Source organism: Amycolatopsis sp. NBC_01307, assembly GCF_035975215.1.
Taxonomy (GTDB): Bacteria; Actinomycetota; Actinomycetes; order Mycobacteriales; family Pseudonocardiaceae; genus Amycolatopsis.
This window is the reverse complement of record NZ_CP108403.1, coordinates 736,420-792,693: the sequence shown is the minus strand read 5'-3', so window position 1 is coordinate 792,693 and position 56,274 is coordinate 736,420. Positions and strand designations below refer to the sequence as shown.

The 56,274-nt window shown below is 71.0% G+C and carries 56 protein-coding genes (1 of these 56 only partly in view); 18 read left to right on the top strand and 38 right to left on the bottom strand.

Annotated features, from left to right (window positions below):
* On the bottom strand, nt 1–589 hold the 5' portion of the coding sequence (locus OG439_RS03795) for an alpha/beta hydrolase (RefSeq protein ID WP_326947919.1). 104 nt of this gene lie to the left of the window's left edge; only the first 589 of its 693 coding nucleotides appear in the window; its start codon is at nt 587–589; its stop codon lies beyond the left edge, outside the window.
* A gap of 130 nt (nt 590–719) precedes the next feature.
* Here OG439_RS03795 and OG439_RS03790 point away from each other — a divergent pair, with 130 nt between their 5' ends.
* Nucleotides 720–1,448 carry an SIS domain-containing protein gene (locus tag OG439_RS03790; protein ID WP_326947917.1) on the top strand — a complete coding sequence of 243 codons (729 nt, stop codon included), beginning with the start codon at nt 720–722 and terminating at the stop codon, nt 1,446–1,448.
* 140 nt (nt 1,449–1,588) lie between these two features.
* On the opposite strand, the gene OG439_RS03785 is transcribed toward OG439_RS03790, so the two are convergent.
* Complete coding sequence (locus OG439_RS03785) at nt 1,589–3,460, bottom strand: ABC transporter ATP-binding protein (protein ID WP_326947916.1); 1,872 nt, start codon at nt 3,458–3,460, stop codon at nt 1,589–1,591.
* A gap of 97 nt (nt 3,461–3,557) precedes the next feature.
* On the bottom strand, nt 3,558–4,001 hold the full coding sequence (locus tag OG439_RS03780; protein WP_326947915.1) for a MarR family winged helix-turn-helix transcriptional regulator: 444 nt from the start codon (nt 3,999–4,001) through the stop codon (nt 3,558–3,560).
* A 72-nt stretch (nt 4,002–4,073) separates the two neighbouring features.
* Here OG439_RS03780 and OG439_RS03775 point away from each other — a divergent pair, with 72 nt between their 5' ends.
* Nucleotides 4,074–4,925: an LLM class flavin-dependent oxidoreductase gene (locus OG439_RS03775; protein ID WP_326947914.1), complete on the top strand. Its 852-nt coding sequence runs from the start codon at nt 4,074–4,076 to the stop codon at nt 4,923–4,925.
* Between the two features lie 75 nt (nt 4,926–5,000).
* The gene (locus OG439_RS03770; RefSeq protein WP_326951486.1) at nt 5,001–6,326 is read left to right on the top strand and encodes a glycosyltransferase 87 family protein; all 1,326 of its coding nucleotides are present in this window, start codon (nt 5,001–5,003) and stop codon (nt 6,324–6,326) included.
* Here OG439_RS03770 and OG439_RS03765 read toward each other — a convergent pair.
* The 5 genes from OG439_RS03765 to OG439_RS03745 all read right to left on the bottom strand — a co-directional run bounded on the left by OG439_RS03765 (nt 6,313) and on the right by OG439_RS03745 (nt 14,237).
* Nucleotides 6,313–6,522, bottom strand: a complete 210-nt coding sequence (locus OG439_RS03765; RefSeq protein ID WP_005437638.1) for a helix-turn-helix domain-containing protein — start codon at nt 6,520–6,522, stop codon at nt 6,313–6,315. The genes OG439_RS03770 and OG439_RS03765 overlap by 14 nt on opposite strands.
* Nucleotides 6,523–6,699: 177 nt before the next feature.
* Nucleotides 6,700–8,328, bottom strand: a complete 1,629-nt coding sequence (locus OG439_RS03760) for an ABC-F family ATP-binding cassette domain-containing protein (protein WP_247049237.1) — start codon at nt 8,326–8,328, stop codon at nt 6,700–6,702.
* Between the two features lie 147 nt (nt 8,329–8,475).
* On the bottom strand, nt 8,476–9,126 hold the full coding sequence (locus OG439_RS03755) for an acVLRF1 family peptidyl-tRNA hydrolase (RefSeq protein WP_326947913.1): 651 nt from the start codon (nt 9,124–9,126) through the stop codon (nt 8,476–8,478).
* A gap of 87 nt (nt 9,127–9,213) precedes the next feature.
* On the bottom strand, nt 9,214–12,093 hold the full coding sequence (locus OG439_RS03750; protein ID WP_326947912.1) for a S8 family serine peptidase: 2,880 nt from the start codon (nt 12,091–12,093) through the stop codon (nt 9,214–9,216).
* Between the two features lie 575 nt (nt 12,094–12,668).
* A complete protein-coding gene (locus OG439_RS03745) occupies nt 12,669–14,237 on the bottom strand; it encodes a deoxyguanosinetriphosphate triphosphohydrolase family protein (RefSeq protein WP_326947911.1) in 1,569 nt (522 codons plus the stop codon).
* A 101-nt stretch (nt 14,238–14,338) separates the two neighbouring features.
* Between OG439_RS03745 and OG439_RS03740 the strand changes: the two genes are divergently transcribed.
* Entirely contained in the window at nt 14,339–14,734 is a 396-nt protein-coding gene (locus tag OG439_RS03740) for a PASTA domain-containing protein (RefSeq protein WP_326947910.1), read from the top strand.
* Here OG439_RS03740 and OG439_RS03735 read toward each other — a convergent pair.
* Nucleotides 14,731–15,366 carry an SRPBCC family protein gene (locus OG439_RS03735; RefSeq protein ID WP_326947909.1) on the bottom strand — a complete coding sequence of 212 codons (636 nt, stop codon included), beginning with the start codon at nt 15,364–15,366 and terminating at the stop codon, nt 14,731–14,733. The two genes, OG439_RS03740 and OG439_RS03735, sit on opposite strands and share 4 nt — an antisense overlap.
* The gene (locus tag OG439_RS03730; RefSeq protein WP_326947908.1) at nt 15,363–15,716 is read right to left on the bottom strand and encodes an ArsR/SmtB family transcription factor; all 354 of its coding nucleotides are present in this window, start codon (nt 15,714–15,716) and stop codon (nt 15,363–15,365) included. The genes OG439_RS03735 and OG439_RS03730 overlap by 4 nt, the downstream gene beginning before the upstream one ends.
* Nucleotides 15,717–15,853: 137 nt before the next feature.
* Between OG439_RS03730 and OG439_RS03725 the strand changes: the two genes are divergently transcribed.
* Entirely contained in the window at nt 15,854–17,515 is a 1,662-nt protein-coding gene (locus tag OG439_RS03725; RefSeq protein ID WP_326947907.1) for a GGDEF domain-containing protein, read from the top strand.
* A 242-nt stretch (nt 17,516–17,757) separates the two neighbouring features.
* Here the strand turns inward: OG439_RS03725 and OG439_RS03720 are convergent, their stop codons facing one another.
* Genes OG439_RS03720 through OG439_RS03705 form a run of 4 tightly spaced genes read right to left on the bottom strand, consistent with a single transcriptional unit; the run spans nt 17,758 to nt 21,378 of the window.
* Complete coding sequence (locus OG439_RS03720) at nt 17,758–18,918, bottom strand: sulfotransferase family protein (RefSeq protein WP_326947906.1); 1,161 nt, start codon at nt 18,916–18,918, stop codon at nt 17,758–17,760.
* 8 nt (nt 18,919–18,926) lie between these two features.
* Complete coding sequence (locus OG439_RS03715) at nt 18,927–19,709, bottom strand: SDR family oxidoreductase (RefSeq protein WP_326951485.1); 783 nt, start codon at nt 19,707–19,709, stop codon at nt 18,927–18,929.
* 2 nt (nt 19,710–19,711) lie between these two features.
* The gene (locus OG439_RS03710) at nt 19,712–20,902 is read right to left on the bottom strand and encodes a hypothetical protein (protein ID WP_326947905.1); all 1,191 of its coding nucleotides are present in this window, start codon (nt 20,900–20,902) and stop codon (nt 19,712–19,714) included.
* Complete coding sequence (locus tag OG439_RS03705) at nt 20,899–21,378, bottom strand: nuclear transport factor 2 family protein (RefSeq protein ID WP_326947904.1); 480 nt, start codon at nt 21,376–21,378, stop codon at nt 20,899–20,901. Before OG439_RS03705 ends, OG439_RS03710 begins: the two co-directional genes overlap by 4 nt.
* A 57-nt stretch (nt 21,379–21,435) precedes the next feature.
* On the opposite strand from OG439_RS03705, the gene cysD reads away from it, so the two are divergent.
* From cysD to OG439_RS03690, 3 genes are all read left to right on the top strand, one after another.
* Complete coding sequence (cysD, locus tag OG439_RS03700) at nt 21,436–22,350, top strand: sulfate adenylyltransferase subunit CysD (RefSeq protein ID WP_326947903.1); 915 nt, start codon at nt 21,436–21,438, stop codon at nt 22,348–22,350.
* Nucleotides 22,350–24,161: an adenylyl-sulfate kinase gene (gene cysC, locus OG439_RS03695; RefSeq protein ID WP_326947902.1), complete on the top strand. Its 1,812-nt coding sequence runs from the start codon at nt 22,350–22,352 to the stop codon at nt 24,159–24,161. The genes cysD and cysC overlap by 1 nt, the downstream gene beginning before the upstream one ends.
* Before the next feature lie 107 nt (nt 24,162–24,268).
* Nucleotides 24,269–25,423 (top strand): trypsin-like serine peptidase, encoded by a 1,155-nt coding sequence (locus OG439_RS03690; protein ID WP_326947901.1) that lies wholly within the window; start codon nt 24,269–24,271, stop codon nt 25,421–25,423.
* Here OG439_RS03690 and OG439_RS03685 read toward each other — a convergent pair.
* The 3 genes from OG439_RS03685 to OG439_RS03675 all read right to left on the bottom strand — a co-directional run bounded on the left by OG439_RS03685 (nt 25,420) and on the right by OG439_RS03675 (nt 28,034).
* Nucleotides 25,420–26,073: a response regulator transcription factor gene (locus OG439_RS03685; protein WP_326947900.1), complete on the bottom strand. Its 654-nt coding sequence runs from the start codon at nt 26,071–26,073 to the stop codon at nt 25,420–25,422. The genes OG439_RS03690 and OG439_RS03685 overlap by 4 nt on opposite strands.
* The gene (locus tag OG439_RS03680) at nt 26,070–27,287 is read right to left on the bottom strand and encodes a sensor histidine kinase (RefSeq protein WP_326947899.1); all 1,218 of its coding nucleotides are present in this window, start codon (nt 27,285–27,287) and stop codon (nt 26,070–26,072) included. Before OG439_RS03680 ends, OG439_RS03685 begins: the two co-directional genes overlap by 4 nt.
* 204 nt (nt 27,288–27,491) lie before the next feature.
* Nucleotides 27,492–28,034, bottom strand: a complete 543-nt coding sequence (locus tag OG439_RS03675; RefSeq protein WP_247049221.1) for a snapalysin family zinc-dependent metalloprotease — start codon at nt 28,032–28,034, stop codon at nt 27,492–27,494.
* 184 nt (nt 28,035–28,218) lie between these two features.
* Between OG439_RS03675 and OG439_RS03670 the strand changes: the two genes are divergently transcribed.
* A complete protein-coding gene (locus OG439_RS03670; protein ID WP_326947898.1) occupies nt 28,219–30,162 on the top strand; it encodes an ABC1 kinase family protein in 1,944 nt (647 codons plus the stop codon).
* On the opposite strand, the gene lepB is transcribed toward OG439_RS03670, so the two are convergent.
* Both lepB and OG439_RS03660 read right to left on the bottom strand, forming a co-directional pair.
* A complete protein-coding gene (gene lepB / locus OG439_RS03665) occupies nt 30,086–30,796 on the bottom strand; it encodes a signal peptidase I (RefSeq protein ID WP_326947897.1) in 711 nt (236 codons plus the stop codon). The genes OG439_RS03670 and lepB overlap by 77 nt on opposite strands.
* 83 nt (nt 30,797–30,879) lie before the next feature.
* Entirely contained in the window at nt 30,880–31,212 is a 333-nt protein-coding gene (locus OG439_RS03660; protein WP_326947896.1) for a YnfA family protein, read from the bottom strand.
* Between the two features lie 18 nt (nt 31,213–31,230).
* On the opposite strand from OG439_RS03660, the gene OG439_RS03655 reads away from it, so the two are divergent.
* The gene (locus OG439_RS03655) at nt 31,231–32,025 is read left to right on the top strand and encodes a DUF4184 family protein (RefSeq protein ID WP_326947895.1); all 795 of its coding nucleotides are present in this window, start codon (nt 31,231–31,233) and stop codon (nt 32,023–32,025) included.
* Here OG439_RS03655 and OG439_RS03650 read toward each other — a convergent pair.
* From OG439_RS03650 to OG439_RS03620, 7 genes are read right to left on the bottom strand one after another with little or no spacing between them, the layout of a single operon-like run.
* On the bottom strand, nt 32,015–32,410 hold the full coding sequence (locus tag OG439_RS03650) for a metal-sulfur cluster assembly factor (protein ID WP_247049216.1): 396 nt from the start codon (nt 32,408–32,410) through the stop codon (nt 32,015–32,017). The genes OG439_RS03655 and OG439_RS03650 overlap by 11 nt on opposite strands.
* On the bottom strand, nt 32,407–32,856 hold the full coding sequence (gene sufU / locus OG439_RS03645; RefSeq protein ID WP_247049215.1) for a Fe-S cluster assembly sulfur transfer protein SufU: 450 nt from the start codon (nt 32,854–32,856) through the stop codon (nt 32,407–32,409). Before sufU ends, OG439_RS03650 begins: the two co-directional genes overlap by 4 nt.
* Nucleotides 32,853–34,142 (bottom strand): cysteine desulfurase, encoded by a 1,290-nt coding sequence (locus OG439_RS03640; protein WP_326947894.1) that lies wholly within the window; start codon nt 34,140–34,142, stop codon nt 32,853–32,855. Before OG439_RS03640 ends, sufU begins: the two co-directional genes overlap by 4 nt.
* Nucleotides 34,143–34,190: 48 nt before the next feature.
* On the bottom strand, nt 34,191–34,961 hold the full coding sequence (sufC, locus tag OG439_RS03635) for a Fe-S cluster assembly ATPase SufC (RefSeq protein WP_326947893.1): 771 nt from the start codon (nt 34,959–34,961) through the stop codon (nt 34,191–34,193).
* A gap of 32 nt (nt 34,962–34,993) precedes the next feature.
* On the bottom strand, nt 34,994–36,166 hold the full coding sequence (gene sufD / locus OG439_RS03630) for a Fe-S cluster assembly protein SufD (protein ID WP_326947892.1): 1,173 nt from the start codon (nt 36,164–36,166) through the stop codon (nt 34,994–34,996).
* A gap of 2 nt (nt 36,167–36,168) precedes the next feature.
* Nucleotides 36,169–37,617 carry a Fe-S cluster assembly protein SufB gene (gene sufB, locus OG439_RS03625; RefSeq protein ID WP_284747204.1) on the bottom strand — a complete coding sequence of 483 codons (1,449 nt, stop codon included), beginning with the start codon at nt 37,615–37,617 and terminating at the stop codon, nt 36,169–36,171.
* On the bottom strand, nt 37,614–38,450 hold the full coding sequence (locus tag OG439_RS03620; RefSeq protein ID WP_442792280.1) for a helix-turn-helix transcriptional regulator: 837 nt from the start codon (nt 38,448–38,450) through the stop codon (nt 37,614–37,616). The genes sufB and OG439_RS03620 overlap by 4 nt, the downstream gene beginning before the upstream one ends.
* A 143-nt stretch (nt 38,451–38,593) precedes the next feature.
* Here OG439_RS03620 and mptB point away from each other — a divergent pair, with 143 nt between their 5' ends.
* The 5 genes from mptB (at nt 38,594) to OG439_RS03595 (ending at nt 44,059) form a co-directional block, all read left to right on the top strand.
* Nucleotides 38,594–40,225: a polyprenol phosphomannose-dependent alpha 1,6 mannosyltransferase MptB gene (gene mptB, locus OG439_RS03615; protein ID WP_326947890.1), complete on the top strand. Its 1,632-nt coding sequence runs from the start codon at nt 38,594–38,596 to the stop codon at nt 40,223–40,225.
* Between the two features lie 6 nt (nt 40,226–40,231).
* Complete coding sequence (locus tag OG439_RS03610) at nt 40,232–41,158, top strand: ABC transporter ATP-binding protein (protein WP_326947889.1); 927 nt, start codon at nt 40,232–40,234, stop codon at nt 41,156–41,158.
* A 53-nt stretch (nt 41,159–41,211) separates the two neighbouring features.
* On the top strand, nt 41,212–41,937 hold the full coding sequence (locus OG439_RS03605) for an ABC transporter permease (protein ID WP_326951483.1): 726 nt from the start codon (nt 41,212–41,214) through the stop codon (nt 41,935–41,937).
* Nucleotides 41,938–42,120: 183 nt separating this feature from the next.
* The gene (locus OG439_RS03600; protein ID WP_326947888.1) at nt 42,121–43,092 is read left to right on the top strand and encodes a COX15/CtaA family protein; all 972 of its coding nucleotides are present in this window, start codon (nt 42,121–42,123) and stop codon (nt 43,090–43,092) included.
* Nucleotides 43,093–43,141: 49 nt separating this feature from the next.
* Complete coding sequence (locus OG439_RS03595; protein WP_326947886.1) at nt 43,142–44,059, top strand: acyl-CoA desaturase; 918 nt, start codon at nt 43,142–43,144, stop codon at nt 44,057–44,059.
* Nucleotides 44,060–44,253: 194 nt separating this feature from the next.
* On the opposite strand, the gene OG439_RS03590 is transcribed toward OG439_RS03595, so the two are convergent.
* Nucleotides 44,254–45,447, bottom strand: coding sequence for a hypothetical protein (locus OG439_RS03590; RefSeq protein ID WP_326947885.1), 1,194 nt, complete (start codon nt 45,445–45,447; stop codon nt 44,254–44,256).
* A 194-nt stretch (nt 45,448–45,641) separates the two neighbouring features.
* Between OG439_RS03590 and OG439_RS03585 the strand changes: the two genes are divergently transcribed.
* Both OG439_RS03585 and OG439_RS03580 read left to right on the top strand, forming a co-directional pair.
* Nucleotides 45,642–45,827, top strand: coding sequence for a hypothetical protein (locus OG439_RS03585; protein ID WP_326947883.1), 186 nt, complete (start codon nt 45,642–45,644; stop codon nt 45,825–45,827).
* 106 nt (nt 45,828–45,933) lie between these two features.
* Entirely contained in the window at nt 45,934–46,611 is a 678-nt protein-coding gene (locus tag OG439_RS03580) for an alpha/beta fold hydrolase (protein WP_326947882.1), read from the top strand.
* On the opposite strand, the gene OG439_RS03575 is transcribed toward OG439_RS03580, so the two are convergent.
* Both OG439_RS03575 and OG439_RS03570 read right to left on the bottom strand, forming a co-directional pair.
* Entirely contained in the window at nt 46,608–47,471 is an 864-nt protein-coding gene (locus tag OG439_RS03575; protein WP_326947881.1) for an ATP-grasp domain-containing protein, read from the bottom strand. The two genes, OG439_RS03580 and OG439_RS03575, sit on opposite strands and share 4 nt — an antisense overlap.
* Entirely contained in the window at nt 47,468–47,773 is a 306-nt protein-coding gene (locus OG439_RS03570) for a hypothetical protein (protein ID WP_326954680.1), read from the bottom strand. The genes OG439_RS03575 and OG439_RS03570 overlap by 4 nt, the downstream gene beginning before the upstream one ends.
* 94 nt (nt 47,774–47,867) lie before the next feature.
* Here OG439_RS03570 and OG439_RS03565 point away from each other — a divergent pair, with 94 nt between their 5' ends.
* A complete protein-coding gene (locus tag OG439_RS03565) occupies nt 47,868–48,839 on the top strand; it encodes a quinone oxidoreductase family protein (protein WP_326947879.1) in 972 nt (323 codons plus the stop codon).
* On the opposite strand, the gene OG439_RS03560 is transcribed toward OG439_RS03565, so the two are convergent.
* The 9 genes from OG439_RS03560 to OG439_RS03520 all read right to left on the bottom strand — a co-directional run bounded on the left by OG439_RS03560 (nt 48,829) and on the right by OG439_RS03520 (nt 56,249).
* Nucleotides 48,829–49,065, bottom strand: coding sequence for a cold shock domain-containing protein (locus tag OG439_RS03560; RefSeq protein WP_326947878.1), 237 nt, complete (start codon nt 49,063–49,065; stop codon nt 48,829–48,831). The genes OG439_RS03565 and OG439_RS03560 overlap by 11 nt on opposite strands.
* 10 nt (nt 49,066–49,075) lie before the next feature.
* Nucleotides 49,076–49,636 carry an FKBP-type peptidyl-prolyl cis-trans isomerase gene (locus tag OG439_RS03555; protein WP_247049199.1) on the bottom strand — a complete coding sequence of 187 codons (561 nt, stop codon included), beginning with the start codon at nt 49,634–49,636 and terminating at the stop codon, nt 49,076–49,078.
* A gap of 10 nt (nt 49,637–49,646) precedes the next feature.
* Nucleotides 49,647–51,899, bottom strand: coding sequence for a HelD family protein (locus OG439_RS03550; RefSeq protein ID WP_326947877.1), 2,253 nt, complete (start codon nt 51,897–51,899; stop codon nt 49,647–49,649).
* A gap of 56 nt (nt 51,900–51,955) precedes the next feature.
* Nucleotides 51,956–52,792, bottom strand: coding sequence for a hypothetical protein (locus tag OG439_RS03545; RefSeq protein WP_326947876.1), 837 nt, complete (start codon nt 52,790–52,792; stop codon nt 51,956–51,958).
* Nucleotides 52,789–53,277 carry a hypothetical protein gene (locus OG439_RS03540; protein ID WP_326947875.1) on the bottom strand — a complete coding sequence of 163 codons (489 nt, stop codon included), beginning with the start codon at nt 53,275–53,277 and terminating at the stop codon, nt 52,789–52,791. The genes OG439_RS03545 and OG439_RS03540 overlap by 4 nt, the downstream gene beginning before the upstream one ends.
* Nucleotides 53,278–53,288: 11 nt before the next feature.
* Nucleotides 53,289–54,206, bottom strand: coding sequence for a hypothetical protein (locus tag OG439_RS03535; protein WP_326947874.1), 918 nt, complete (start codon nt 54,204–54,206; stop codon nt 53,289–53,291).
* A gap of 3 nt (nt 54,207–54,209) precedes the next feature.
* Nucleotides 54,210–54,581 (bottom strand): hypothetical protein, encoded by a 372-nt coding sequence (locus OG439_RS03530; RefSeq protein ID WP_326947873.1) that lies wholly within the window; start codon nt 54,579–54,581, stop codon nt 54,210–54,212.
* 88 nt (nt 54,582–54,669) lie between these two features.
* Entirely contained in the window at nt 54,670–55,236 is a 567-nt protein-coding gene (locus OG439_RS03525) for a hypothetical protein (RefSeq protein ID WP_326947872.1), read from the bottom strand.
* Between the two features lie 32 nt (nt 55,237–55,268).
* Nucleotides 55,269–56,249, bottom strand: a complete 981-nt coding sequence (locus OG439_RS03520; protein WP_326947871.1) for a heme o synthase — start codon at nt 56,247–56,249, stop codon at nt 55,269–55,271.
* Between the last annotated feature and the right edge of the window lie 25 nt (nt 56,250–56,274).

Genomic DNA, 56,274 nt, shown 5'->3' with positions numbered 1-56,274 from the left:
GCCGGGTCCAGACGGAAGAGCGGCGCAGCATCGCGTGGCCCTCGTTGGCGATCTCGAACCGGGCCACCCGAGCGGCGACGCCCTCGGCGCGTTCGGCGAAGGCGTGGGACTCGACCGGGCTGGTCATCCGGTCGCGGGTACCGTGCACGACGAGCACCGAGCGCCCGGCGACGGCCCCGACGGGCTCGCCCCGCGGCGTCCACGGGGCCAGGGCGCAGACCCCGCGCACGGCCGGGTCGTCGGCCACGCGCAGCGCCACCCGGCCGCCCATCGAGTGCCCGACCAGCACCACCGGCAGGCCGGGGTGGTCGGCGTGGATGCGGTCGAGGGCCCAGCGGGCGTCCTGGATCGGGTCCATGGCGGGTGCGTTCCAGCCGTAGCGGCGGTTGCGCAGCAGCCGCACCTCGACGCCGTGCTCGCGCCCGGCCCGGTGCAGGGCGCGCGCGATCGGCACCATCCGCAGGTGGGCGAGCTTCCAGGGCGGAACGCCGCCCGTGCCGTGCTCCGCACCGCCGTGCAGCACGAGCACGACCGCTTCGGTCCGCCCGCGCGCCGGCCACACCGCCACCGCCGGTTCTGCCTCGCTCACCCACGCCCTCCCACTGTCCGGGACTCACCACCCGCATCCGGATCAACCTGGATACGCCACCCGGCTATTCCACCGCGTACCACCATCTTCGCGGTAGATTCGGCGCCCGATCACCGACGGAAGGGTGGGTGTGGTGAGCGCCACGGACATCTCGGGCAGTGTCGCCAAGCAGCTGGCGGACGTCGAGCAGGCCAACGCCGAAGCAGTGCGGGCCGCGGCCGATCTGGTGCTGGGGGTGATCCGGGCCGACGCACTGGTCTATACCGCCGGCGCCGGGCACTCGCTGGCCGCCGTCGCCGAGACGTTCTACCGGGCCGGCGGGCTCGCGTGCGTCTACCCGCTGTACCACCCGGAGCTGCTGCCGCTGCACGGTGCGGTGCACAGCACGACGACCGAGCGCCGCACCGGCCTCGCCGAGGAGGTGCTCGCCGAGCGCGCGCCGGGCCCGGACGACGTACTGGTCGTGTTCTCGACGTCCGGGTCCAACCCGTACCCGGTCGAGCTGTGCATCGGCGCGCGCGAGCGCGGCGCGGCCGTCATCGCCATCACGTCGCGGGCCTGCGTGGCCGCGGCGCCGCGGCGGTCGTCGAGCACGCTGGTCGAGCAGGGCACCGTGGTGCTCGACTCGCTGGTGATCCCGGGCGACGCGAGCTACCCGCCGGACGCCCCGCGCACCGCGCCGCTGTCCACTGTGGTCAACGCGTTCCTGTGGAACCTCATACTGGCCCAGGTCTACGACCGCGGCACCGCCGAGGGCCTCCACGTCCCGCTGTGGCGCAGCTCCAACGTCGAGGGCGGCGACGAGGCCAACAAGTCCCTGCTGGCCAAGTACAGCGAGCTGGTCCCCCAGCTCCGCTAGCCGGGACCGCGTGATTGAAGGGTCGTCACGCGTGATTCAGAGGTCGACACGCGTGATTGGCGGGTCGACTCGGCACTGACACCGTGTCGACCCTCTGATCACGCGAGATGACTTCCCAATCACGCGTGACGACCCTCTGATCACGCGACGGCGGGTTCCTGGTCGGCGAACTGGGTGGCGTGGAGGGTCGCGTAGCGGCCGTTCGCGGCGAGGAGCTCGTCGTGCGTGCCGCGCTCGACGATCTCGCCGTGCTCCAGGACCAGGATCTGGTCGGCGGCGCGGACCGTCGAGAGGCGGTGCGCGATGACCAGGGCCGTGCGGCCCGCCAGTGCGTGCGTCAATGCTTCGCCGACCGCGGCCTCGGACTCGGAGTCCAGGTGCGCGGTCGCCTCGTCGAGGACGACGACCTTGGGCTGCGCGAGCAGCAGCCGCGCGATGGTCAGCCGCTGGCGCTCACCGCCGGAGAGCCGGTACCCGCGCTCCCCCACCGTCGTTTCGAGGCCGTCGGGCAGGGAGTGCACCAGCTCGCCGAGCCGGGCTCGCTCCAGCGCTTCCCAGATCTCGTCGTCGGTGACGTCCGGGCGCGCGTAGGCCAGGTTGGCGCGGATCGTCTCGTGGAACAGGTGCCCGTCCTGCGTCACGACGCCGACGGTTTGCCGCAGCGAAGCGAAACTCAGGTCCCGGACGTCCACATCGGACACCCGCACCGAGCCCGAGTCGACGTCGTAGAGCCGCGGCAGCAGCGACGCGATCGTCGACTTCCCCGCCCCCGACGACCCGACCAGCGCGACCATCTGGCCCGCCTCGGCGCGGAACGAGATGCCGTGCAGCACCTCTTCGCCGCCGCGGTGGTCGAGCGTGGCGACGTCTTCCAGCGACGCCAGCGAGTACCGGTCCGCGGCGGGGTAACCGAAGCGGACGTCGGAGAACTCGACCGAAACGCCTTCCGAAGGCGGCAGTACCAAGGCGTCCGGCTTCTCCTTGATCATCGGGTCGAGGTCGAGCACCTCGAAGACGCGCTCGAACGACACCAGCGCGGTCATCACGTCGACGCGGACGTTGGCCAGCGCGGTCAGCGGCGCGTAGAGCCGGGTCAGCAGCAGCGCCAGGGCGACGACGGTGCCCGGCGCGAGCTGGCCGGTCAGCGCGAGGTACCCGCCGAGGCCGTAGACCAGCGCCTGCGCCAGCGCCGAGACGAGCGTCAGGCTGGTCATGAACCAGCGGGTCAGCATCGCGGTCCGGATGCCGATGTCACGCACCCGCCCGGCGCGCACGCCGAAGTCGTCGGCCTCCTGCACGGGGTGCCCGAAGAGCTTGACGAGCGTGGCGCCCGGCGCGGAGAACCGCTCGGTCATCTGCGTGGTCATGCCGGCGTTGAGGTTCGCGGACTCCCGCTGCAGCCCGGCCATCCGGCGGCCGAGCCGGCGCGCGGGCAGCACGAAGATCGGCAGCAGCACCAGCGCGAGCAGCGTGACCTGCCAGGACAGCGTGAGCATGACGGCCAGCGACAGCACCAGCTGGATCACGTTGGTGACCAGGCCGGACAGCGTCGCGGTGAACGTCCGCTGCGCGCCGATGACGTCGTTGTTGAGCCGCGAGACCAGCGCACCCGTGCGGGTGCGGGTGAAGAACGCGATCGGCATGCGCTGCACGTGCTCGAACACCGCGCGGCGCAGGTCGTAGATGATGCCCTCGCCGATGCGCGCGGACTGCCACCGCTCGATCAGGCCGAAGCCGGCGTCGGCGATCGCGAGCCCGGCGATCACGATCGCCAGCCAGATCACGACGGACAGGTCGTGCCCGCCGACGATCGCGTCGACCACCTTGCCGGCCAGGACCGGCGTCGTCACCGCGAGCACCGCCGAGATGACGGTGAACACGAGGAAGATCAGCAACGACCGCCAGTGCGGCCGGGCGAAGCGGGCGACGCGCTTGAACGTGCCGCGGGTCAGCGCCTTCGGCACGTCGTTGGCGCGCATCGCCGAGCTGAGCAGAGCCCAGGTGTTGTCCACGGGAGACCCCCAGTTCCAAAACCTCTACCAAAGCTGAGGTTTTCTTCGGATATGACCTGGACAACGCGGTCGCCGTCCGATTGCTTCCCGATCGCGTTCACTCGCCGCGAACGACCAGGTACAGCGCGGTGCGCAACTGCTCCGCAGTGTCGCCCAAGGGTGCCAGCAGGAGCGCCTCGGCCTCGCGCGTCGCCTCTTCGCCCGCCCGCCGCACCCGCTCGCCCTCGTCAGTCAACCGGACGAGGCGCTTGCGCCGGTCACCGGGCGCGACCTCGCGCCGGACCAGGCCGTTCGCCTCCAGCTCGTCGACGAGCTGGACCATCGTCGTCCGGTCGATCCCGAGCCGCGCCGCGCCGTCCTGCTGCGACTGCGCCGGCCCCTCGCCGAACAACGCGAGCAGCGCCAGCTGCCGCCCGGTGATCCCGAGCGGCCCGTACAGCGGCTCGGCCAGCTCGGCCAGCCGCTGCTGGGCGTGTTTCAGCAGGTAGCCGAGCCGCCGGCCGACGGCGGCCGGCGGCCCGGTCTCGAGGTCGCTGGACATGCGAGAACCTTACCCCTACGCTGATCGTCAGTCTTACTGATGATTTGTCACGCCGATAATCAGGAGAACCTCATGACCACCGTGGGCCTCAAGCCACCCCAGCAGCACCTCGGCGTCACCGCGCTGCGCGAGATCTGGGCGATCGCCGACGACGGCGGGTTCGACGGCTGCTGGGTGTTCGACCACCTCGCCCCGATGGGCCCGGACCGCACCGGCGACATCTTCGACGGCTGGACCCTGCTGGCCGCGATGGCCGAGGCGACGAAGCGCGTGCGGATCGGCTGCCTGGTCTCCGGCAACACCAACCGGCACCCGGGCACCTTCGCGAAGCTCGCCACGACCGTCGACCACCTCTCCGGCGGCCGGCTCGACGTCGGCCTCGGCGCGGGCGGCGACGTCCTGACCGACACGATGATGGGCACCCCGACACCACCGGCGCTCGAACGCGTCGAACGGCTCGCCGAAGCCTGCGAAATCCTCCGTCTGTTGTGGACGCGCCCGGCGACCGACTTCGCCGGGAAGCACTACACCCTCACCGGCGCGCTCAGCGATCCGAAACCGGTGCAACCGCGTCCGCCGCTGTGGCTCGGCAGCAGCGGCGAAAAGCGCGGCCTGCGCGTCGTCGCCGAACACGCCGACGTCTGGCTCAACGCGGCACTTCCCGGCACTGAAATCGTCGAACTGCAACGGCTTTCGTCGGTACTCGACCGCCATTGCGCGGATGTCGGCCGTGATCCGGCGGAAATCCGGCGGGCCGTGCAGTTCCGGCTGCCGTCCGATGCGGACAGTGCGCTGCGGCTCGCGCAGAGCTACGTCGCGGCCGGGTTCACCGAACTCGTCCTGATGCCGACGGGCCACGACGACGTCGTCCGCGCGTCCGAAGCGGCCGCGAAACTGCTTCCCCGCCTGCGCGACCTCGGCTGAACCAGGCCGCGGACCCCTCGGTAGCCTGACCAGGTGGAAACGGAGGCGGGCCTGGCGCCCCGGCAGGGGCGCGTCTTGCGGTTCTTCACGGCACCGGCCCACTCCCCCGGCCCCGGCCCGCTGAAGTGGGATCTGGGGTTCTACCTGGCCTGCCTGGCTTTCGCGCTGCCGACCGCGCTCGTCGCCGAGTTCTACGGCTACCGCGTCTGGGGCAACTTCGCGACGGCCGCGTACGGCTTCGGCGCCCTGCACAGCGGCTGGCTGCTGCTGTCCGTACGCACGGGCCGTACGCCGCGCGGCGTACTCGGTTCCCGCTGGTGCGGGATAGCCGCGGTCGCCCTGTTGGCAATGATCCTTCCGTTGGCAGTCCTCGTGATTCGCCGACTGACCGGAGTGGACTGGCTGATCACGCCGATCTCGTGGGCCGCCCAGCCCGAGGTCTGGGTGATCGAGCGGTCCGCGGATCTGCTGCTGCACCACGGAACCCCGTACGTCGACGTCACCGCGCTCGGCCGCCCGCCCGTGGTAAACGATTACACGCCTTACGGTCCGGTGATGACGGTCTTCGGCCTGCCGCGGGCACTGTTCGGCGGCACGCCGCTGGCCGACGCGCTCACCGACGCCCGCTGGATGTTCGCCCTCGCGGCCTGCGCGTGCGTGCTGGGCACGCTGAAACTGCTGAAGTGGCCCCGAGTCCCGGTCGGGGCCGCGCAGCTCGCGCTGGCCTGCCCGCTGACCGCGCTCACCTGGGCCGTCGCCGGCCCGGACCTGGCGATCGTCGGACTCCTGGTGCTCGCGTGCGCACTCGCCGCCACCGGCCGGGGCGCCTGGTCGGGAGTCGTGCTCGCGCTGGTCGTCAGCGCGAAGCTGATCGTCGCGCCCGCGGCCGCGGTCTTGGCCGTGTTCGTGCTGGTACGCGGGAAGAAACGCCTCGACTGGCCCGCGCTCGCGCGGTTCGCCACCGCGCTGGTGGCCACGACGGCCGTGCTGCACCTGCCGGTGTACCTGGTGGACCCGGCGGCGTTCGTGGAGCACGTCTTCCGGTTCCCGCTCGGAATGGGTGTCGTGCGGTCACCCGCGGCGAGCCCGTTGCCAGGCCACCTGATCGCCGAAACCGGGGCGATCGGCCAGGTGGCGGCCTTCGTGCTGGTCGGCGCCGCGGCCGTGGCGATGCTGGTCTGGCTGGTGCGCCGGCCCCCCGCGAACGGCTCCGGCGCACTCCTGCGCATCGCCGTCGGACTCGGCGCGTTGATCCTGCTGACCCCGGCCACCCGCTACGGCTACCTGGTGTACCCCCTGATCCTGCTCGGGGCGTACCTGGCGTTCCGCGTGGCCGAGGAGCCTGCTGCGGCAGTTCCCACTGCGCCCCCCGCGCAGCAGTCCTCGCCTACTTCTTCTTGACCCTGGTGGCCCCACCGCGCCCCCGCAGCTGGACCCCGGACTCCGAGAGCACCCGGTGGACGAACCCGTAGGACCGGCCCGTGGACTCCGCGAGCGCCCGGATGCTCGCGCCCTTCTCGTATTTCTTCTTGAGGTCAGCGGCCAGCTTGTCGCGCGTGTTGCCGGTGATCCGCGCGCCTTTCTTGAGATCAGCCACGTCGATCGCCTTCCCGCCGAGAGTGTTCTGGGCCACAATCGGCCCCTGCCGGGGCAATGATCGAACACTGAGCGCCGGAATGCCAGACGACAGCCGTAAAACGACCGAAACTGCGATCACATTGGGCCATTCCAGTGCCTCACCGGCAGTGATCTTGCACCCGAATGGACGCACGGCTCACGCAAGCTGGACAAGTTCCAGATAGTCGGCCGACCAATGGTCCTCGGTGCCGTCGGGCAGCAGGATGACCCGCTCCGGCTCCAGGGCCTCGACCGCGCCCGGGTCGTGCGTCACCAGGATCACGGCGCCGGAGAAACTGCGCAAAGCGTCCAGGACCTGGGCGCGGCTGGCCGGGTCGAGGTTGTTCGTCGGCTCGTCGAGCAGCAACACGTTGGCAGCGCTGGAGACCAGGCCGGCCAGGGCGAGCCGGGTCTTCTCGCCGCCGGAAAGGGTGCCGGCGGCCTGGTCGAGTTGTTCGCCGGTGAAGAGGAACGAACCGAGCAGGTTCCGCAACTCCTGCGCGCCGGTGTCCGGAGCGAGATGTCGGATGTTTTCCCACACCGACGCATCATGATCAAGAGTTTCGTGTTCCTGTGCGTAATAGCCCAAACGCATTCCGTGACCCGGGACGACCCCGCCGGTATCCGGAGTTTCCATTCCGCCGAGGAGCCGGAGCAAAGTGGTCTTTCCGGCACCGTTCAGCCCGAGCACGACCACCTTGGACCCGCGGTCGACGGCGAGGTCGACGCCGGTGAAGATTTCGAGCGAGCCGTAGGACTTCGACAGCCCCTCCGCGGTGAGCGGCGTGCGGCCGCAGGGCGCGGGTTCCGGGAACTTGATCCGGGCGACCTTGTCGGCGTGCCGGGTCTCGTCCAGTGCGGACAGCATCTGCTCCGCGCGGCGCGCCATGTTCTTGGCCGCCACGGCCTTCGTCGCCTTCGCGCCGAGCTTCGCGGCCTGCTGCTGCAACGCCGACGCCTTCTTCTCGGCGTTGGCGCGCTCGCGGCGGCGGCGCTTCTCGTCGGTGGCGCGCGCGTCCAGGTAGCGCTGCCAGCCCATGTTGTACAGGTCGAGCTCGCTGCGGGTGGCGTCGAGGAACCACACCTTGTTGACGACGTCGGCCAGCAGCTCGACGTCGTGGCTGATCACGACCAGACCGCCGTCGTGCTGCTTGAGGAAGGTGCGCAGCCAGGTGATCGAGTCGGCGTCGAGGTGGTTGGTCGGCTCGTCGAGCAGCAGGATCGTCTCGGACTTGCCGCCGGCGCCCGCTTCGGCCGCGGCGAACAGGATCCGCGCCAGCTCGACGCGGCGGCGCTGCCCACCCGAGAGCGTCCCCAGCGTCTGGGAGAGCACCCGGTCGGCGAGGCCGAGGTTCGAGCAGATGCGCGCGGCCTCGCTCTCGGCGGCGTACCCGCCCTGCGAGGAGAACCGCTCCTCGAGCCGGGCGTAGCGGTTGATCGCCTTGTCGCGCTGGGCGTCGTCGACCAGCTCCGCCATCGCGGTCTGCGCCTTTTCCATGTCGCGCATCAGCTTGTCGAGGCCGCGCGCCGACAGCACGCGGTCCTTCGCGGTGACCGACAGGTCGCCTTCGCGCGGGTCCTGCGGCAGGTAGCCGAGCTCGCCGGTGCGGCGGACCTCGCCCGCGTGCGCCTCGCCTTCGCCGGCGAGGACCTTCAGCGAGGTGGTCTTGCCCGCGCCGTTGCGGCCGACGAGGCCGATGCGGTCGCCGGGCTGGATGCGGATGCTGACGCCGTCGAGCAGGATGCGCGAACCCGCGCGCAGCTCAAGGCCGGTGGCCGTGATCAAGGGAAACTCCCGGTAAAAGGGGGTGATTGGAGGGCAGCGTCAAGCGGACCGGCCAGGTCTGACCGGTGCGACGGCTCACTCCAGAAGGATCTCCACGCGACCAGTGTACGGGGCGGCGTCCACGGGTTTCTCTCGACGTGTGCGGACTCACCCGTCGCGCAGCGTGATCTCCACTTCCAGGGCCCGCGCGGCGGCGTCTTCCAGAACGCTGCGCCGCGGTTCGCCGAGTTCCAGCACGCGCGGTTCCGCGCGGGCGAACAGCGGCGCCAGACGGCGGTCCTCGCGCAGCTCGTCGAGGGCCCGCCGGTCGCCGCCGAGCACGACGGCGTCCACTTCGGACAGTCGCGGGACGAGCACCTCGGCCGCGTCCTGCGCGGCCGCCTGCAGTGCGTGACGGGCCTGGCCTTCACGACGCCGGGCGAAGCGCTGCTGCGACCAGCCGCCGGCCGCGGACCGGCCGTGCACGAGGTGGCGGCCGGTGCGGGAGACCTCGATCCGGCCGTCGAAGGAAACGCCGACGCTGTGACTGCCGAGCCGCACCAGCAGGAGCGCGATCCGCCGCGGCACCAGCGCGTGCGCGACGAGGCCTTCGAGCGACGGCGCGTCGAGGAGTCCGAAAGGGACGGTCGCGATCGCCGTGGTGCCGTCGCCCGCGACCACCCGGACCTCGGCGGGCGTGGCTTCGGTCGTCACGATGCCGCCGTGCCGCTGCGCGAACCGGGTGAACCAGCCGGCCAGCCGGTCCGGCGGGACCGTCACCGCACGCCCGCCGCCCGCGACCTCCCGTGCCTTCGCCACAACACCGCACGCTACGGCAAAAGCCGTGAAGGCCTCCTTACCGGCTCTTATGGCCGGTAAGGAGGCCTTCACGGCTTTAGTGCAAACTTACTGCGGGTGCACCGGCCCGTTGTTCGTCGCGCCGTGCACGTTCGACGGCCGGCCGGCGGCCGCCGGCTGGACGAACCCGTTGATGTGCAGGGCGACCGAGCGGATCGAGCCGACGTCGCCGCCGGCCGCGTCGACCACCCCGAACGTCCAGGTGCCGTCGACGACGGCCCCGGCCAGGCTGCCGAGGGCGTTCGCCGGCTTGTACGAGCCGGTGAACGGCGCGTTGGCCGACGTCACCGTGCTGAACGCGACCGCCGCGTCGTCGGCGAACACGACCTTGCACAGGTTCTTGCCCGAACCGCCGTTGCGCTGGAACACCGTGGCCTTGGCCCCGGACGGCGAGGTCAGCGAGCCGACCAGGTCACCGACGTAGGAGTGGTTCAGGCCGACCGCCGTCGAGAGCGGGTCGGTGCTGCAGGTGGTGCCGTCCACGGAGAACGACACCTTCGCGGCGCGGCCGACCCCGGTGACCGGGATGGTCACCGAAGCGCCGACCGGGCTGTTGTCCGGGATCGCGACCGGCGCGCCGGTGTAGGCGAAGTCCTGCGCGACCGGCGACGGGGTGCCGACCGGGAGCGAGAACGTCGTCGTGGTGGGCGAGTGCGCACCGGCGAAGCTGACCTTGGCGTTCAGCACGACCGGCACGCCGAGCTGCTGGCTCGCCGGGACGGTGATGGTGAAGTCGTTGACGCCGGTCTGTCCCGGGCTGATGGTGCCGTAGGACTTCGAGCGCGGCGCCACGGTCACGCCCGGGGTCGGGCTGGTGAGCACGACGCTGGTGGAGACGGCGGCGCCGTCACCGTCGTTGGTCACCGGCAGGGTCACCTTGGCGGTGTCGCCCGGGTCGAGCGACGAGCCGCCGTCGGCCGGGGTGACCGTCGGCTGCTTGGCCACGGCGAGCGGCTGCGGGCTGGCGCCGGTGTAGGCGAGCACCTTGTCGGCGAGGATGACGCCCGAGCCGGTGACGTTGTCGCGGCCCGGGGTCTCGATGTCGACGGCGGTGTTGATCAGCGCTTCACGGACCTCCGACGGCGGCAGGCCGGGGTTGCCCGAGAGCACCAGCGCCGCGATGGCCCCGGCGTGCGGCGCGGCGGCCGACGTGCCGAAGAACGGGCTGAAGCCGGTCACGCTGGTCTGGACGCCGTCGGCCGCGGTGATCTCCGGCTTGTTCCGGACCTCACCACCGGTCGAGGAGACGTTGCCCGGGGTGATCGGGGTGCCGTCGGCCTCGTAGAACACGCGCCGCGGGCCGTCGGAGCTGAACCGCTCGGCCTTGGAGGTGCTGCTGAACGAGCCCGGGAACGGACCGGTCGGGTTGGCCGGGTCGCCCGGCTCGAGGGGCCGGCCGAACGCCGCGGCCGCCGGGGTGGCGGCCACGCTGAAGGCGTCGCGCGCGGCCGAGTGGCCGACCGTCACGCCCGGGGTGTTGTAGGCCTTGAGGCCGTCCGCCGAGTCCTTGAACCGCCCGCGCAGCGCGGACAGCGACAGGTAACGGCCTTCACCGGAGAACTTCACGACGGCCAGGCGCAGGCCCGTGCCGCCGAACGCCGGCGTCTGCAGGATCTCGAACGGGTCCTGGGTGCCGTCCTGGACGTCCTGGCTGAAGTCCACGACCGCGCCCGCCGAGTTCAGCAGGTAGAGGTCGTAGTCGTTCGCCGAGGCGCCGAGCGGGTCCGACCAGTGCAGCGTCACCGGGACGCCGGCCGAGGACGCGTCGGAGAGGGGCTCGTAGATCTGGTTGCCCGCCGCGCCGGCGAAGTTGTGCGCGACACCGGCGAACTTGCCGACCGACTTGCCCGAGTCGACGAAGTCGCCTTCCCAGTGCCCGGCGGTGCCGTCGAGGACGTTGCCCTCGTTGCCCGCCGAGGAGAAGTACAGCGCGCCGTTCGCCGTCACGTCGTTCACGGCCTGGGCGATGATCCAGTCCTGGAACGGGCTTTCCTTGAAGTAGATGACGTCGTCGACGATGACGTCGCAGTGCGACTCGAAGCGGAGCTTGCGGATGTTGTCCGCGAAGCTGGCGTCGGAGTTGAACGCCGACGCGAAGCCGAGCGCGGCGTTGGGCGCGAGGTCGTGGATGATCTCGAGCATCGCGGTGCCCTCGTCGCCGTCGCCCTCCTGCCCGGCGATGACGTCGACGTTCGGCGGCAGCTCACCCTTGGCCTGCGAGGTGGCCAGCGAGTCGATGCCGTCCGACAGGGCGCACGCCTTGACGCCGACGCCGGTGACGCCGAACTGCTGGCGGGCGATGTCGGCGTTGTGCGCGCGGTCGCCCTGGCTGGTCAGCGTGGCGGCCGCGGCGGCGCTGCGCTGCTGGGTCTTGCTCGACAGGGCCTTCTGCAGCTCACCCGAGATGCGGGCGGCCTTCTGCTGCTTGGTCTCGGCGGCCTTGCCCGGCGTCGTCGCGGGGGTGGCCAGTTCGCGGGCGGTCAGGGCCTGGTCGGCCTGCTCGACGCGCTTGACGTCGCCGCGGGCGGCGATCGCGCTGACGGCGGCCAGCGGCACCTCGGCCCGGATGCTGCCGTACCGGTCGGACACCGCGCGGATGCCCGCCCCGGCCTTGGTGAGCCCGGAGATGAGGTCCGGGGAGACCTTGGTCGCGCGGATGTCGACCAGCACCGTCCCGGTATTCGAGACAGCGGCCCCGGACTGCAGTGCGTTCAGCTGCTTCCCCACGCCCTTTTCGGCGACGAGCAGCTTGCTGTCTACTTTGGACTCAGCCCCGGTCTTCCCGGCCTTGACGGCCTGGAGCGCGGCGATCTGCTGCTGCGCGGTGGCGGTGAAGGTGTCCGGTGTGGACGCGGTGGCGGCGCCCGCGGCGGGCGGCGACACCAGGCCGAGCGCGGCGAGCAACGCCGCCGCTCCGGCCGTGAGCACAGTGGATCTCGATCTCGTGGAACGGGTACGACGCACGTGCGCCCTCCGATATCTCCAGGCGCGTGCCCCGACTCACGCTGACCGACGCCGGTGATCACCGACGGGACCAAGCTAAGTACTGTGAGTTCTCTGTAAGCATCAGCCGTTCGAGTGACATCGGATGGGTATTTTCCTGAATGGACCGTAAGTCGTAGGCCGTTCAGCGGAACCGCTCAACCGTTACAGGACGAACGAAACGGACCAGCCGCGTCAAGCGATACCACTGCACGGGATCGTCGCGATCGGACAAGAATCGGACATGGTCCGTCAGAGGACGAACGAGTCCGACCACGGCTGGGCCGAGCGGCCGGACAAAGCGTCCAAAAGAGTCACCGCCTGCTTATCCGTCACCGCCCGGCCGCGCACGACGGCACCCCGCTCCCAGGCCGGCCGCGGCCGCCGAACCGTCCGCTGAGCGCCGACTCCAACGCCGTGCGGGCCAGGCCCATGCCGCTTTCCCCCGCTGGCCGGCGGCTCCGGCACCGCGCGTCCACACCCCGGGGCGGCGCAGGCCTACCTACAGCAGCGCTCACCCGTCAAAGGACGAACGAGTCCGACCACGGCTGAGCCGACCGGCCGGACAAAGCGTCCAAAAGGGTCACCGCCTGCTTGTCCGTCAACGACGCCACGAAGTCCACCACCGCCCGGCCGCGCGCGAGGTTGCGGACCGCGTCGCGGCCGGTCACCGGCTCGCCCGTGGCGCCGACCAGCAGTTCCGGCGCCGTGCGGGCCAGGCCCGTGTACTCGGCGCGGGCCAGCTCGACCAGGTCGTGCAGCCGACGGGGCAGCCGGGAGACCTCGTCACGGTCCAGCAGCCAGGCGTCGAGCGCGTCGACCAGGCTCGCGACCACGCCGGCCTGGCCGCGCTGGTGCAGCGCGAGGTCCGGGCGCAGCAGCACGAACCGCCGGTGCACGAACTTGAGCACCTGGACCTCGTGCCATTGGGCCGTCGCGAGCGTCACGTGGCCGGCGCGGGTGGACGGCGAGGCGACCACGAACACGCCGTCGACCAGCCGGGCGGTCCAGTTCGCGGAGAACGCCGCCGTCGCCTGCTCGGCCTCGGTCGAGCCGTCGAAGGCGCCGGCCAGCAGCCCGTCGACGAGCTCCGCGCGCACCCGCGCGACCGCCGCGGCGAAGGCGTCGTCGTCGACGATCCACGCGTCCTTGGCGTGCATGCGGCGGCGCAGGCGTTCCAGCGACCGGCCCGGCCGGCGCAGCTCGGCGTAGAGCGTCTCGTCGTCGAGCCCGGCCAGCTCATCGGCGTGCAGCAGCCACTCCCCCAGCTCCGCGGCGACCGGCGCGTGCTGCAGGACGCCGATGCGGTGGAAGTCCTGCAGGTCGTGGATGGCGTAGGCGATGTCGTCGGCGGTGTCCATCACGGACGCCTCGACGGTCTGCTGCCAGCTCTCGACGCGGCCGGCGAACGCCGCGCGCGCCTGCTCGAAGTCGTCCAGCTCGGTGGCGTAGGCGGAGAACTTGGCCGCGCCGGTGCCCGGGTGGTCGTCCGGCTCGGCGGCGCCGCGCGGCGGGACGGCCATCTCCGACGGGTGCGGCGCTGGGTGGTGCAGCCGCAGCCACGGGTACTTGAGGACCGCGGCGCGCACGGCGGTGGTGAGGTCCAGCCCGATCGCCGACGGCCCGCGCACGTCGGTCGTGGTGATGATGCGGAACGACTGCGCGTTGCCCTCGAAGCCGTCGGCGAGGCCGAAGCGGTGCCGCGCGATGCGGTCGAGCGTCTGCTCGCCGAGGTGCCCGAACGGCGGGTGCCCGAGGTCGTGCGCGAGCGCGGCGGCCTCGGCGACGTCCGGGTCGCAGCCGCCCAGCTTCGCGGCGAGATCGGCTTCGGGCCCGGCGGTGATCCGCTCGGCGATGGCCCGCGCGACCTGCGCGACCTTCAGGCTGTGGGTGAGCCGGTTGTGCAGCAGCCCGGCCCCGCCGGCGCTGACCACCTGCGTCACGCCGCCGAGCCGCGCGAAGAACGGCGACGCGGCGATCCGGTCGCGGTCGATCCGGAACGGGCTGCTCGCCAGGTCGGTGAACCCGCCGGCGTTGGCCACCGGGTCCCGTCGAGCCGCTCGGGGGTCCGTTTCGGTGCCGTGATCCATACGCCCGACCTTATCCGGCGCCCCCGGAATCACCCGATCGATGGGCAACACCGCGTGTTCACGGGCCGACTGACGGGGTATCCGCCCACCGAGGAGCTGCCATGATCAGTCCGATCCGCGTCGCCGCCGCCGCTGTGGTGCTGAGCGCCGGGCTCGCCGCCTGCGGTGCCGGCCCCACGAGCGGCCCCGGAGCGACCACCACGTCCGCTACATCCACCTCCACCTCCACCTCCGCCGCCGAGCCAACGTCGGCGGCACCGACGTCGGCCGCGTTGATCAAGGTCCCGGACGTCTCCGGCATGAACCACCAGGACGCCCAGAACGCGATGCAGAAAGCCGGCCTCTACAACCTGCGCGAGGTCGACGGCACCGGCCAGGGCCGCGCGCTGCTGATCGACCGCAACTGGGTCCAGACGGGCCAGGACCCGGCCCCGGGCACCGAGGTCCAGCCCGACGCGGTGATCACCTTGACCGCGGTCAAGACCGCGGAGCGTTAGGCCTCCGGCTTGGCCGTGTACGCCGCCAAGGTGCGGTCCGCCGCCGCGCGGGCGTTGACCGGGTCGGCGCCCGCCGCGACGTCGGCCTGGTACCAGGCTTCGCTCGACGCCGTCATGAACTCGACGCCCGACGGCGACATCATCCAGGCCATCGCCGCTTCCGGGTCGACGGCCTTGCCCGGGTCGGCCAGGTGCAGGACCAGGCCGACCAGCATGCCGTCCCAGCCGATGCCGACCGCGCCCGGGCCGAACTCGTCCCAGCGGTCGTCGACGTGCGCGACGTGCTCCAGCTCGAACCGCGTGCCCGCGCCTTCCGGCGTCAGCCGCACCTCGATCCAGCTGACGGTGTCGCCGAACCCCCACGTCGCGGCGAAGCTGTGCGGCGGCTCGCAGCGCTCGACCGTGCCGCCCGCGTTGCCTTCCAGCTGGTAGTGCCCGCCGAGCTTCAGCTCGCCGCTGACCGGCAGGAACCAGCGCGGGATGCGCTCGGCGTTCGTGCAGGCGTCCCAGAGGTCGTCGACGTCGGTGTCGTAGACCTGGCTGATGGTCAGGACGCGGGCGTCCTTCGCGTCGATCACCCGGTCGCCGAGCGTCCGGCGGACGGCGCTGATCTGGTGGCTGGAGTCGATCACGGAGAGTCTCCTTCTTCTTCACGGAGGCGCCGGGAGCGCTTGCCGCGGGCGATTTCGGTGGCCAGGGCGTCGAGGTGCGGGGTCCAGGACCGGCGGAACCGGTCGAGCCAGACGTCGACGTCGCGCAGCGGCTCGTGCCCGACCGCGTACAGCCGGCGCGTGCCCTCCTGACGGACGAGCGCGAAGCCGTTGTCCCGCAGCACTTTCAGGTGCTGGGACACCGCGGGTTGCGAGATGCCGAACTCGGCCCGGATCACCTCGGTGACCGCGCCGGCGGCCCGCTCGCCGTCGGCCAGCAGCTCCAGGATGCGGCGGCGGACCGGGTCGCCGAGGACGTCGAACGCGTGCACCCGGCCAAACTACAAGCGGCCACTTATATAAGTCAAGCGTGATCCAGTAACCCGATGTGCGTAACCCGGGTGCCGCTGCGATGAACATCAGCTGACATGGGTTTCGTTTCGGCGCGGGACCGGCGAGCATCGGAAGCGTGAAGTCGCCACGCGCGGTCCGCTTCGCTTTCCAGCCGCTGTACAGCCTCCACACCGGAGGCGTCGTGGCTCACGAAGCGCTGGCCAGGCCGGCCCACGGCACCGTCGCGGAGCTGCTGACGCAGGCGCGCCGCGAGGGCCGGCTCGCCGAGGTGGACCTCGGTCTCGCGATCGCCGCCGTCCGGCAGGACGAGACGTCGCTCCCGCTGCACCTGAACCTCTCCGCCCGCACGCTCGGCGCGCCGCCGGCGATGTTCGACGACCTCCTGGCCGAGCTCGGCGACGCCGGGCGCCGCACCCGCGACGTCGTCCTCGAGCTCGGCCCGCCGTTCTCCCCGCTGCCGGCCGAGCGCGCGCTGAGCGGGATGCGGGCGCTGGCCGACCTCGGCTTCCGGCTCGCGCTCGACGGCCTCGGCCGCGGCGACCTGCCGCTGAGCCTGCTCGTCGAGGCGCCGGTCGACCTGGTCAAGCTGGACCGCACGGTGCTGCGCGGGCTGCCGGACGACCCGGCGTCGGTCGCCGTCGCCGAGGCGATGCTGCACTACACCACCCGCACCGGCACCCGGCTGGTCGCGACCGGCCTGGAGACCGACGCCCAGCTCGACGCGGTCCGCGGGCTCGGCATCCGGATCGCCCAGGGCAACCTGCTCGCCCCGCCGACGGCGGCCGGCCCGGCGCCGGCGCTGCTCACCCGGGCACCCGCCGTCGCCGCCCCGGGCCCCGCCCAGTGCGTCGGCGACTTCCTGCGCCCGGCCACGACATTGCCGGAAACCGCGACGTGCGACGAGGTCCGCGAGGTGCTCGCGGCCGCGGACGCGCCGTCGGGCGTCATCGGCGTCGACGAGCTGAACCGGCCCCGCTGGTCGGTCGACCGGACGCGGTTCCTGGTCGCCGTGACCGGGCCTTACGGCCACGCGCTGCACGCGAAGCGCCCGGCCGCGCGGCTCGCCGACGCCCCGCACACGATCGAAGCGCGCGCCGGGGCGATGGAGTTCCTCGAGCTGGTCACCGACGCCGACTGGGGCCGCACCGGCGACGACGTCGTGGTGGTCGACGACACCGGCCGCTGCCTCGGCGTGGTGCTGGTGACCGAGGTGGTCCGCGGCGTGGCCGAGGCGAAGGTCGAGGCCGCGGCGGCGCTGAACCCGCTGACCCGGCTGCCGGGCAGCGACACGGTGGCCCGCGACGTCGCCCGCCGCATCACCATCGGCGAGGCGTTCGTGGCCGCGTGGCTGGACATCGACGCGTTCAAGACGGTCAACGACACGGCGGGTTTCGCCGCGGGCGACGACCTGATCCGCGAACTGGGCGCGGCGCTCACCGCACAGGCGGGCGGCCTGCGCCGGATGCGGGTCAGCCACGTCGGCGGCGACGACTTCCTGGTGGTCTGCGACGTCGACGAGATCGCCACGGTGGCGGGAGCACTGCTGGACCGCCGTTGGTCGGCGGACGGCCTCCCGGTGACGGTCTCGCTGGCGACGCTGGTCTGCGGAAGCGGCTCGATCCGGTCGTACCAGGAGGTTTCGCGGCTGCTGGCGCCGCTGAAGAAGCGCGCGAAGTCGGTGCCCGGGTCGAGCTGGGTGCTCAGCCGCCCGGGCGCGGAGCGCGTCGAAGTGCTGCGAGGAATCGGGACCCGAGGCCTGCAGGCCGCCGCCGGTTAGGAGTCTGCCGCGGCTCGTCGTGAGTGGTAATGCGGGTTAGAACCCTCATTACCACTCACGACCCTCGCACCGCACGAAAGTCGCACTGCATCGCCACACGGCGGCGAGAGTTATCAGCCGCCAAGCGCGGACCAGGCCGGAGTCCTGAGACACCGGGACCTGAGGACTGCAGGCCGCCGCCGGATAGGAGTCTGCCGCGGCTCGTCGTGAGTGTTTAGGGCGGTTCTAACCGCCCTAAACACTCACGAGCCGTAGGTACGCGAGTAATCCGCGAAACGCTCGTCGACTTCCTCCGCCGTCAGGCCGAAGTCCGCCAGGCTGTACTTGTGCACCGGCTTCGCCGCGCCCGTGCGACTCCCCTCGTGCACCGACGTCATCGCGGAACGCGCCGAAGGAGTCAGCGTCAGTCCGAAGTGGCCGTACACAGTGGACACCGTCCCGATCGGGTCCGCGACGAAGTCCTCGTACGCCACGTCATAGAACTGCGCCGCGTCATAACGGGAACGCGCCGCGTGGAACTCGTCCGCACCGCGGGCCCACAGATCCAGCTGCGAACGGCCGATCACCTCGCCGCGGAACTTCGTCGACCAGCCGTCCGCGGCCTTCTCGGCCAGGCTGCACATCGAGCCCATGATCGTGCGCGGCGCGCGGTGCGTCTGGATCACCAGCGCGTCCGGGTACGCCGCCATCAGGGCGTCCAGCGCGAACAGGTGACTCGGGTTCTTGAGCACCCACCGCTTGCCCGCGTCCGGCAGCCCGATCAGCTGCAGGTTGCGGCGGTGCCGGGCGTAGGCGTCCGTCCAGTCCTGCTTCGCCAGCCAGCGCGAGTAACGCGGCAGGTGCGCGAGGCACTCGAACGACACCGACCGCATCGACTGCCGCAGCAGCTGCCAGCACTCCTCCACCTGGTCGGCGGACATGTGGTGCACCCCCATGAACTCCGGGTGCTCGACGTGGTGGCGCTCGTAGCCGGCCTGGATCCCCTGGAACACCGGGTTCTCCGCCCACGTCGCACGCGGCGGCCGCGGCTGCGGGACCTCGGCGAGCCACACCTCGAGGCCCTGGTGCGCGGGGTCCTCGACGAGCAGCCGGTGCAACGCCGTCGTGCCGGTGCGGGGCAGGCCGGTGACGAAGATCGGCCGCTCCACTGGGACGTCCACGTAAGCCGGGTGCTGCTTCCAGCCCACCTCGCTGAGCAATCGAGCCACCAAAGCGCCGCGCAGCATCGCACGGTGCACCTTGTTCCCGAACGGCGTCAGGTCCTCGTCGGCCTCGAACGACTCCAGCAACACGCGCAGGCCCTCGACGTACTCGTCGCCGCCGAAGTCGTCGAGCCCGGTGAGCTTCGACGCCGAGGCGTGCAGGTCGTCGAACGTGCCCAGGTCGGCCCGGCCGGGGAGCATGGATCCTCCTAGTGGTGGTACTCGCCGCCGTTGACGTCGAGGCACTGCCCGGTGATCGCGCGCGCCATCGGCGAGGCGAGGAAGACAACGGCGTCGGCGATCTCGTCGGGTTCCGGCAGCTTGCGCAGGTCGATCGTCGACGCCGTCTCGGCGTAGACCTCCTCCGACGTGATCCCGCGTTCCTTGGCCAGGTAGTTGAAGTACCACTTGAGGTTCGGCGCCCAGATGTACCCGGGCGCGACCGTGTTGACGCGGATGCCGTCCGGCCCGAGTTCGCTCGCGAGGCTCTGCGAGAGCGACAGCAGCGACGACTTCGCCATCTTGTACGCGCCGAACGTCCGCCGCGAGTGCCGCAGCACCGCCGAGTTGATCATCACCAGCGAGCCCTTGCTCTCCTTGAGCGCGGGCAGGAACAGCCGGGTCAGCCGCAGCACGGAGATCGCCGCGGTCTCGAAACCCGCGCGGACGGCGTCGAAGTCCACAGTGGCCAGATCGGTCAGCGGCGGGACGGCGAAGGCGTTGTGCACCACCGCGTCCACCCGCCCGAACGCCTCGACGGCCTCGCTCACCAGGTTCGCCGCGGAGTCGGCGTCGTCGATGTCGGTCCGGATCGCGACGGCGCGGCGTCCGAGGTCGGTGACCTCCTTCGCGACTTCGGTGAGCCGTGACTCGGTGCGCGCGGCGAGCACGACGTCCGCGCCGGCCATGGCGCTGCGCACGGCGATCGACCGGCCGAGCCCCGGGCCGATCCCCGAGACGACGACCACCTTGTCCCGCAACAACTCCGACATGCTCACCCCAGCATCCTGGCGGCGACGGCGTCCTGCCGGGCCGCGATCCTCGCCGCCCACTCCTCGGGCGTCACCCGCGCTTCCGTGTGGAACGGCAGCCGGTCGGGCAGGTCGTCGACCTTGACGACCTCGACGACCGGGCCGTCGGCCGGACCGAGGTCCCGCGCGATCCGCTGCCAGCGGATCTGGACGTACCCGCGGTCGTGCCCGGTGCGCTCCAGCCAGTTCGCCAGGCCGGGGTCGCGTTCGCTGATGACGAACCGGATCTTGCCGTCCGGGTCGACGCGCGCCTGGTCGGCGGTGAGGCTCGTCTGGTGGTTGATGTAGTCGAGCGAGACGTACCAGAGGCTGCCGAGCTGGATGCCCTGGTACGGCGCGTCGGCGCAGCGCGGGACGGTGACGATCATCGCCTCTTCGTCGCCCAGCTCGTAGTGCCCGGCCGAGGAGAACTGCGTGGTCAGCCCGCCCGGCGTCGAGCGCGGCTCGGTCATCGTGTTCACCGGCAGGTCGTCGTAGAACCACTTCGGGAAGGCCAGGAACGTCTTCAGCCGGCTCAGCAGGATCTTGCCGGTGACGCCGTAGCGCTTGGCCAGCGCCGGCCGGTCCGGCACCGGCGGCGCCTGCCCGGCGGTGTCGACGCACTGGATGCGGATCTCGCCACGCCGTTCGGTCGCCCAGTCGCTGTGGACCTCGCGCACGACGAGCATCGACGAACCGGCACCGAGGGTGAAGTAGTTCGGCCCGGGGTTCTCGCGCGCCGGGCCGAACCGCAGCTCGAACCGGCCGTCTTCGCCGATTTCGATGGCCCGGTCGTCGAACGCGGCGAGGCTGTCGGGCACCACGACCGGCGAATAGTCGCCGTTGAGGATCTGGAAGCTCAGGTCGGCAGTGGTCCCCCGGACGCCGGTGACCAGGTACTCACGGTCGTCGCGGATGTTCGCGTTGAAGTAGAGCGTGTCCGGGTTGTCCAGCCCCATCTTCGTGTACGGGCCGGTGGACGCCGTGAAGTACGGGAAGTCGCGCTGGTAGGCCCAGGCCATCTGCAGCGACGCGCGGATGCTGCCGGCGAGGTAGTCGTACCCCTCGAGGAGGTCCTGCTCGGTCTTCACGTGCGGCGCGCTCGCGAGCAGGTTTTCGGCCTCGACGATCGCCTCGGCGAACGGCCGCGTCAGCGAGAACTCGTTCTCGATCATGCGGGCACGGCCCAGCGGTTGGCGAGCAGCCGGAAGCCCGCGTCGCCCTCCCAGGAGGTCATCGACTCGTACGTCCGCGTGTAGCCGATGTGCGTCATCCGCCAGGCGCCGTCGGTGTCGCGGCGGTAGGTGTCCTCGTAGAACGCGGCGCCGTCGATGATCACCTTGTGGTCCGGCACGATCACCTTGTCGGTGAACGCCCACCGCCCGGTCGCGGTGTCGCCGTCGACGTCGATCTCGGGCTGACCTGCGTGGTGCACGGTGATGATGCCGTTGCCGAGGCTCTTGGTGAGGAACTCGAGGATCGCGTCGCGGCCGGCGAGCTGATGCCCTTCACGGCCCGTGGCGCGGGTCCCGTAGTCGGCCGTGGCGTCGACGGTGAACGTGTCGGCCACCTCGTCCCACTGCTTCAGGTCGACCGCGCGCAGGTAGCGGTACTTCAGCCGGCGGATCTCTTCGAGTACGACCAGGTCCATCGTCACAGGGTCCCGCACCGCTTGACCGATGACAAGAACATGTTCTACTTTTTTCGGATGTCCGTGACCTCGTACGAGCTGTCGCACCTGGCCGCGCTCGAAGCGGAGGCCGTGCACGTCTTCCGCGAAGTCGCGGCGACCTTCGAACACCCCGTCCTGCTCTTTTCCGGCGGCAAGGACTCGGTGGTGATGCTGCACGTCGCCGCGAAGGCGTTCTGGCCGGCGCCGCTGCCGTTCCCGGTGCTGCACGTCGACACCGGCCACAACTTCGACGAGGTGCTGCGGTTCCGCGACGAGACCGTCGCCGCCCTCGGCCTGCGGCTGCACGTCGCGAGCGTGCAGGACGACCTCGACGCCGGGCGCGTCGTCGAGGAGACCGGCCCGCGGGCCAGCCGCAACCGGCTGCAGACGGCCACGCTGCTGCGCGCGATCCGCGAAGGCGGCTTCGACGCCGTGTTCGGCGGCGCCCGCCGGGACGAGGAGAAGGCGCGGGCCAAGGAGCGCGTGTTCAGCTTCCGCGACGAGCACGGCCAGTGGGACCCGCGGGCGCAGCGGCCCGAGCTGTGGAACCTCTACAACGGGCGGCACCGGCGCGGCGAGCACATCCGCGTCTTCCCGCTGTCGAACTGGACCGAACTGGACATCTGGCAGTACATCCGCGACGAGCGGATCTCGTTGCCACCGTTGTACTACGCGCACCGCCGCGAGGTCGTCCAACGCGACGGCATGCTGCTCGCGGCGACGCGGTTCTTGTCGCTTGTGGACGGTGAGACGCCGTACGAGGCGACCGTGCGGTTCCGGACCGTCGGCGACGCCACCTGCACCGGCTGCGTCGAATCGTCGGCGGCCACACCGTCCGAAGTGGTCGCCGAAGTCGCCGCGACGCGCATCACCGAGCGTGGCGCGACCCGCGCGGACGACCGGATTTCCGAAGCAGGCATGGAAGACCGCAAGCGGGAAGGCTACTTCTGATGCAGCTGCTGAGGATCGCCACCGCGGGCAGTGTGGACGACGGGAAGTCCACGCTGATCGGCCGGCTGCTGTTCGACTCGAAGGCGATCTTCACCGACCAGCTCGCCGCCCTCGAACGCACGAGCCGCGAGCGTGGGGAGGACTACCCGGACCTCGCGCTGCTCACCGACGGCCTGCGCGCCGAACGCGAGCAGGGCATCACGATCGACGTCGCGCACCGCTACTTCGCCACGCCCAAGCGGAAGTTCATCATCGCGGACACGCCGGGGCACCTGCAGTACACGCGGAACATGGTGACCGGCGCGTCCACCGCCGACCTGGCGCTGGTCCTCGTCGACGCGCGCAAGGGCGTCCTCGAACAGTCGCGGCGGCACGCGTTCCTCGCGTCACTGCTGGGCATCGGGCACCTCGTGGTGTGCGTCAACAAGATGGACCTCGTCGGCTGGTCGCAGGAGCGGTACGACGAGATCCGCGAGGACTTCCGGCGGTTCGCGATGAAGCTCGACGTCGCCGACCTGACGTTCGTGCCGGTCTCGGCGCTGCACGGCGACAACGTCGTCCACCGCAGCGCCAGCATGCCCTGGTACGAAGGGACTTCGCTGCTGCACCAGCTGGAAGAGGTGCACGTCGCCTCCGACCGCAACCTGATCGACGCGCGGTTCCCGGTGCAGTACGTGATCCGGCGCTCGGACTTCCGCGGTTACGCGGGCACCATCGCCGGCGGCGTCTTCAAGCCCGGTGACGAAGTCGTCGCGCTGCCGTCCGGGTTCACCACCGAGGTGCGCGCGGTGTGGGGCCCGGGCGGAACACCGCTGGAAGAGGCGTTCACCGGACAGGCCGTGACCGTCGAACTGGCCGACGACCTCGATCTCGGCCGCGGTGCGATGCTGTGCCGGCCGGGCAACCGCGCGGAGTCGGCCCGCGAGGTCGACGCGCTGGTCTGCTGGTTCTCCGAGCGGGCCGAGCTGACGCCGGGCGCGACCTACGTCGTCCGGCACACGACCACCGAGACACGCGGGTCCGTGGAGCGGCTGGACTACCGCCTCGACGTCACCACCCTGCACCGCGACGAGATGGCGGAGTCGCTGGGGCTCAACGACATCGGCCGGATCCGGCTGCGCACCCGCGCACCCCTGCTGTTCGACGCCTACCGCCGCAACCGCGCGACCGGCGGCTTCCTGCTGGTCGACGAGCACACCGGTGACACGGTCGCCGCCGGGATGATCACCGGCGCAGCGGCGTCCCCGGTCGTCTGGCACACCACGGCGGTGCGCCGCGAGGACCGGCCGACCCACGGCGCGACGGTGTGGCTGACCGGGCTCTCGGCGTCGGGCAAGTCGTCGGTGGCGGTGGAGCTGGAACGCCGGCTCGTCGCGGCGGGCCGTCCGGCCTACCTCCTGGACGGCGACAACCTGCGCCACGGGCTCAACGCGGGTCTCGGCTTCAGCCCGGCGGACCGCGCGGAGAACGTCCGGCGCGTCGCGGAGGTCGCGAAGCTGTTCGCGGACGCGGGGGTCGTCGCGATCGCGTCGCTGATCAGCCCGTACGAAGCCGACCGGCGGCTCGCCCGGGAGGCGCACGGCGACCTCCCGTTCGTCGAGGTCTTCGTCGACACGCCCCTGGAGGTGTGCGAGGCGCGCGACCCGAAGGGGATGTACGCGAAGGCGCGCGCCGGGGAGATCACCGGGTTCACCGGCATCGACGCGCCGTACGAGCGGCCCGCGGCCCCTGACCTGGTGCTTCGTCCCGGCGACGGCGACCCGGCCGCGATGGCCGCGGCGATCCAGGCCCTGCTCGACGACGTCGGCTGACCGCTGCCCGTCCGGGCGGACTCGCGGTCCGGATGTATTTTTGCGGCCTTCGGCGCGCTCTTCCGGACGAACCGCACGCGGCGGTTCGGACCTGCGAGGGAGCGACCATGACCGACGGACCGTGGAGCCAGACCCGGCTGCTCGAATTCGAGCCCGAAGACGAAGGCGAGGACACCCGGCCCTGGGGCGTGGTGACCGAGTCGGCCAATGCCCTGTGGACCGGCGGCGGCCGCGACGTCGAGGTGGTGCGGAGCGCCGCGTACGACGGCGCGTTCACCCTGCGCACCGACGGGCCCGTCCTGTACGGCCTGCCCGGCGTCGAGGCGAACGAGGGCGAGGTCCGCACCCGCACGGCGGACCAGCGTGCGGACCGCGGTCGCCGTCAGGTCCGGGCCGACGCCCCCACGGGCGCGCCGCACCGGCCGAAGGGCGTCCCGCTGGGCATCCACCCGAAGACGACCACGTCGCTCGGCCCGACGCGGCGCGGCATCACCTCCCGCGGCACGAAGACCCTGTTGTCGGAGAACCACAGCACGATCATCGACGGCGAGTCCCGGTCGCTGGTCTACCCGTCGGCGTACCCGTACACGGCGGTCTGCAAGCTGTACTGCAGCTACCAGCCGACCCCGGGCGGGAGCTGGGTCACCACGTCCGAGGCGACCGGCTACCTGATCGGCCGCAGCACGCTGATGACCAGCGGTCACGTGGGCCCGCCGACGAGCGGGCCGTGGCAGATCAAGGTCATCCCGGCGTGCTGGAACGGCCAGTCCGTGTTCGGCGCCGGGCTGGTCAGCTACGTCCGGAGCTACTGGTCGTGGAACTCGGACTCGGGCAGCGACATCAAGGTCTGCCAGCTGTGGGACCCGATCGGGGACAACGTCGGCTACTTCGGCTACCGCGGGTACAACAGCGCCTGGGAGGACGGGGACTACTGGACCATGGCGGGCTTCCCGTACGACGTCAGCCTGACGTCCATGTCGTACGAGCCGGCCATCGCCGTCCGCGACGACGACGACGGTGACGACATCACCGTCAACGGCACGAGCTACGACACCACCCAGGTCGAGAGCGACGCCGACGAGGCGTCCGGCGTCTCGGGCGCGCCGCTGTGGGGCTGGTGGGACGACGGCCCGTACGCGATCGGCGTGCACCACGGCGTCGAGCACGACGGGACGATCTTCGGCACGGAGACGCTCTCCTGCGCCTCCGGCGGCGCGGGCTTCACCCAGGCCGCGAGCTGGGCCCGCGGGATGTGGGGCTAACCCGCCGGCGTCACGAACCCGGAGTCGTAGGCGCGGACGACGGCCTGGGTGCGGTCGCGGGCCCCGAGCTTGGCCAGCACGTTGCCGACGTGGGTCTTCACGGTCTGGATGCCCAGGTACAGCTCGGTCGCGATCTCCACATTGGACAGTCCGGCGGCCATCAGGCGCAGCACTTCACGCTCCCGCTCGGTCAGCCCGGCACTCGCCAGCCCGTCGCCCGCCGGCGACGGCGAGTGCCGGGCGGCCAGCTTGCGGATCGCCGCCGGGAACAGCAGCGACTCCCCCGCCACCACGGTCCGGATCGCCGCGACGATCTCCTCCGGGCGGGCCCGCTTGAGCAGGAACCCGCTGGCGCCGGCGACGAGCGCGTCGTAGACGTAGTCGTCGTTCTCGAAGGTGGTCACCACGATCACCTTCGGCGGACTATCCACAGTGGACATCAAGTGCGTGGTGGCGCGGATCCCGTCGACCGCGGGCATCCGGACGTCCATCAGGACGACGTCGGGGCGCAGCCGGGCCACCAGCCCCGGCACCTCGGCGCCGTCGGCGGCCTCGCCCAGCACGGCGAGGCCGGCTTCGCTGTCGATGATGGCCTTCAGACCGGCGCGGATCAGCGGTTCGTCGTCGACCAGCAGCACCCCGACGTTCATCGCCCGCTCCCCCACGGCACCCGCACCACGACCTCCCACCGCTCGCCGGCCCGTCCGGCCGTCAGCTCACCGCCGAGCACCGCCGCCCGCTCGGCCATCCCGCGCAGGCCCCGGCGGCCCGCCCGCGGCGTCGCGCTGCCGAGCGGGTTGCCGACCCGGGCGACGAGGCCGGTGGCCGCGACGTCGACGTCCAGCGTCACCGGGACCTTACCGGCGTGGCGCACGGCGTTGGTCAGGCATTCCTGCAGGATCCGGTAGACCTCGCGCGACACCACCGGCGGCACGGCGGCCAGATCGCCGTCGATGCCGGCGATGACCTCGGCGCCGGCCAGCCGCGTCGCTTCGAGGAGATTCGGCAGGTTGGTCAGCGACGGCTGCGGCGTCCGGCCCGCGGCTTCTTCGCGGAGCAGCCCGAGCACGTGGTCGAGGTCGTCGAGCGCGGTGCGGGCCGAGTCCTCGATGGCGCCGAGCGCGCGTTCGGTGAAGTCCGGATCGGTGCGCAGCGTCCGCCGGGCGGCGCCGGCCTGGATCGAGACGACGCTCAGCGCGTGCCCCACCGAGTCGTGCAGCTCCCGGGCCAGCCGGTTGCGCTCGGCGAGCAGCTCGGTCCGCCGTTCCAGCTGCGCGATCCGATCGGCGGCGGTCATCCCGAGCAGCCGTTGCGCGGCCAGCCGCAGAACCCCGCCGATCACCCACACGGCGTAGATCAGCACCACCACGGCCACCGCGAAGACGACGGGGATCCACGCGGACGCCCAGCCCTTCGGCACGGTGACCTCGGCCTCGCCTTGGATCAGGTTGCCGGTGAACACGGCGCTCACGGAGAGCCCGAAGGCGACGGGCGCGGCGAGGCTGACCAGGCTGACACCGCACCCGACGAGCACGTGGAGCGCGAACATCACGGCAGCCCGGACCCGCCCCGGCCGGGTGTGCGGTTTCGCGGGCGCGCCGGGAGCGGGATTGTCGAGCAGCTCCCGGACGGCGGTGGACTCAAGGACGTGCACGGCGGGCAGGAACGCGGTCCCGGCCACGACGAGCAGCGTGACAAGGCCACCGATCCCGGCGGCCCGGTCCAGCGTGGTGGTGAAGGGCAGCAGCGACGGCACGGCCACGGCGGCGAAGAGCAGGTAGGGCACGCTGATCGCCCCACCGAGGACGAGGTACACCCAGCGGCGGTAGGTAGCCCTGCTCACCAGCGGCCGGAGTACACGCACAAGCCGATCTTCGCAGCTCGCGGGGTCAGGCGCTTCCCTCTCGCGATGGAGGCGCCCCCGGGCCGAAAGCAGCCCCCGCCCTCTCCGGGGGGTCGGCCCCGCTTCCAGCGTATCGGGGCCCACCGACGGAAGCGCCGGAAAGCCGCCGGCGGCGCCTGGTTGTCCACATCTCGACCACCCTGTGGGCAACCAGGCGCGAAGCGGCTAGTAGGCGACCTGGCGGGTCTCCGCCGTGCGGGCGGCCGCGAAGCCGTTCCTCCACAGGGACTGGACCTTCGCCGCCTCCGCCGCGGACGGCTTCGCGTTCTTGCACGCCGTGCCCGGGCCGTGGCCGGACATCAGCTCGGTGCACGGGCCCGTGTAGTCGTCCGGCAGGCCGAGGTTGTGGCCCAGCTCGTGCGCGGCGATGCGCGTCGGGTCGAAGCCCTCGGCGACCTGGCTCGTGTCGAGGTAGATGTCGCCGCGGCCGTGGCCGTTCGTGTTGGTGTACGAGCCGCCGCTGTGGATCTCGTGGAACACCACCGTGGCACCGCTGCTGCGCTTGACCAGCTTGACGTCGGTGACCACGGCGTTCCAGTTGGCCGCGCCCTGGTCGATCTGGGCGAGGTAGTCGGCCGCGCCGGACGAGTTGTAGTACACCGTCGTGACCGCGGCCGGCGCGGCGGAAGCGGTGGTGAGCCCGGCGCCCAGGGGCACCGCGACCGCGGCGGCCAGCACCAGGACCCGGCCGAGCAGACGTCCGTTCATCGTGTCTCCTTTTGTCCGTTTAGAGAACACTTCACCGTAGTTCGCGCGGTCAGGTTAGAAGTCAACGTCGCCCGGTGGCCACGGCCGAAAGTAGCTCCCTCGCGGGAGGGAGCCGGGTCCCGCCGCTGCGTGAGCCCGGCGATGGCGCCGCCGTGGTCTGCTCGGCCACGGCGAAAGGGAACCGATGAACTTCTTGCTGGGCCTGCTGACCCTCCCCGTGTACGTCCTCGTGCTGTGGCCGCTGGTCGCCGCGTCGCGCCGGGTGCTCGGCGTGCGCATCGGCGCCGTCCGCGCGCTGTGCGGCGCGGCGTTCGGCTGGCTCGTCGCCGGCGGGGTCGCGCAGGCGTTCCCGAAGTCGTTGCCCGGCCACGGCGCGGCGTTCCTCGGGCTGCTGATCCCGTTGGCGGGCAGCGCTTTCCTCGCGACGCTCGTCTTCCTGTTCGTCGCCGAGATGGCCTTCCCGGGCGGGCTCGGCCTGGGCCGGCTCCGCGCCGCGTACGCCCGGGTTTCGCGCGCCCGCCGGTACTCGCAGATCAGCCGGATCGCGATCAAGCACGGCCTCGGCCGCTACCTCGCGGGCCGCCGCGAACCCGGCCTGGCGCCGGGACGGCAGGCCAAGCTCGCCCGCTCGCTGCGCCGCGCGCTCGAGGAGGGCGGCGTGACGTTCGTGAAGCTCGGCCAGCTCCTGTCGACCCGCGCGGACCTGCTGCCCGCGGCCTTCGTCGAGGAGCTCGGCAAGCTCCAGGACCAGGTCGCCCCCGCGCCGGCCGACGCCGTCCGGGCGGTGCTGGAAGCCGAGCTCGGCGGCTCGCCCGACGACGTCTTCGCCGAGTTCGACCCGGAACCCCTTGCGGCGGCGTCGATCGCGCAGGTCTACAAAGCACGGTTGCGCAGCGGCGAGGACGTCGTCGTCAAGGTCCAGCGCCCCGGGGTGCGGGAGCAGGCCGAACGCGACGTCGACATCGTCCGCCGCGTCGCCGCCGCTCTGGAGGAGCGGGCGGACTGGGCGCGCTCGCTGGGCGTCGCCGAACTCGCCGACGGCTTCGCCACGGCCCTGGCCGAAGAGCTGGACTTCACCATCGAGGCCCGCAACATCGCCGCCGTGGCCGCCACTTCCGGCCCGGACGTCGCGCTCCCGACCGTCCACAAAGCACTGTCCACTGAGCGCGTACTGGTGATGTCCCGGTTGAGCGGCAAGCCTCTGGAGACGGCGCCGGCGGCCGAGCGCGACCGGCTCGCGAAGTCGCTGCTGCGCTGCCTGCTCGACCAGATGATGATCGGCGGCGTCTTCCACGCCGACCCGCACCCGGGCAACCTCCTGCTGCTGACCGACGGCCGCCTCGGCCTGCTCGACTTCGGCTCGGTCGGCCGCCTCGACGCCGGGCTGCGCGGCGGCCTGCAGAACCTGGTGCTGGCCCTGGACCGCGGCGACCCGGCGGGGCTGCGCGACGGGCTCCTGGAGATCGTCGACCGCACCGGCGACATCGACGAGCAGCGCCTCGAACGCGCACTCGGCGCCCTGCTCGCCCGCCACTTCGGTCCCGGCCGCACGCCGGACCTCGCCCTGTTCACCGGCCTGTTTCGGGTGGTCGCGGACTTCCGGCTGAGCGTCCCGCCCCCGGTGGCCGCGGTGTTCCGGGCGCTGGCCACGGTCGAGGGCACGCTGTCGGCGCTGTCGCCCGGCTTCGACGTCGTGGCCGAGTCCCGCGCGTTCGCCGTCGAGCAGGTCGGCGCCGGACTCCGCCCGGCCTCGCTGGGCCGCACGGCCGTCAACGAGCTGACGGCGCTGCTCCCGGTCCTGCGCCGCATCCCCCGCCGCGTCGACCGCATCGGCGCCGCACTGGAGGAGGGCCGGCTGTCGGTCAACGTCCGGCTGTTCTCCGACGAACGCGACCGCGACGTGGTGACGAGCCTGGTCCACGAGGTCCTGCTGGCCTTCGTCGGCGCGGCAACGGGTCTGATGGCGGTGTTCCTGCTGACCGGCACGACCGGCCCACGGCTCCTGCCGGAGCTGACGCTGAACCAGGCCTTCGGCTACAACCTGCTGGTGATCAGTGCGCTGGTGGGGCTGCGGCTGCTCTTCGTCGTCTTCCGGCGCTCCGGACAGCGCTCACGATCACGCCGATGAGCCCGGCGAAGAACAGCACGACCCCGCCGGCGATCCACCAGCGCAGGGTGGGCAGAGTCGAGTCGGAGTACGGGGTTCCGGGCAGGCCCGCGTCGGTGAAGGCGGTCACCGGCGCCAGCGGCCGCGGGGTGATGACCGTGCCGGTCGCGACCACGAACCCGATGACACCGGACAGCCGCACGGAACCGCTGAACCGCGAGTCGTCGGAGTTGCCGCGGTTGTCACCCTCGACGAAGATCGCGCCGTCGGGCACCTTGGCGGAGAACCCGAAGAGCGTGTCGTCGCCGGGGTCGAGGTAGGGCTCGGTGATCGGCTTGCCGTTGATCGAGAGGTGCCGATCGGTGCAGCAGGCGACGGTGTCGCCGGCGATCCCGACCACGCGGAAGACGCTGACGCCCTCGTGGCTCGGCTGGGCGAACGAGCCGGCGTCGATGGCGACGAGGTCCCCGCGGTGCACCTCGGTGTCGGTCGCCCGGCGCACCACGAGCTGGTCACCGGGCACCAGGGTCGGGCTCATGTGCGGGTCCGGGATCTTGTAGGCCTCGTACCCCACCATGATCCGGCCGACGCCGTAGACCCCGGCGGCCACCCCGAGCACCGCGACGACGATCATCAGGAGCAGCACCTTGGACACGCCGGAGCGCTTCGGCGGAGCCGGTGGTGCGAGAGGGAAAGCGGGTTCGGTCACGAAGATCTATCGGGACACAGTGGACAGCGTTACCCCGTCCGGGGCGCGTACATGATCACCGCGACGCCCGCGAGACACAGCAGCGCGCCGATGACGTCGTAGCGGTCCGGGCGGTAGCCGTCCGCCACCACTCCCCAGGCCAGTGAGCCCGCCACGAAGACTCCGCCGTACGCGGCGAGGATGCGGCCGAACTGGGCGTCCGGCTGGAGGGTGGCCACGAAGCCGTACAGGCCCAGCGCGACGATGCCGCCGCCGATCCAGATCAGGCCGCGTTGTTCGCGGACGCCCTGCCAGATCAGCCAGGCGCCGCCGATCTCGAAGACGGCCGCCGCGAGGAACAGCAGGATCGACCGCAGGAGCACACCGGGATACTAGCTCCCGTGCCGTTCACGCTGAGTCATCCCGCCGCCGTGCTCCCGCTGGCGAGGCGGCCGCTGGTGTCCTCGGCGCTCGTCGCCGGGTCCGTCGCGCCGGACGTCTTCTGGTTCGTGCCACGGCTTCCCGGCGTCGGCCTCACCAAGACCCACGAGCTGACCTCGGTCCTCTGGCTCGACCCGCTCCTCGCGCTGGTGATCCTCACGCTCTTCCAGGTCCTGCTGAAGCGACCCTTGCTGGCCTTGGCCCCGAAATCACTGGCCGAACGGCTCCCCCGCCACTTCAGCTGGAAGCGGCCGGGCTGGATCGCGCTGTCGCTGGTCATCGGCGCCGCCACGCACGTCGGCTGGGATGCCTTCACCCACGAGAACGACGGGTTCCCGTTCCTGCGGATCCCGCTCGTCACCGGCGTCGACGTCGGACGCCTGATCCAGCTCGTCAGCACCATCGCCGGGGCCGGGATCCTCGGCTGGTGGCTGCGGAAGTGGTACCGCGGCGCGCCCACCAAGCCGGCGCCGAGAGCCACCCGCCACCGCGGGCCGGTGGTGGCGCTCCTCCTCGTCGGCGCGCTGGCCGGCGTCCTGACGAGCGTCCTGCCGTTCCTGGCCCACCACGACCCGATGACCCGCGCGGGCGTCGTCGGAAACGCGACCTACCTGCTGGCCACCGGCGCCTGCACCGGGTTCGCCGTCGCTCTCGTTCTCTACGCGCTGGTCTGGCACGCGCAGTATAGGTCGTTATACACGAAGCGGGCCACCCCGGAGGGTGACCCGCTCGATGCGACGGAAGTCAGACGGTGAAGCCGAGGGCGCGCAGCTGCTCGCGGCCGTCCTCGGTGATCTTCTCCGGGCCCCACGGCGGCATCCAGACCCAGTTGATCCGGAAGTCCTTGACGAGGCCGCCCGACGTCAGCGCGGCCGACGTCTGGTCCTCGATGACGTCGGTCAGCGGGCAGGCCGCCGACGTGAGCGTCATGTCGATCGTCGCGCTGTTGTCCGGCTCGACGCGGATGTCGTAGACGAGGCCGAGGTCGACGACGTTGATCCCGAGTTCCGGGTCGACGACGTCGCGCATGGCCTCCTCGACGTCCTCGAGCTTCGCGAGCTCGATGTCCTGCGTCGCGGTGGTCTCGGCGTCGAGGTCGGCGGCGGTGCGCCCCTCACGAGTGGCGGTCTCTTCGGTCATGCTTTCTCAACTCCACTGGTGGTCCGGGCGACGGCGTCCTTGAAGGCCATCCAACCGAGGAGGGCGCACTTGACCCTGGCCGGGTACTTGGCGACGCCCGCGAAGGCGATGCCGTCCTCCAGCACTTCCTCGTCCGGTTCGACCTTTCCCTTGCCCTGCATCAGTTCGACGAAGGCGTCCATGGTGGTGAACGCTTCCTCGAGGGTGTGCCCCACGACCAGGTCCGTCATGACCGACGTCGAGGCCTGGCTGATGGAACAGCCCTGGCCGTCGTAGGAGACGTCGGCGACCTTCCCGTCGTCGAGCTTGACCCGCAGCGTCACCTCGTCGCCGCAGGTCGGGTTGACCTGGAACGACTCGGCGTCGAACGGGTCCCGCAGGCCGCGGCCGTGCGGGCGCTTGTAGTGGTCCAGGATGATCTCCTGGTACATGCTTTCCAGGTTCACTGGGCCACCCCGAAGAACTTCTGGGCCTCACGAACACCCGCTACCAGGGCGTCCACTTCGGACAGCGTGTTGTACAGGTAGAACGACGCCCGCACGGTCGCCTGCGCGCCGCACGCCCGGTGCAGCGGCCACGCGCAGTGGTGGCCGACGCGGACGGCGATGCCGAGGCTGTCGAGCACCTGGCCGGCGTCGTGCGGGTGCACGCCGTCGATCACGAACGACACGGTGGCGCCGCGGTCCTTCAGGTCGGTGGGCCCGACGATCCGGACGCCCGGGATGGCGCCGATGCCTTCGAGGGCGGCCGCGGCGAGCTCGTGCTCGTGCGCCGCGATCCGGTCCATGCCGATGGCCGAGAGGTAGTCGACGGCCGCACCGAGGCCGATGGCCTGCGACGTCATCGGCACGCCCGCCTCGAACCGCTGCGGCGGCGGCGCGAAGGTGGAGCCCTCCATGCGGACCATCTCGATCATCGACCCGCCGGTGAGGAACGGCGGCATCGCCGAGAGCAGCTCGGTGCGTCCGTAAAGGACACCGATGCCGGACGGGCCGAGCATCTTGTGGCCGGAGAACACCGCGAAGTCGACGCCCAGCGCGTGGAAGTCCACCCCGAAGTGCGGCACCGACTGGCAGGCGTCGAGCACCGTGAGCGCGCCGACGGCCTTGGCCTTCTCGACGAGCAGCGAGACCGGGTTGACCGTGCCGAGCACGTTCGACTGGTGCGCGAACGCGACCACCTTCGTGCGAGGCGTGATCAGTTCGTCCACATCGGACAGGTTGAGCCTGCCGTCCGCAGTCACCTTGAACCACTTCAGCGTGGCCCCGGTGCGCTGGCACAACTGCTGCCAGGGCACGAGGTTCGCGTGGTGCTCCATCTCGGTGATGACGATCTCGTCGCCCGGGCCGACCCGGAAGCGCGAGGCTTCCGGACCGGCCGTGGCGGCGTTGCTCATCGAGTACGCGACGAGGTTGATGCCCTCGGTCGCGTTCTTGGTGAACACCAGTTCCTCGGGGTCGGCGCCGACGAACTCCGCGACCTTGGCGCGCGCGGACTCGTAGGCGTCGGTGGCCTCTTCGGACAGCTGGTGCGCACCGCGGTGGACGGCGGAGTTCGACGTGAAGATGTAGTCGCGTTCGGCGTCGAACACCGGCGTCGGGCGTTGCGACGTCGCCCCGGAGTCCAGGTACACCAAGGGTTTCCCGTCGCGAACGGTGCGCGACAGGATCGGGAAGTCGGCGCGCAGGGCGGCGACGTCCAAAGGAACAGAGCTAGCCGAGGTGGTGGTCATCGGGCCGGCTCCTCTCTTTCTCTCGGTGTAGTCCTGTGGTGGAGAACGTCAGAGCGCGGCCGGCTCGGGCTTGCCGGCGTACTTGACGTAGCCGTGCTCCTCCAGCTCGTCGGCCAGCTCCTTGCCGCCCGACTCGACGATCTTGCCGCCGGCGAAGACGTGCACGAAGTCCGGCGCGATGTGCCGCAGGATCCGGGTGTAGTGCGTGATCAGCATGACGCCGACCTCGCTGTTGGCCTTGTAGGTGTTCACGCCCTCGGAGACGACGCGCAGGGCGTCGACGTCGAGACCGGAGTCGGTCTCGTCGAGGATGGCGAACTTCGGCTTGAGCAGCGCCAGCTGCAGGATCTCGTGGCGCTTCTTCTCGCCGCCGGAGAAGCCCTCGTTGACCGAGCGCTCGGCGAACTCCTGCGAGATCTCGAGCTTGCCCATCTCCTCCTTGACCTCCTTGACCCACAGGCGAAGCTTGGGAGCCTCGCCGCGGACCGCGGTGGCCGCGGTGCGGAGGAAGTTGGACATCGAGACGCCGGGGACCTCGACCGGGTACTGCATCGCCAGGAACAGGCCCGCGCGGGCGCGCTCGTCGACGCTCATCTCGAGGACGTTCTCGCCGTCGAGCAGCACCTCGCCGGAGGTCACCTGGTACTTCGGGTGACCGGCGATCGCGTAGGACAGCGTGGACTTGCCGGAGCCGTTGGGGCCCATGATCGCGTGGGTCTCACCCGACTTGATCGTCAGGTTCACACCCTTGAGGATCTCCTTGGCGCCTTCGTCGGTGTTGACCGAGGCGTGCAGGTCCTTGATTTCCAGGGTAGCCATTCTTCGTTTCCTAAAGTCTGCGGTGGACGGCGTCAGGCGCCAACGGCTTCGAGCTCGGCCTCGATCGCGGCTTCGAGGCGCTCGCGCACCTCGGGGACGTCGATCTTCACCAGGATCTCGTGGAAGAACCCGCGCACGACCAGCCGGCGGGCGGCTTCTTCGGCGATCCCGCGCGACTGCAGGTAGAACAACTGCTCGTCGTCGAACCTTCCCGTCGCGCTCGCGTGGCCGGCGCCTTCGATCTCGCCGGTCTCGATCTCCAGGTTCGGCACGGAGTCCGCGCGCGCACCGGGCGTGAGCACCAGGTTGCGGTTGAACTCGTAGGTGTCGGTGGCCTCGGCCGCGGCCCGGATCAGCACGTCGCCGATCCACACCGTGTGCGCGCCCTCGCCCTGCAGCGCGCCCTTGTAGCCCACGCGCGACTTGCAGTTGGGCACCGCGTGGTCGACGAAGAGGCGGTGCTCCTGGTGCTGGCCGCCGTCGGCGAAGTAGACGCCGAGCATGTCGACGTCGCCGCCCTTGTCGGCGAAGGTCGCCGTCGGCGAGACGCGGACCAGGTCACCGCCCAGGGTGATCACGGTGTGCCGCAGCGCGGCGTCGCGGCCCAGCTTCAGGTGCTGCTCGGAGACGTGCACCGCGTCGTCGGCCCAGTCCTGGACGCTGACCACGGTGACCTTGGCGCCGTCGCCGATGACGAACTCGACGTTGTCGGCGTAGGTGCCGGAGCCGACGTGGTCCAGCACGACCACGGCTTCGGCGAACGCCTCGGCGCGGACCTGCAGGTGCCCGTAGGCGACCTTGCCCTCGCCCGGGCCGTGGATGCGCAGCACGGACGGCTTGGACGCCTTCGTCTCCTTGGGCACCGTCACGACGGTGGCCTTGGTGAACGAGGAGTAGGCCTGCGCGGCGACGCGGTCGCTCGGCACGCCGGCCTGGCCGAGGCGCGCGTCGTCGCGGCCGACGGTCTCGATGGTCAGCTCGGGGGCGGCGTCGAGGTCGAGGGTGATCTCGCCGGTGGCGGGCGCGCTGCCGTCGTGCAGGCCGCGCAGCCGCTTCATCGGCGTGAAGCGCCAGTTCTCCTCACGGCCGCCCGGGACCTCGAAGGCCTCGACGTCGTAGGAGGTGAAACGCTCCGCGCGGGAGGCCGCCGGAATGACGGCCCCCTCGCGGAGAGCTTCGGAAACGTTGTTCTCGGTAACCGACATGACTAGCCGACTGACCCTTCCATCTGGAGCTCGATCAGGCGGTTCAGCTCGAGCGCGTACTCCATCGGCAGCTCACGGGCGATGGGCTCGACGAACCCGCGCACGATCATCGCCATCGCCTCGGCCTCGTCGAGGCCGCGCGACATCAGGTAGAACAGCTGCTCTTCGCTGACCTTGGACACCGTGGCCTCGTGGCCCATGGACACCTCGTCGTTGCGGATGTCCACGTACGGGTAGGTGTCCGAGCGCGAGATCGTGTCGACCAGCAGGGCGTCGCAGACGACGCTGGAGCGCGAGTGGTGCGCCCGCTTCGCCACGCGGACCAGGCCGCGGTACGAGGTGCGGCCGCCGCCGCGCGCCACCGACTTCGACACGATCGTCGAGGAGGTGTACGGCGCGAGGTGCTCCATCTTGGCGCCCGCGTCCTGGTGCTGGCCCTCGCCCGCGAACGCGACCGAGAGGACCTCACCCTTGGCGTGCTCGCCCATGAGGAAGACCGACGGGTACTTCATGGTCACCTTGGAACCGATGTTGCCGTCGATCCATTCCATGGTCGCGCCCTCTTCGCACTTGGCGCGCTTGGTGACCAGGTTGTAGACGTTGTTCGACCAGTTCTGGATGGTCGTGTAGCGGCAGCGGGCGCCCTTCTTGACGATGATCTCCACGACCGCCGAGTGCAGCGAGTCGGACTGGTAGATCGGCGCCGTGCAGCCCTCGACGTAGTGCACGTAGGCGTCTTCGTCGACGATGATCAGGGTGCGCTCGAACTGGCCCATGTTCTCGGTGTTGATCCGGAAGTAGGCCTGCAGCGGGATGTCCACCTTGACGCCCTTGGGCACGTAGATGAACGAACCGCCGGACCACACCGCCGTGTTCAGCGCGGAGAACTTGTTGTCGCCGGCCGGGATGACCGAGCCGAAGTACTCCTCGAACAGCTCCGGGTGCGTCTTGAGCGCGGTGTCCGTGTCCAGGAAGAGGACACCCTGCTTCTCGAGGTCCTCGCGGATCGAGTGGTAGACGACCTCGGACTCGTACTGGGCCGCGACACCGGCGACGAGGCGCTGCTTCTCCGCCTCGGGGATGCCCAGCCTGTCGTACGTGTTCTTGATGTCCTCGGGCAGCTCTTCCCAGCTCGTGGCCTGCTTCTCGCTGGAACGCACGAAGTACTTGATGTTCTCGAAGTCGATCCCGGAGAGGTCCGCGCCCCAGTTGGGCATCGGCTTCTTCTCGAAGAGCTTGAGCGCCTTGAGTCGTGCTTCGCGCATCCACTCCGGTTCGGACTTCTTCCCGGAGATGTCGGTGACGACATCCTCGTTCAGCCCGCGACGGGCGCTGGCGCCCGCCTCGTCGGAGTCGGCCCAGCCGAACGCGTACTTGCCCAGGGACTCGATGGTCTCTTCCTGGCTCAAGGGCGCGGTGGTGGGAGTGCGCTGCTCGGCAGCGGCAGTCATGCGGGTTTCCCTCCATTCGGGATCCGTGCTGTGCGCCCAGAGGGCACCGTGCTGACCGGCTCGGGATGGGCCGGCTGACCCGCCGAAGCGGGTACGTGGGTGGTGCACACGGAATCACCGCGTGCGATGGTCGCCAGCCGCTGGACGTGGGTGCCCAGCAGCTTCGCGAACGCCTCGGTTTCGGCCTCGCACAGCTGCGGGAACTCCGCGGCGACGTGGGCGACCGGACAATGGTGCTGGCAAAGCTGCGCGCCGACGTTCTGTCGGAGGCCAGGCCCTTCTTGCGAAGAACTCAGTGTGCCGACCTGACGGGTCGACGCAGCGTAGCCCTCCCTGGTCAGCGCGGTCGCCAAGGCCTCCGCGCGCGCCGCCGGATCACTCGATCCGGTGATCGCCAGGCGGTGCGGCTCGACCAGGGACGCCACGCGACGCTCGGCGAAGGCGCGGACGGCGTCTTCGCCCGCGTGCTCGGCGAGGAAGCGGATGGCCGAGACGGCCAGGTCGTCGTAGGCGTGCCCGAACCGGGCGCGGCCGGACTCGGTCAGCAGGAAGAGCTTGGCCGGACGGCCCCGGCCCCGGGGTCCACGCCTCGGCGCGTCCCGGGTCTCGGCTTCGCCATCCGCGAGAAGCGCGTCCAGGTGCCTGCGGACGGCCGCCGGGCTGATCCCGAGCTGCTCGGCGACGACCACGGCGGTCATGGGACCCTGTTCCAGGAGCAGCCGGGCGACCTCACTGCGGGTCTTGCCCTCGGCGCTGACCTGCGACGGGACGGCGTTGACCGCGGTGCGGGGCGTGTCGCCACCCACCTGGTCCGCTGCCGCCGTCTTTTTCACAACACAAGTGTGTCTTATTTCCCGGCGGACGGCAAAGGCGGGGTCTTCGGCAGTGACCCGACTCACGCCGCACCGGCGGCGATACCCTGGCTCCCGTGGCTGTGGGCGAACTGGGTGAACATCCTGCACGGCAGGACCGGCAAGTGGCGGACATCGTCACCGGGAGTGCGCATCCGGTGACGATGTCGCCCGTCGAGCCCCGGGTGCCGCTCCCCCTGGAGGGTGACGAGCGGCGCGCGCTGAACGTCGTCCGGCGGTTCGGCACGGTCGGGTCCCTCTTCCTCGCGCTGGGCTCCCTCGGCGCCGGCGCCGCGCCGGTGATCAACCCGGTGCAGGAGATCCCGGTGCTGCGGCTGTTCACCCGCATCCCCACCGTGTCGCTGGCCATCGCCATCTCCGGCATGGGCATCCTGGTGCTCAGCTGGCTGATGCTCGGGAAGTTCGCCCGCCCGGACCGCGCGCGGCTCGCGTCGCAGGGCCAGCTCGCCCGCACGATCGCGCTGTGGGTGCTGCCGCTGCTGGTGATCCCGCCGCTGTTCTCCCGCGACGTCTACAGCTACCTCGCGCAGAGCGAGATCGTGCACCGCGGGATGGACCCCTACACCCTCGGCCCGGCGCAGGCCCTCGGCGTCGCCGACCCGTTCACCGCGGGCGTGTCGAACATGTGGCGCGAGACGCCGGCGCCGTACGGCCCGCTGGTGCTGCGCCTCGGCGGCTGGCTCGCGCCGATCTCCGGCCAGAGCATCGCGATGGGCGTGCTCCTGCAGCGCGTGCTCGCGCTGGCCGGGGTGGTCCTCATCGTCTGGGCGCTGCCGCGGCTGGCCCGCCGCTTCGGCGTCCAGCCCGCGACCGCGTTGTGGCTGGGCGCGCTCAACCCGCTGCTGATCTTCCACTTCGTCGCCGGCGCCCACAACGACGCGCTGGCCATCGGCCTGATGCTCGCCGGGCTGGAGGTGGGCATCCGGCGGCTGCCGATCCGGGTCAAGGGCGACACGCCCCCGCCACTGGCGCGCGGCGAGCTGCTCTACATCGGGCTCGGCGTCGCGCTCATCACGCTCGGCGTCGCGGTGAAGCTGCCGGCGGTGTTCGCGCTGCCGTTCTTCGCGGTGATGGTCGCGCGGCGCTGGCACGGCCGGCTCAAGGACCTCTTCCTGGCCGGGGCGCCGATGGCGGCGTGGTTCGGCGTCGTGCTGGTCGTGGTCTGCTTCGGCTCCGGGCTCGGCTTCGGCTGGCTGGGTGCGACGTTCAACACGCCCGGGCTCGTGCGCGCCTGGATCTCCCCGACCGCGGAGCTGGCTAACCTCTCCGGCGTGCTCGGCATCGCGCTCGGGCTGGGCAACCACACCAACGCGCTGGTGCCGATCCTCGGCGCGCTGGGCTACCTCGTCGCCGTCGCCATCACCTTCAAGTTCCTCTGGGACAGCTTCAAGTGGCGCTACCGGCCGATCATCGGCCTCGGCGTCTCGCTGGGCGCGGTGATGATCCTGCAGATCAACCTGCAGCCCTGGTACGTGCTGTGGGCGGTGATCCCGCTCGCCGCGGCCGCCGGGACGTCCCGGTTCCGGGTGGCCGCGACGGTGCTGTCCGCCGCCCTGCCGTTCCTGCTCCCGCCCACCGGCAGCACCTTCGACGGCCGCCCGTACGTGCTGCCGTTCGCCTACGTCGCGGCGATCGTCGTGTGCGGCGCGGGCATGCTCGTCGTGCGGCGTCTCGCGCCCGTCCTGCTCTCCAGGCCGTCCCCGCGGCTGCCCGCGCAGGCCGACGCCGTATCGTGACGCGATGTGAGTGCCCCCGCCGTCGAGATCACCGGGCTGGTGAAAAGCTACGGCTCCACCTGCGCGGTCGACGGTCTCGACCTGCACATGGAGCGCGGCGGCCTGCTCGCCCTGCTCGGCCCGAACGGGGCCGGCAAGACCACCACCGTCGAAATCTGCGAAGGCTTCCTGCGACCTGACGCCGGCTCGGTGCGCGTGCTCGGCCTCGACCCGCACCGCGAGTCCGCCGCCCTGCGCCCCCGGCTCGGGATCATGCCCCAGGGCGGCGGCGCCTACCCGGGCGTGCGCGCCGACGAGATGCTCAAGCTCGTGGCCTCGTGCGCCGCGTCACCACTGGATCCCGCCTGGCTGCTGGACATCCTCGGCCTGGCTTCGGTGCGCCGGACGCCGTTCAAGCGCCTCTCCGGCGGCCAGCAGCAGCGCCTTTCGCTGGCCTGCGCGCTGGTCGGGCGGCCCGAGCTGCTGTTCCTCGACGAGCCGACCGCGGGCATGGACCCGCAGGCCCGGCGCCTGGTCTGGGACCTGCTGGCCGCGCTGCGCGCCGACGGCGTCTCGGTGCTGCTGACGACCCACTTGATGGAAGAGGCCGAGGCGCTGGCCGACACCGTGGTGATCATGGACCACGGCAAGGTCGTCGTCTCCGGCGCGCCGCACACCCTGACGATCGACGAGAGCGGCACCGCGGGCCTGCGGTTCAAGGCCCGCACCCGGCTCGACACCAAGCTGCTGACGGCCGCGCTGCCGGAGGGCTACGACGTGCGCGAGTCGGCGCCGGGCACCTACGTCGTGGTCGGCTCGGTCGACCCGCAGGTCGTGTCCACGGTCACGGCGTGGTGCGCCCAGCAGGGCGTGCTGCCGGAGGAGCTGCAGGTCGGCCGGCGCACGCTGGAAGAGGTCTTCCTGGAGCTGACCGGACGGGAGCTGCGGGCGTGAACTTCGAGGCCGGCACCTTCACCCCCGCGCCCGGGCGCGGGTCGTTGACGCGGATGCTGCGGACGCACGCGCGCGTCGAGGCAAGCCTGACCCTGCGCCACGGCGAGCAGGTGCTGCTGACCCTGCTCATTCCCCTGGCCCTGCTGATCGGCCTGTCGCTGCTGGACATCCTGCCCGCGTCCCAGCTGGGCTCGACGTCCAAAGTGGACTGGATCACCCCGCGGATCCTGGCGCTGGCGGTGATGTCGTCGGCGTTCACCGGCCAGGCCATCGCGCTGGGCTTCGACCGCCGCTACGGCGTCCTGAAGCGGCTTTCGGCGACGGCGTTGCCGCGCTGGCTGCTGGTCGCGGGGCGGCTCATCGCCGCGCTGGTGGTGGTGCTTCTCCAGGCCGTGGTGATCGGCGTGGTGGCGGCGTTCCTGGGCTGGTCGCCTTCGGTTTCCGGGCTCGCTTCGGCGGTCCTGCTGCTGGTGCTGGGGACACTGGCGTTCGGCGCGCTGGGCGTGCTGCTGGGCGGGGCGCTGCGCGCGGAAGCCGTGCTGGCGCTGGCGAACATCGTCTGGTTCGTGCTGCTGCTGGCGGGCGGCATCCTGCTGGCGCCGTCCGCGCTGCCGTCCGGGATGGCGGTGGTCGTCGAGCTGCTGCCGTCGGGAGCGCTGGCCGAGGGCATGCGCGCGGCACTGGTGGACGGGTCGTTCGCGCTCGGGCCGATGGCGGTCCTGGTGGTCTGGGCGGTCCTCGCGGGCGCACTGGCGACCCGCACGACGAAGCTCACCTGACGCTCGGCGCAAGTTCTCGTGAGTGTTTAGAAGGGTTAGAACCCTCCTAAACACTCACGACCCCTGGTGTCACAGAGCCGGGTCCCGGTGACGGCGTGACCTTGGTCCCTTGTGGTCGCCGCCGCGTTCTGGGCGCCGGGACCTGCCGAAAGCCGGATTTCCGCGCGCTCTACCATCGATGCCGTGCCGTTCACCAGCCTTGTCGCCCGCCTGCCGTATCCCTCCGCCGCGATCCAGCGGGCCGTCGGGATCGCCGCGGTCCTGGCGCAGGCGCTGATCGGCGTCACCGGCTCCATCGTGCGCGTCACCGGGTCCGGGCTCGGCTGCCCGACCTGGCCGCAGTGCGTCGCCGGCAGTCTCGTGCCGAAGCACGACTCGGGCATCGACGCGCTCAACCAGTGGATCGAGTTCGGCAACCGGATGCTGACCGGCGTCGTCATCGCCGTCGCCGCGATCGCCGTCCTCACCGCGTGGCGCGTCCAGATCGACCACCCGTCGCGCAAGCGCCTGGTGAAGCTGGCCTGGACGATGCCCGGCGGCGTCGTGCTGCAGGCCGTCGTCGGCGGCATGACCGTGCTGGCGAAGCTGGAGTGGTGGACCGTCGCGATCCACTTCCTCGCCACCACGCCCCTGGTCTGGCTGGCCGTCCTGCTGCTGCGCGCGTTCCGCGAGGGCGACGAGCCCGCGCGGTCGCTGGTCCCGGCGTCGGGCCGCAAGCTGCTGGTCGTGCTCGCCGTCGTGATGTGGCTCGTGCTCGCGGCCGGCACCACGGTCACCGGCGCCGGCCCGCACAGCGGCGACATCAACACCCACCGCCTCGCCGTCTCGGTCGAGACGCTCGCCCAGATCCACGGCGGGCTGCTCATCGCCTACCTGCTGCTGCTCGCGGTGTTCGGCCTGCAGCTGCTGCGCGCCGGCGCGCCGAAGGGCCTGTGGCAGCGCTACACCTGGGTCTGGGTGGTCGCGCTCGCGCAGGGCGGGCTCGGGTCGCTGCAGTACGCGCTGGGCGTGCCGGAGGCGATGGTGTCGTTCCACGTGCTCGGCGCGATGACCGTCATCGTCGCGACGGCGTCCCTGTGGGCCGGCAGCCGCGACCGCGGCCCGGTCGTCTCCCTGACGGCCGCGCCGAGCGAACCGGAACTCGCCACCGCCTGAGCAACAGTCGGCCACGCCGCTGTAACTCGGGCAGGCTACGGTTCGCGCCATGACGACGCGCTCCGCGCCCAAGCCACTCATCTCCCACAGCCGCGGCACCGGTGAGATGATCGTGCTCAAGACTTTCCTGCTGGTGCCGTTCGCGGCGCTGCTCGTGGCCGTGCCGCTGGTGTGGGGCTGGGGCATGACCTGGATCGACCTGATCCTCGCCGCGGTGTTCTACGTCTTCGCGACGCTGGGCGTGACCGTCGGCTTCCACCGCTACTTCACGCACGGCGCGTTCAAGGCGAGCCGGCCGCTGCGGATCGTGCTGGCCGTCGCGGGCAGCATGGCGGTGCAGGGTTCGGTGATCTTCTGGGTCGCGAGCCACCGCCGTCACCACGCCTTCGCCGACCGCGAGGGCGACCCGCACTCGCCGTGGCTGTTCGGCACGTCGCCGTCGGCGCTGCTGCGCGGGTTCTGGCACGCGCACATGGGCTGGATGTTCGGCCGCGAGGTGACCAACGCCGACCGCTTCGCCCCCGACCTGGTGGCGGACGCGGACCTGCGTGTCGTCAACCGCTTCTTCTGGCTGTGGATCACGCTCAGCCTCGCCCTCCCCGCGGCCCTCGGCGGCCTGCTGACCTGGTCGTGGTGGGGCGCGGTGACGGCGTTCTTCTGGGCCGGCCTGGTCCGCATCGCGTTCCTGCACCACGTCTCGTGGTCGGTGAACTCGATCTGCCACCTGATCGGCGAGCGCCCGTTCGCCAGCCGCGACAAGGCCGCGAACTTCTGGCCGCTGGCGATCCTGTCGATGGGCGAGTCCTGGCACAACTCCCACCACGCCGACCCGACGTGCGCGCGGCACGGGGTGCTGCGGGGCCAGGTGGACGTCTCGGCCCGGGTGATCTGGGGCTTCGAGAAACTCGGCTGGGCGACCGACGTCCGATGGCCGCGGGTGGACCGGCTGGCCGCGAAGCGCGTCTGACCGCACGGTAACCTGCTCTCGCAGAGAGTGATTCTCTGTGCAAGAGATTCGTGAAGGAGACAGACTCGTGGAACACCGACACCACCACAAGCGTGGCGGTGGCGGCGGAGAAGGCGGCGGCAACACCGGCAACTGATCCACGCCATGTCTCCAGGGAGGGGAAGCCGCATCGGGCAGCTGCGGCTTCACTCCATTCAAATTCGGGGCCACCTGAAGGCGATCCCGTATTCCTCCCGCGGGTGGCAGTGCCCCTCGAAGGTGTGCTGCACGAACCCGTCCCCGACGTCGAGCAGACGCGGATCCCCCGTCGGCGGCCGGCGTAGCCTTTCGACTTCCAGCTGCTCCGCGTACCACCAGCAGGCTTCCGGCAGGCATTCCTCGTCGAAGTTGACCCGGATCGTCAGCCCGGCGACCGGTTCGCCCTTCTCGAGCTTCCCCGGCGCCACACCGTGGTGGTCGATGGCGACGGCGATCCACTGCCGCTCTTCATAGGAGCGCTCGTCGACCGCTTCGGAAGCGAAACCGTAGGACTCATTCAGCCGCAGCCTCCGCCGGAACCGCAGCCTGGGTACCACGGGATCGCCCGGGTACTCCCCCGGCAGCGCGACGAGGCGGCAGTTCCACAGGGCCTTGACGGGGAGATCGCCGAGGTTCCCGGACCAGCCGGTCACCGCGTGCACGTCGTAACCGTCGAGGCCGTCCGTGCGAGCCACGATGACCCGTTTGGTGAAGCGGCGCAACGCTGTCCGGCGACGCATGACGACGGTGACGACCATCTGTTCCACGAAGACCGGCTGCGCACCCTCGGACGGCGCACGGAACCCCTCCGCTCCCCCGGTTCGGGGCAGGGTTCCTTCCGCGGCCGAGCGCCCGATCTCCACGTAGGGCAGCCAAGCTTCCCCCTCGAGACGCGCGAGGGCTCGCGCCACGGCGTCGCAGAGCGTCCCGAGCGCGCTCCCCCACGCCCGGTTCATCGGCGTGTCCGACAGAGGTTCCCGGCTGCCGAACAGGCCGCGCACCTTGGCCAGCTGACGGAACCGGTCCTGGAGAGTCGGTGCCCAGCGCGCGCCGCCGTCCGGCACCGGCGGGAGCCGGAACGCGGCGAGCAGGGTGAAGTGCTCACGCGGTTCCAGCACCGAGCCCAGCTTGCCGATCCGGTCGACGACGAGCCCCCAGATCGCCAGTGCGCGCACCTCGGGCGTGGCGGCCGGCAGTGAAGCGGTCGGGTCGACAAGACAGGCGAGCGCGGTCGGGGAACCGCTCGCCGAGGATTCGATCGCGCGCCGGAGAGTTCCGAGCAGATCCCCGTCCTGCCGTCTGGCCAGCAATCCCAGTGCCGCCTTCTCGGGAGATTTCCCCAGGCGTTCACAGTCCGGCTGCGCCGTCACCGCGCGCCCTCCGCCGGCGATTCCGGACAAAGATCGACAAGCGGCGGAAGAACCGGACAGCGGCAGGAAAAGAAAAGCGCCGGTCCGACCGACAGAAACACCTTCGCACCATCAAAGATCATTCCTGGTCCCAGACTTCGAGAGGCACACTCGACACCATGGCGTACTAGTACACCATAGAGAGGGGTAGTGCAGTGGGCAAAGAAGTCGGCGGCCGACCGACGACCCGCGGAAGCGATTCCCGGGGGCTGCGGAAAGTGATCAAAGCCGGCCTGACCGGAATAGGCGGTCTTTACGTGATCACCGGATCCATCGCCGTCACCATGATCGGCGCGGTCGTCGTCCTCGCGCTGACGGTTGCGTACCGGGCATTCCGATGATCATCACGCGGCCAGGCTTCCGCTCAGTGGAAACCCGGCTGGTCCTTCGGCCGGGTTTCCACTGGGCTGGGCGCGCCTGAACCGCGCCAAGCCCCGTGGAGACCCGATGACGCGTCCGACCTTGCTGCTCGTTCACGGGGCCTGGCACGGCTCCTGGTGCTGGGAACCCGTCCGGACGCGGCTGGCCGACCGTGGGTGGCCGGTGGCGACCGTCGACCTGCCCAGCGTCGCACCCGCCGATGATCGGCCCGGGCTGCATGACGACGCCCGCGCGGTTCGTGAAGCCCTCGACGCGATCGACGGCCCAGCGGTCGTGGTCGCCCACTCCTACGGTGGGGCGGCGGTCAGCGAGGGCGCGGCCGGGGCGCCGAACCTCGCGCACCTCGTCTACGTCACGGCTTTCCAGCTCGACGCGGGCGAGTCGCTCCTCGGCACCGTCGGTGGGCAGCCGCCGTCGTGGTGGAAGGTCGACGGCGATCTGTTCTCCCCGCTGACCCCGCACGAGATCTTCTTCGGCGACGTCGACCCGGACACGGCGGCGGCCGCGATCGCGCGGTTGCGCCCGCAAAGCTACGCCGTCGCGAGTGACCGGCTCACCGCGGCCGCGTGGAAGGACGTGCCCAGCACCTACGTCGTGTGCGAGAACGACAACGCCATCCCGGTGTTCGCCCAGGAAGCGATGGCCCAGCGCGCCGGGCACGTCGAACGGCTGCCGTCGTCGCACTCGCCGTTCCTGTCGCACCCGGCGGAGCTGACCGCGATCATCGAGGCCGCCGCCGGCTAGGCCAGCTGCTGCCGCACCGCCGAGGCGAAGCGCATCGCCGCGGCCGGGTCCGTCTGGCGGAAGCCCAGCGACGGTTCCGTCAGTTCCAGCTCCAGCAGCAACGGCTTGCCGTCCGCGCCGCGGACCAGGTCCACCCTCGCGTACAGCAGCTCCGCGCGGAGAATGCCCAGCAGCGCCGAAGCCGCGTCCAGGACGTCCTCCGCCAGGGCGATCGCGTCGGCCGGCGGCTCGGCCTTCGCCAGCTGCTCCGTCAGGTACAGGCCCGAGGCGTCCATTGTGGACCCGAGCATCGCGCCCTTGGCGAAGGCGTGCGAATAGATGCCGCCGAAGTAGACCAGGGCCAGCTCGCCCTCGGTGTCCACACTGGACTGGTACGGCTGGATCAGGGCCGTGTGCCCGTCAGCGTGCAAGGAAGCCACGTGCGCAGAGGCGTCCGCTCCGGCGTCGAAGCGGGCCGCGCCGCGGGAACCCGCGCCGACCGACGGCTTGACGACGTACGCCGACTTGGGGAACTTCGCCGGCTCACCCGGCTCCACCAGGGTGGTCGGGACGACCGCCACGCCCGCGTCCAGCAGCTCGGCCAGGTACGACTTGTCGGTGTTCCAGCGCGCCACGGCCGCCGGGTTGCACAGCGCCGGCACGGACTCGCACCAGTCGAGGAACTCGGCGCGGCGGGGCGCGTAGTCCCAGGTGGCGCGCAGGATCACGGCGTCGGCGGCGGCGAAGTCGACGCGGGAGTCGTCCCAGGCCGCCCACGAGACGTCGAAGCCCAGCTCGGTCAGCGCCGCCGGGACGGCGTGCTCGTCGCCGTCGCCCTCGGGCAGTTCGGCGCAGCCGACGAGGATCGCGGTGCGGCTCACTTGCCGGCCATCTTGCGGCGGTGCGCGGCACCGATCTTGGTGGCCTTGACCGTCTCCGCGTCCCACGAAGCGGCTTCGAGGTCCTCGACGGCCTCGACCAGCGCCTCGCCGGTCGCGACGGCCGGCACGACGACGTCGCCGAGCGCGCCGTCGGCCCCGACCAGCACGACGCGGGCGCCGGCGCGGCCGATGTTCTCCACGACCGCGCGGGACGGCTTGCCGTGCGCCTTCACGAACTTGCGCGCCGCGGTCAGCTGGGCCGACGTGGGCGCAACCGTTTCTTCCGAATCCGAATCAGCCACGTCCCGAACCATAACCAACCAGGGACCGGAACGCGGAACAGCGTGGCGTCGGCCATAGTTGTGCCCGGTAGAAGCCCGACTCCGAGGAGGACGCATGCCCACCGCAGTGCAGGTGACGAAGACCGGCGGCCCGGAAGTGCTCGAACCGGCCGAAGTGGACGTCGCGGCCCCGAAGGCCGGCGAACTGCTGGTGGACGTCGCCGCGGCCGGGGTGAACTACATCGACACCTACCAGCGCCAGGGCGTCTACAAGATGGAGCTGCCGTTCGTGCCGGGCCTGGAGGGCGCGGGCACGGTCGCCGCGGTCGGCCCGGACGTCACCGGGTTCGCGGTCGGCGACCGCGTGGCCTGGCAGGGCTCGCTCGGCAGCTACGCGGCGCGCAAGGTCCTCCCGGCGTCGATCGCGGTGAAGGTGCCCGAAGGCGTTTCGCTCGAGACGGCCGCGGCGACCATGCTGCAGGGCGTCACGGCGCACTACCTGGTCGCGTCGACGTTCGAGGTGAAGCCGGGCCACGACGTGCTGGTGCACGCGGCCGCCGGCGGTGTCGGCCTGCTGCTGGTGCAGCTGGCGAAGGCCCGCGGCGCCCGGGTCTTCGGCACGGTGTCGACCGACGAGAAGGCCGAGCTGGCACGCGGCGCGGGCGCCGACGAGGTGATCCGCTACGACCGCGAGGACTTCGCGAAGCGGGTCCGCGAGCTGACCGACGGCGAAGGCGTCGACGTCGTGTATGACGGCGTCGGCAAGGACACCTTCGACGCGAGCCTGGCGAGCCTGAAGGTCCGCGGCCTGCTGGCGCTGTTCGGCGCGGCGAGCGGCCCGGTGCCGGCGTTCGACCCGCAGCGCCTCAACGCGGGCGGCTCGCTCTACCTGACCCGCCCCACGTCGGTCCACTACGCCCGCACGCGCGAAGAGCTGGACTGGCGCGCGAAGGAGCTGTTCGACGCCGTCCTGGCGGGCGACCTGGACATCCGCATCGGCGGCACGTACCCGCTCGCCGACGCACGCCGCGCCCACGAGGACCTTCAGGGCCGCCGGACGACGGGCAAGCTGCTGCTCATTCCGTGATCCACACGGCGCGCCAGTGGAACCCGTCCTGCTCGGCGCGCTCGACGGTGAACTCGACCTCGGCGCCCACGGTCAGCTGCCGGAACCCACCCGGCCCGACGCCGCGGCTGCCGGGGTCGACCATCGAGTAGTGCACCCAGACGGGGTCGTCGAAGCCCGGTGCTTCGACGACCCCCCAGCCGTCGTCGACGTGCCATTCGCGCACGCGACCGCGATGAGTGTCCACGGACCCGAGGCTACGAGGCCGGGACCGAGACCGCATCCGTGACGAAGACCAGCGTCTCGTTCGGCTGGATGCCCTGGCCGCCCTGGCCGTAGCCGAGGTCCGGCGGGATGATCAGCAGCCGGCGGGCGCCCTGCTTGATGCCGACCAGGCCCTGGTCCCAGCCCGGGATCACCTGGCCCGCGCCCAGCTGCAGGTCGAACGGCTCGCCGCGGTCGAACGAGCTGTCCAGCTTCTGCTTGTTCGACCAGGTCACCAGCGTGTAGTTCATCTTCAGGTCCTGGCCGGCCTTCGCGCCGTTGCCGGTGCCGTCGGACAGGTCCTTCGTGATCAGCTTCTTCGGCGGATCGCAGTCGTCGGGGATGGTGATCGTCGGCGCTTCGCCGAACTTGCCCGTCGACTTGACGTCGTCGGCGGTGCACTCGCGGCCCTTGCTCTGGGGCGCCTGCGCGGCCGACGACGACGGAACGGGCGGCCCCGCCGGTGCGGCCGTCTGGGTCTTGGTGTCCTGGCCGCACGCGGCCAGCGACAGCGCCGCCGCGGCGACGACCACGATCTTCCCGATTTTCTGCATGCCGGGGAGACTAGCCAAGCACGGAGAGTGCCGGTACTTCGTCACCGGTCCGGACCACACCGAGTCGCCGGGTCGCCCGCGTCAGGGCCACGTACAGGTCGTTGAGCCCGCGCGGCGAACCCGCGACGACCTCGTCCGGCGCGACCAGCACCACCGCGTCGAACTCCAGGCCCTTGGACCGCTCGACCGTCAGCACGCTCAGCCGTTCGTCGAAGGCGCCGAGCACGGCGGAGACCTCGTCGAACCGGCCCGCGGGCACCAGCACCGCGACCGTGCCACCGTCCACTGCGGACAGCTCCGCGGCCACCAGACCCGGCAGCTCCGCCGCGAGGTCGGCCGGGTGCGCGGACCACGGCGGGACGCCGCTCTCCCGCACCGACGACGGCGCGGCCAGGCCTGCGTCGACCTCGGCCAGCACGCGCGCCGCGACCGCCATGATCTCGGCGGGCGTGCGGTAGTTGACGGTCAGCTGCTCGAGCCGCCACCGGTCCTCGACGTACGGCGAGAGCACCTCGCCCCACGACCGCGCGCCACCCGCGGCGCCGGTCTGCGCGACGTCGCCCACGAGCGTCATCGACCGGTTGGGTGAGCGCCGCATGAGCAGCCGCCAGTCCATCGCGGACAGTTCCTGGGCCTCGTCGACGATCACGTGCCCGAACGTCCAGGTCCGGTCCTGCGCCGCGCGCTGGGCCGCGGTCAGCTCGCTGCGCTCCACCTGGCGCTCGGCGAACAGCTCGGCGTCCAGGACGTCCGAGACGCGCAGCAGCTCCTCGTCGATGATCTCCTCGTCCTGCTCGAGGATGTCGAGCACGCCCTCGGCGTACGCGCGGTCCTCGCGCTCACGGCGTTTGCGCTCGACGCGGGCCTCGGTGTCGTCGACGCCGATCAGCTCGGCCAACTCGTCGAGCAGCGGGACGTCGGCGGGCGTCCACGCGGCGTCGCGGCTGCTCTCCAGCAGCGCGCGGTCCGCGTCGGACAGGTGCTTCCGGGCGGCGCTGTCGAGGCGTTCGCGGTCGGCGAACAGGTCGTCGAGCACGCCTTCCGGGGTGAGCACGGGCCACAGCTCGTTCAGCGCGGCGGCGATGTGCTCGTCCGCGGCCAGCTCGGCGCGGATGTCCTGCAGGTCCTGACCGTCCAGGAGGTCCTCCCCCAGCTTCCGCGAGGCCTGGCGGGTCAGAGCGTCGAGGACGTCGGAGACGAACAGGCGCCGCGCCGGGTTGTGCGGGCGCCGCGAGCGCCGGGCGCGGGTGCGGGCCTCGGTGCAGGTCTTGCGGTCGAGCTTGAGGACGTCGTGCTCGTACTCGATCTCCAGCACCGGGTCGGGCACGCGCTGGCGGTCGCGGACGGCGGTGGCGAGGACGTCGGCCATGACCAGCCGGCCCTTGACCTCCGCGGTCTCGCGCCGCTCGGCACCGTCGGCGTCCAGGCCCGGGTAGAGCTGCCCGACGGTGGCGAGCAGCACGCCCGTCTCGCCCAGCGACGGGAGCACCTGGCCGATGTAGCGCAGGAACGTGCTGTTCGGCCCGACGACGAGCACGCCGCGGGTCGTGAGCTGCTGGCGGTGGGTGTAGAGCAGGTAGGCGGCACGGTGCAGCGCGACGGCGGTCTTGCCGGTGCCCGGCCCGCCCTGCACGACCATGACCCCGCCGAGCGGGGCGCGGATGATCCGGTCCTGCTCGGCCTGGATGGTCGCGACGATGTCGCTCATCTCACCCGTGCGCCGCTGTTCGAGCGCGGCGAGCAGCGCGGCTTCGCCGGCGAGCCCGAGGTCCTGCCCCTGGTCGGCGGCGGCGAGGTCGAGGATCTCGTCGTCGAAGCCGGTGACCTTGCGGGTCAGCGACCGCAGGTGCCGCCGCCGGCGTACCCCGTCGGGTGACGCGGCGGTGGCGAGGTAGAAGGGCCGGGCGACGGGCGCGCGCCAGTCGACCAGCAGCGGCTGGTAGTCGTCGTCCTCGTCGAACAGCCCGAGGCGGCCGATGTAGGTGGTCTCCTCGGTGCTGCCGGGCACGAAGTCGAGCCGCCCGAAGGCGAGGCCCTGCTCGACGGAGCCGAGCTGCGCGAGCCGGTCGGTGTAGAGGGTGGTCGCGACGTCGCGTTCGGTGCGGGCCTGCGGGGTGCCGCCGGTCAGCCGCAGCGTCTCGTCGAGGCGCCGCTGGGCGTCGACGCGTTCGGCGTCGAGCTTGGTGTAGAGGGTGGTGACGTACGCCTGCTCACGAGCGAGCTCGGCGGCGTGTGTGTCGTCCGGCGAGACGGACAAGAGCATCCTGCTTTCGCCTCAAGGAAAAGGGCCAGCCAAGTTTAACGGCGACCACGGCGGGATCATTCCGGCCTGAGGTCGCAGTAGGGGTAGACCTCGGTGCGGGAGTCATCGGCGGTGGCGGGAGCGCCGACGTACGGGATGACCCAGGTCTCCCGCTCCCCTGTCGAACACGACGGGCTGACCGGGGGCTGTCGCTCGACCACGATGGCGTTGCCATGGGTGTCCTGGAAGGTGAGCGTGTTGCCGGCCGGGCCGTGGTCGCCGCCGACGATCCGGCCGGCGCGATCGCGGAAGACCACGGTGGTGTCGCGACTGTCCAGGTTCCGGCAGTTCGTGGACACCTCCCGGTAGTGGACATCGACGTTCACCGGGTTGTCCGGATAGAAGTGCGAGGTGCGGAGGTAAGACGCGCCGACGGGCGTGAGACTGCCTACAGCGGCGCGGGGCACCCAGGCGTTCGATCCCACGGCGGTCTCGGCGTCGGCCACGGGGATTTCCCGCCGGTAGGCACCCGTTCCGGCGCCGATCCGCTGACCGGGCAGGAGCAGGGGAATCTCGACGCTCAGCTCGCCGGTCGTCAGTTCGGGAAGCTCGTGTTGCGCGGCGTCGAACAGCCGGAACCGCACCGGAATCCGGCGAGCGACCTCGGCAGAGGTGTTCTCCAGGACGGCCCCGAGGCTGACCAGACCGGACGGGCTCTGGCTGAACCCCTGCTCGACGACCTCGATCCCGCCCGGCGCGGACGCCGGTGTGCTCGCGGGGGCCCGGTCGGGGATGTCACAGCTGTCGTCCGAGGCGGATCCGCCGGTCCAGGGCAGCTTGCCACCTGCCGAGACGACGATGGCGGCGAGGACGACGACAACACCGAGCACGGCCAGGAGACCTTTCCTGCTCATCCGTAGAACCGCTTCCTCAGGGCGCTGACCTTCGCCAGGTAGTCCTGGATCAGGATGGTGACGGCCTCCTTGGCACGCGCCGCGAACTGTTCTTCGGCCAGCTCACGAACCGTGCCGGGCACGATCTCCACCGATATCTCCTGCATGCCCACGCAGGTCAGGGAGATCCTGCCATCACTGGACCTCCCGCTGGCTTCGATCTTCGATCGTTCGTCGAGGAATGCGTGGTCCCGTTCGTCGCTCGGCGTGATATCGAGAGCGGACTCGTCGATCGCCGCCCGGTACTGCCGCAGCCAGCCCGCGTAAACCAGGCGTGCCAGCGCCGCGAGTGAGCGCTCCAGCCCACGTTCGTCGGCGAACTCGTAGACGCTTTCGCCGAATGTGATCGTGATGTCCGTCCGATTGCGCAGTTCAGCCTCGATGTCGGCGCCGGGCGCCCGGACGCGTACCCGGATGCCGTCGAGCCGGTCGGCGAGTCTTCCCATGATCACGCTCCTCAGTTCGAATCGCCGAGGCCGGCGCTGCCGGTGATCTCGCCATCCGGAATGGAGGTGACAGCCGGACGTGCCGAGACGAAATACGAACCGTGCTCGCCGAGCAGCCTCGTGACAGCGGAGGTCTTCTCGGCGATCACCGCCTCTGCCTTCTGGACCACCAGAGTCAACTGATCGATCGTCGCCTTCATCGAGTTGATGATCTGCAGTGCGGTCTCGCCGCCCCCCTTGGGCGGGTCCGACAAACTGTCCGGCGGCAGAGTCGCTCCGACCTGCGCGGCCGCACCGACCACCGACAGCAGGAGAGGGGCCGCAGCGCCGTCCGTCGCGACCGTGAGAACGGCGGCGGCGGTGGCTCCGATCGAAGACAACACTGTGAAGGTCACGTTCCACGTGTTCTTGTCACAGCACTTGTTGTCGAACACGTCCATCGTGGCGTGCGCGATCTTGTCGATGTCGTCCCGGGTCTTCGCCCACATCGCCTGGTGGGCCTCCAGCGCCGCCTTGAGGATCGCGGTGAGGATGAACTGGTTGGCCGAGATCGCCGGGAACGGGTCGAGGAACTTCTGCTTGAAGAGCATCGCGGCCTGCCCCGACCAGTCCTGGAGGTAGTCGCTTGCCGTGTGCATCTTTTCCAGGGTCGGATTGGCCAGATAGGGATTCTTGTCGATCGGGTCCTGGTCGATGTGGCCGCCGGACAAGTCGTGCATCGCGGCGGACAAGCCGTCGATCGTCGGCTGGTAACCGGCCGGGTCGGGAATGCGCGAGAACGGCTTGAACAGGGGTTCGATCACCTGCTGGTAGTAGCCGTCGACACCCTGCCGGGCGTATTCCGGCTCGGTCTCGTGCTCGTCGAGTGCCCGTTTGATCGCCAAGAACTTGATCTCGCTCGCGTGGGCCATCAGTTCCTCGAAGCTCACGCGTCACCGCCCCGGCGTGGGCTCGCCACGTTCCGCGATCAGCTTGTGCAACTGGTCCGCGGCGGCCCGGTCGTTCGACGAGTACATCTCGACGGCTTTGGCCAGCGCTGCCGCGGTGTCGTTCAGACTGGACTGGGTGTCCGTCATGAACTTCGCCGCGGCGCCGTGCAACTCGACCCAGGCCGCGTGCACCGGCCCCAGAGCGTCACCGCCGAAATGGTCCGGCCGCGTCATCACGCCGTCCAAACCGGACCTCGCTTGGCCGTATTTCGCGATGACATCACCGTAGACGGCGGATACCGACGGCAGATCGTCCTTGGCGACGACAAGCATCCGATAGAGGTCGACCGCGAGGTCGACACCGTGATCAGGCATTCACCCTCCCCGAGTTAAGCGCCCAACCGGGGAAGTTTCTCACAGTGTGCGGCGAGACACTGAGAGTTTCGGAAAGGACGGTCCGGGGTCAGCCGCTGACGAGGTCGCAGTAGGGGTAGACCTCGGTACCCGCCCCGGCGGTGAACGGCAGCTCCCGATCCCCCGGTACACACGACACCCGATCGGCGGACAACCGTTCCGCGCCCACGATCCGACCGGCGGCGTCGCGGTGCAGGACCGCGGCGCCCCGGCTGGTCAGCGCCCGGCAGTTCGCCGAGTGGTAGCGGACGTCGCCCGGGACGACCGTGGCCGTCACCGGCGTGAAGCCGCCCAACGACTCCGGCGACAGCCAGGTCACCGGGCCGACAGAGCCGACCTCAGCCACGCCGATGTGGGCTCCCGGCGTGAGCAGCGGCACCACAACCGAGCCGACCGGGATCCGGTACCCGACCTGGGTGCTCGTGTTCTCCAGCACAACGCCGGACGACGACGTTTCGGCGACGCGGATTCCGCCGCCACCGGGGGCCGCGTCGGGCGCCGAAGAAACCGCCGTGACGTGCGAAGGGATCGCGCAGCCGGTGCCCAGCAGCGTGTTCTGGTCCAGCGACACCTTGCGGCCGCCGATGTAGAGCAACGCCGCGAACAGGACGATCACGACCAGCGCGACGCCTGCGCGCCTCACCAGGATCAGAAGGGGAGGCCGAGCGTCGGCAGGCCGATGGCCGAGTCGACGGCCAGCGCCACGAACACGATCATCAGGTACGTGTTCGAGCGGTGGAACAGCGCCATCGGCTTCGTCTCCTCGCCGCGGCGGACCGCGGCCTGGAGGCTGTGCGCGTAGAACAGGAACCAGCCGCCCGCGAGGATGGCGAACGTGCCGTACAGCCACGACGTCACCGGGAGCAGCAGCAGCGTCCACGCCACCATCACCCACGAGTAGATGACGATCTGCTTGGCGACGTGCTGGGCGGTGGCCACGACCGGGAGCATCGGGACGCCCGCGCGCTCGTAGTCGTCGCGGTACTTCATGCCCAGCGCCCAGGTGTGCGGCGGGGTCCAGAAGAAGATGACGCCGAACATCACAAACGCCGGCCACTGGACGGTGCCCGTGACGGCCGCCCAGCCGATGACCACCGGCATGCAGCCGGCCGCGCCGCCCCAGACGACGTTCTGCGACGTGCGCCGCTTCAGGCCGAGCGTGTAGACGAAGATGTAGAAGAGGATCGTCGCGACCGCGAGGATCGCCGACAGCATGTTGACCGTGAAGTAGAGCACCACGGCCGAGGCGACGCCCATCACCAAGCCGAAGATCAGCGCGCCGCGCCGCGGCACCGAGTCCTTCACCAGGGGACGCCGCTTCGTGCGGTTCATCACCTTGTCGATGTCCGCGTCGATCACGCAGTTGAGCGCGTTCGCGCTGCCCGCGGCCATCGTCCCGCCCAGCAGCGTGGCCAGTACCAGCCACGGCGAGGGGATCTGCCGGCCGGCGAGGAACATCGCCGGGATGGTGGTCACCAGGAGGAGCTCGATCACCCGCGGCTTCGCCAGCGCGGCGTAGGCGCCGACGACCTGGCGGATGCGTCGCCGGTCACCGTGCGGTCGTTCACCGGTCGGGTGCACGGCGCTGGTGTCCTCACTGCGTCCGTGCGCAGCGTTCACCAACGACATTTCACTCCCTGCGTCAGGTTCGGGG

Coding starts and splice junctions, on each gene's coding strand:
- OG439_RS03690 (WP_326947901.1), top strand. CDS start 24,269: ATGACCGACGGACCGTGGAGCCAGACCCGGCTGCTCGAATTCGAGCCC.
- OG439_RS03605 (WP_326951483.1), top strand. CDS start 41,212: ATGCTGCGGACGCACGCGCGCGTCGAGGCAAGCCTGACCCTGCGCCAC.
- OG439_RS03640 (WP_326947894.1), bottom strand. CDS start 34,142: ATGACCACCACCTCGGCTAGCTCTGTTCCTTTGGACGTCGCCGCCCTG.
- sufD (WP_326947892.1), bottom strand. CDS start 36,166: ATGTCGGTTACCGAGAACAACGTTTCCGAAGCTCTCCGCGAGGGGGCC.
- OG439_RS03580 (WP_326947882.1), top strand. CDS start 45,934: ATGACGCGTCCGACCTTGCTGCTCGTTCACGGGGCCTGGCACGGCTCC.
- OG439_RS03775 (WP_326947914.1), top strand. CDS start 4,074: ATGACCACCGTGGGCCTCAAGCCACCCCAGCAGCACCTCGGCGTCACC.
- sufC (WP_326947893.1), bottom strand. CDS start 34,961: ATGGCTACCCTGGAAATCAAGGACCTGCACGCCTCGGTCAACACCGAC.
- OG439_RS03650 (WP_247049216.1), bottom strand. CDS start 32,410: ATGACCGAAGAGACCGCCACTCGTGAGGGGCGCACCGCCGCCGACCTC.
- OG439_RS03520 (WP_326947871.1), bottom strand. CDS start 56,249: ATGTCGTTGGTGAACGCTGCGCACGGACGCAGTGAGGACACCAGCGCC.
- OG439_RS03550 (WP_326947877.1), bottom strand. CDS start 51,899: ATGCTCTTGTCCGTCTCGCCGGACGACACACACGCCGCCGAGCTCGCT.
- OG439_RS03780 (WP_326947915.1), bottom strand. CDS start 4,001: ATGTCCAGCGACCTCGAGACCGGGCCGCCGGCCGCCGTCGGCCGGCGG.
- OG439_RS03530 (WP_326947873.1), bottom strand. CDS start 54,581: ATGCCTGATCACGGTGTCGACCTCGCGGTCGACCTCTATCGGATGCTT.
- OG439_RS03545 (WP_326947876.1), bottom strand. CDS start 52,792: ATGAGCAGGAAAGGTCTCCTGGCCGTGCTCGGTGTTGTCGTCGTCCTC.
- OG439_RS03710 (WP_326947905.1), bottom strand. CDS start 20,902: ATGATCGAGAACGAGTTCTCGCTGACGCGGCCGTTCGCCGAGGCGATC.
- OG439_RS03705 (WP_326947904.1), bottom strand. CDS start 21,378: ATGGACCTGGTCGTACTCGAAGAGATCCGCCGGCTGAAGTACCGCTAC.
- OG439_RS03675 (WP_247049221.1), bottom strand. CDS start 28,034: ATGAACGGACGTCTGCTCGGCCGGGTCCTGGTGCTGGCCGCCGCGGTC.
- OG439_RS03685 (WP_326947900.1), bottom strand. CDS start 26,073: ATGAACGTCGGGGTGCTGCTGGTCGACGACGAACCGCTGATCCGCGCC.
- OG439_RS03595 (WP_326947886.1), top strand. CDS start 43,142: ATGACGACGCGCTCCGCGCCCAAGCCACTCATCTCCCACAGCCGCGGC.
- OG439_RS03745 (WP_326947911.1), bottom strand. CDS start 14,237: ATGGATCACGGCACCGAAACGGACCCCCGAGCGGCTCGACGGGACCCG.
- OG439_RS03540 (WP_326947875.1), bottom strand. CDS start 53,277: ATGGGAAGACTCGCCGACCGGCTCGACGGCATCCGGGTACGCGTCCGG.
- OG439_RS03555 (WP_247049199.1), bottom strand. CDS start 49,636: ATGCAGAAAATCGGGAAGATCGTGGTCGTCGCCGCGGCGGCGCTGTCG.
- sufB (WP_284747204.1), bottom strand. CDS start 37,617: ATGACTGCCGCTGCCGAGCAGCGCACTCCCACCACCGCGCCCTTGAGC.
- OG439_RS03720 (WP_326947906.1), bottom strand. CDS start 18,918: ATGCTCCCCGGCCGGGCCGACCTGGGCACGTTCGACGACCTGCACGCC.
- OG439_RS03740 (WP_326947910.1), top strand. CDS start 14,339: ATGATCAGTCCGATCCGCGTCGCCGCCGCCGCTGTGGTGCTGAGCGCC.
- OG439_RS03565 (WP_326947879.1), top strand. CDS start 47,868: ATGCCCACCGCAGTGCAGGTGACGAAGACCGGCGGCCCGGAAGTGCTC.
- OG439_RS03670 (WP_326947898.1), top strand. CDS start 28,219: ATGAACTTCTTGCTGGGCCTGCTGACCCTCCCCGTGTACGTCCTCGTG.
- OG439_RS03715 (WP_326951485.1), bottom strand. CDS start 19,709: ATGTCGGAGTTGTTGCGGGACAAGGTGGTCGTCGTCTCGGGGATCGGC.
- cysD (WP_326947903.1), top strand. CDS start 21,436: ATGTCCGTGACCTCGTACGAGCTGTCGCACCTGGCCGCGCTCGAAGCG.
- cysC (WP_326947902.1), top strand. CDS start 22,350: ATGCAGCTGCTGAGGATCGCCACCGCGGGCAGTGTGGACGACGGGAAG.